Annotated in this window: 54 protein-coding genes (2 of these 54 cut by a window edge); 11 read left to right on the top strand and 43 right to left on the bottom strand. The window is 68.8% G+C overall.

Translation table 11 applies throughout. The features are described from left to right. The 8 genes from IT359_13995 to IT359_13960 form a co-directional block, all read right to left on the bottom strand. Nucleotides 1-484, bottom strand: partial view of a hypothetical protein gene (locus IT359_13995; GenBank protein ID MCC6930091.1) — the 5' portion only. Its footprint begins 449 nt before the window's first position; 484 of the gene's 933 nt are visible here — the first part of the coding sequence; its start codon is at nt 482-484; its stop codon lies beyond the left edge, outside the window. A gap of 83 nt (nt 485-567) precedes the next feature. Beyond that, a complete protein-coding gene (locus IT359_13990; protein MCC6930090.1) occupies nt 568-1,788 on the bottom strand; it encodes a hypothetical protein in 1,221 nt (406 codons plus the stop codon). A 277-nt stretch (nt 1,789-2,065) separates the two neighbouring features. Next, entirely contained in the window at nt 2,066-4,126 is a 2,061-nt protein-coding gene (locus tag IT359_13985) for a DUF3536 domain-containing protein (protein ID MCC6930089.1), read from the bottom strand. A 22-nt stretch (nt 4,127-4,148) separates the two neighbouring features. Next, on the bottom strand, nt 4,149-5,906 hold the full coding sequence (locus IT359_13980) for a DUF1957 domain-containing protein (GenBank protein MCC6930088.1): 1,758 nt from the start codon (nt 5,904-5,906) through the stop codon (nt 4,149-4,151). A 3-nt stretch (nt 5,907-5,909) separates the two neighbouring features. Continuing rightward, nucleotides 5,910-7,412: a glycogen synthase gene (locus tag IT359_13975; protein ID MCC6930087.1), complete on the bottom strand. Its 1,503-nt coding sequence runs from the start codon at nt 7,410-7,412 to the stop codon at nt 5,910-5,912. A gap of 176 nt (nt 7,413-7,588) precedes the next feature. Beyond that, the gene (gene glgP, locus IT359_13970) at nt 7,589-9,742 is read right to left on the bottom strand and encodes an alpha-glucan family phosphorylase (protein ID MCC6930086.1); all 2,154 of its coding nucleotides are present in this window, start codon (nt 9,740-9,742) and stop codon (nt 7,589-7,591) included. A 102-nt stretch (nt 9,743-9,844) separates the two neighbouring features. Then, nucleotides 9,845-11,395, bottom strand: a complete 1,551-nt coding sequence (actP, locus tag IT359_13965; protein MCC6930085.1) for a cation/acetate symporter ActP — start codon at nt 11,393-11,395, stop codon at nt 9,845-9,847. Continuing rightward, nucleotides 11,392-11,664, bottom strand: a complete 273-nt coding sequence (locus tag IT359_13960; GenBank protein ID MCC6930084.1) for a DUF485 domain-containing protein — start codon at nt 11,662-11,664, stop codon at nt 11,392-11,394. The genes actP and IT359_13960 overlap by 4 nt, the downstream gene beginning before the upstream one ends. A 417-nt stretch (nt 11,665-12,081) precedes the next feature. Between IT359_13960 and IT359_13955 the strand changes: the two genes are divergently transcribed. After that, nucleotides 12,082-12,534: a hypothetical protein gene (locus tag IT359_13955; protein MCC6930083.1), complete on the top strand. Its 453-nt coding sequence runs from the start codon at nt 12,082-12,084 to the stop codon at nt 12,532-12,534. Beyond that, nucleotides 12,531-14,036, top strand: a complete 1,506-nt coding sequence (locus tag IT359_13950) for a GMC family oxidoreductase (protein ID MCC6930082.1) — start codon at nt 12,531-12,533, stop codon at nt 14,034-14,036. The genes IT359_13955 and IT359_13950 overlap by 4 nt, the downstream gene beginning before the upstream one ends. A gap of 198 nt (nt 14,037-14,234) precedes the next feature. On the opposite strand, the gene IT359_13945 is transcribed toward IT359_13950, so the two are convergent. The 20 genes from IT359_13945 to IT359_13850 form a co-directional block, all read right to left on the bottom strand. Beyond that, nucleotides 14,235-14,816 (bottom strand): hypothetical protein, encoded by a 582-nt coding sequence (locus IT359_13945; protein MCC6930081.1) that lies wholly within the window; start codon nt 14,814-14,816, stop codon nt 14,235-14,237. A gap of 37 nt (nt 14,817-14,853) precedes the next feature. Further along, entirely contained in the window at nt 14,854-15,243 is a 390-nt protein-coding gene (locus tag IT359_13940; protein MCC6930080.1) for a gamma-glutamylcyclotransferase, read from the bottom strand. Between the two features lie 96 nt (nt 15,244-15,339). After that, the gene (locus tag IT359_13935; GenBank protein MCC6930079.1) at nt 15,340-15,789 is read right to left on the bottom strand and encodes a nuclear transport factor 2 family protein; all 450 of its coding nucleotides are present in this window, start codon (nt 15,787-15,789) and stop codon (nt 15,340-15,342) included. Nucleotides 15,790-15,887: 98 nt separating this feature from the next. Then, nucleotides 15,888-16,358 carry a YbhB/YbcL family Raf kinase inhibitor-like protein gene (locus IT359_13930; protein MCC6930078.1) on the bottom strand — a complete coding sequence of 157 codons (471 nt, stop codon included), beginning with the start codon at nt 16,356-16,358 and terminating at the stop codon, nt 15,888-15,890. A 208-nt stretch (nt 16,359-16,566) separates the two neighbouring features. Beyond that, nucleotides 16,567-16,893, bottom strand: a complete 327-nt coding sequence (locus tag IT359_13925; protein MCC6930077.1) for a hypothetical protein — start codon at nt 16,891-16,893, stop codon at nt 16,567-16,569. A gap of 91 nt (nt 16,894-16,984) precedes the next feature. Further along, nucleotides 16,985-17,476 (bottom strand): hypothetical protein, encoded by a 492-nt coding sequence (locus IT359_13920; protein ID MCC6930076.1) that lies wholly within the window; start codon nt 17,474-17,476, stop codon nt 16,985-16,987. A gap of 24 nt (nt 17,477-17,500) precedes the next feature. Continuing rightward, on the bottom strand, nt 17,501-18,673 hold the full coding sequence (locus IT359_13915; protein ID MCC6930075.1) for an alanyl-tRNA editing protein: 1,173 nt from the start codon (nt 18,671-18,673) through the stop codon (nt 17,501-17,503). Between the two features lie 70 nt (nt 18,674-18,743). Then, nucleotides 18,744-18,974 carry a hypothetical protein gene (locus IT359_13910; protein MCC6930074.1) on the bottom strand — a complete coding sequence of 77 codons (231 nt, stop codon included), beginning with the start codon at nt 18,972-18,974 and terminating at the stop codon, nt 18,744-18,746. Nucleotides 18,975-19,235: 261 nt separating this feature from the next. Further along, nucleotides 19,236-19,724 (bottom strand): DMT family protein, encoded by a 489-nt coding sequence (locus IT359_13905; GenBank protein ID MCC6930073.1) that lies wholly within the window; start codon nt 19,722-19,724, stop codon nt 19,236-19,238. Between the two features lie 59 nt (nt 19,725-19,783). Continuing rightward, on the bottom strand, nt 19,784-20,077 hold the full coding sequence (locus tag IT359_13900) for a hypothetical protein (GenBank protein ID MCC6930072.1): 294 nt from the start codon (nt 20,075-20,077) through the stop codon (nt 19,784-19,786). 951 nt (nt 20,078-21,028) lie between these two features. Continuing rightward, on the bottom strand, nt 21,029-21,469 hold the full coding sequence (locus IT359_13895; GenBank protein ID MCC6930071.1) for a GNAT family N-acetyltransferase: 441 nt from the start codon (nt 21,467-21,469) through the stop codon (nt 21,029-21,031). Nucleotides 21,470-21,560: 91 nt separating this feature from the next. Next, nucleotides 21,561-21,839, bottom strand: coding sequence for a hypothetical protein (locus IT359_13890; protein ID MCC6930070.1), 279 nt, complete (start codon nt 21,837-21,839; stop codon nt 21,561-21,563). A 57-nt stretch (nt 21,840-21,896) separates the two neighbouring features. Continuing rightward, nucleotides 21,897-22,223, bottom strand: a complete 327-nt coding sequence (locus tag IT359_13885) for a YbjQ family protein (protein ID MCC6930069.1) — start codon at nt 22,221-22,223, stop codon at nt 21,897-21,899. Nucleotides 22,224-22,306: 83 nt separating this feature from the next. Continuing rightward, complete coding sequence (locus IT359_13880; protein MCC6930068.1) at nt 22,307-22,891, bottom strand: hypothetical protein; 585 nt, start codon at nt 22,889-22,891, stop codon at nt 22,307-22,309. A gap of 232 nt (nt 22,892-23,123) precedes the next feature. Beyond that, entirely contained in the window at nt 23,124-23,942 is an 819-nt protein-coding gene (gene speB / locus IT359_13875) for an agmatinase (protein MCC6930067.1), read from the bottom strand. After that, nucleotides 23,939-24,703 (bottom strand): creatininase family protein, encoded by a 765-nt coding sequence (locus tag IT359_13870; protein MCC6930066.1) that lies wholly within the window; start codon nt 24,701-24,703, stop codon nt 23,939-23,941. Before IT359_13870 ends, speB begins: the two co-directional genes overlap by 4 nt. A 19-nt stretch (nt 24,704-24,722) precedes the next feature. Beyond that, nucleotides 24,723-25,277 (bottom strand): hypothetical protein, encoded by a 555-nt coding sequence (locus tag IT359_13865; GenBank protein MCC6930065.1) that lies wholly within the window; start codon nt 25,275-25,277, stop codon nt 24,723-24,725. 41 nt (nt 25,278-25,318) lie between these two features. Further along, nucleotides 25,319-25,822, bottom strand: a complete 504-nt coding sequence (locus IT359_13860) for a DUF411 domain-containing protein (protein MCC6930064.1) — start codon at nt 25,820-25,822, stop codon at nt 25,319-25,321. A 102-nt stretch (nt 25,823-25,924) separates the two neighbouring features. Next, on the bottom strand, nt 25,925-26,404 hold the full coding sequence (locus IT359_13855; protein ID MCC6930063.1) for a hypothetical protein: 480 nt from the start codon (nt 26,402-26,404) through the stop codon (nt 25,925-25,927). 47 nt (nt 26,405-26,451) lie between these two features. After that, nucleotides 26,452-26,856, bottom strand: coding sequence for a hypothetical protein (locus IT359_13850; protein ID MCC6930062.1), 405 nt, complete (start codon nt 26,854-26,856; stop codon nt 26,452-26,454). A 242-nt stretch (nt 26,857-27,098) separates the two neighbouring features. On the opposite strand from IT359_13850, the gene IT359_13845 reads away from it, so the two are divergent. After that, complete coding sequence (locus IT359_13845; GenBank protein ID MCC6930061.1) at nt 27,099-27,353, top strand: DUF4342 domain-containing protein; 255 nt, start codon at nt 27,099-27,101, stop codon at nt 27,351-27,353. Nucleotides 27,354-27,399: 46 nt separating this feature from the next. Here IT359_13845 and IT359_13840 read toward each other — a convergent pair whose 3' ends face one another. Further along, entirely contained in the window at nt 27,400-29,103 is a 1,704-nt protein-coding gene (locus IT359_13840; GenBank protein ID MCC6930060.1) for a M3 family oligoendopeptidase, read from the bottom strand. A gap of 141 nt (nt 29,104-29,244) precedes the next feature. After that, nucleotides 29,245-30,093 carry a PAS domain-containing protein gene (locus IT359_13835; GenBank protein ID MCC6930059.1) on the bottom strand — a complete coding sequence of 283 codons (849 nt, stop codon included), beginning with the start codon at nt 30,091-30,093 and terminating at the stop codon, nt 29,245-29,247. Nucleotides 30,094-30,376: 283 nt separating this feature from the next. Between IT359_13835 and IT359_13830 the strand changes: the two genes are divergently transcribed. Next, nucleotides 30,377-31,597: an HDOD domain-containing protein gene (locus tag IT359_13830; GenBank protein MCC6930058.1), complete on the top strand. Its 1,221-nt coding sequence runs from the start codon at nt 30,377-30,379 to the stop codon at nt 31,595-31,597. Nucleotides 31,598-31,743: 146 nt separating this feature from the next. Here IT359_13830 and IT359_13825 read toward each other — a convergent pair whose 3' ends face one another. Then, nucleotides 31,744-32,994 (bottom strand): ABC transporter permease, encoded by a 1,251-nt coding sequence (locus IT359_13825; protein MCC6930057.1) that lies wholly within the window; start codon nt 32,992-32,994, stop codon nt 31,744-31,746. 9 nt (nt 32,995-33,003) lie between these two features. Continuing rightward, nucleotides 33,004-34,245 (bottom strand): ABC transporter permease, encoded by a 1,242-nt coding sequence (locus IT359_13820; GenBank protein MCC6930056.1) that lies wholly within the window; start codon nt 34,243-34,245, stop codon nt 33,004-33,006. A 124-nt stretch (nt 34,246-34,369) separates the two neighbouring features. Between IT359_13820 and IT359_13815 the strand changes: the two genes are divergently transcribed. Both IT359_13815 and IT359_13810 read left to right on the top strand, forming a co-directional pair. Further along, nucleotides 34,370-34,714, top strand: a complete 345-nt coding sequence (locus IT359_13815; protein MCC6930055.1) for a PadR family transcriptional regulator — start codon at nt 34,370-34,372, stop codon at nt 34,712-34,714. Continuing rightward, complete coding sequence (locus IT359_13810) at nt 34,711-37,425, top strand: ABC transporter permease (protein ID MCC6930054.1); 2,715 nt, start codon at nt 34,711-34,713, stop codon at nt 37,423-37,425. The genes IT359_13815 and IT359_13810 overlap by 4 nt, the downstream gene beginning before the upstream one ends. A 79-nt stretch (nt 37,426-37,504) precedes the next feature. Here IT359_13810 and IT359_13805 read toward each other — a convergent pair whose 3' ends face one another. Next, the gene (locus IT359_13805) at nt 37,505-38,794 is read right to left on the bottom strand and encodes a DUF1343 domain-containing protein (GenBank protein ID MCC6930053.1); all 1,290 of its coding nucleotides are present in this window, start codon (nt 38,792-38,794) and stop codon (nt 37,505-37,507) included. Between the two features lie 148 nt (nt 38,795-38,942). Between IT359_13805 and mtgA the strand changes: the two genes are divergently transcribed. After that, nucleotides 38,943-39,650, top strand: a complete 708-nt coding sequence (gene mtgA / locus IT359_13800; GenBank protein MCC6930052.1) for a monofunctional biosynthetic peptidoglycan transglycosylase — start codon at nt 38,943-38,945, stop codon at nt 39,648-39,650. Nucleotides 39,651-39,804: 154 nt separating this feature from the next. Here mtgA and IT359_13795 read toward each other — a convergent pair whose 3' ends face one another. The 5 genes from IT359_13795 to IT359_13775 form a co-directional block, all read right to left on the bottom strand. Continuing rightward, complete coding sequence (locus IT359_13795; GenBank protein ID MCC6930051.1) at nt 39,805-40,320, bottom strand: hypothetical protein; 516 nt, start codon at nt 40,318-40,320, stop codon at nt 39,805-39,807. A gap of 15 nt (nt 40,321-40,335) precedes the next feature. Further along, nucleotides 40,336-41,889 carry an AarF/ABC1/UbiB kinase family protein gene (locus IT359_13790; GenBank protein MCC6930050.1) on the bottom strand — a complete coding sequence of 518 codons (1,554 nt, stop codon included), beginning with the start codon at nt 41,887-41,889 and terminating at the stop codon, nt 40,336-40,338. 136 nt (nt 41,890-42,025) lie between these two features. Continuing rightward, a complete protein-coding gene (locus IT359_13785) occupies nt 42,026-44,707 on the bottom strand; it encodes an ABC transporter permease (protein MCC6930049.1) in 2,682 nt (893 codons plus the stop codon). Nucleotides 44,708-44,745: 38 nt separating this feature from the next. Then, nucleotides 44,746-45,069, bottom strand: a complete 324-nt coding sequence (locus IT359_13780) for a PadR family transcriptional regulator (GenBank protein MCC6930048.1) — start codon at nt 45,067-45,069, stop codon at nt 44,746-44,748. 345 nt (nt 45,070-45,414) lie between these two features. Further along, entirely contained in the window at nt 45,415-45,861 is a 447-nt protein-coding gene (locus tag IT359_13775; GenBank protein ID MCC6930047.1) for a hypothetical protein, read from the bottom strand. A gap of 403 nt (nt 45,862-46,264) precedes the next feature. On the opposite strand from IT359_13775, the gene IT359_13770 reads away from it, so the two are divergent. After that, a complete protein-coding gene (locus IT359_13770) occupies nt 46,265-48,886 on the top strand; it encodes a hypothetical protein (GenBank protein MCC6930046.1) in 2,622 nt (873 codons plus the stop codon). 160 nt (nt 48,887-49,046) lie between these two features. Next, nucleotides 49,047-49,499: a hypothetical protein gene (locus IT359_13765; GenBank protein MCC6930045.1), complete on the top strand. Its 453-nt coding sequence runs from the start codon at nt 49,047-49,049 to the stop codon at nt 49,497-49,499. 25 nt (nt 49,500-49,524) lie between these two features. On the opposite strand, the gene IT359_13760 is transcribed toward IT359_13765, so the two are convergent. The 4 genes from IT359_13760 to IT359_13745 all read right to left on the bottom strand — a co-directional run bounded on the left by IT359_13760 (nt 49,525) and on the right by IT359_13745 (nt 53,140). Continuing rightward, nucleotides 49,525-49,761 carry an Ig-like domain-containing protein gene (locus IT359_13760; protein MCC6930044.1) on the bottom strand — a complete coding sequence of 79 codons (237 nt, stop codon included), beginning with the start codon at nt 49,759-49,761 and terminating at the stop codon, nt 49,525-49,527. 469 nt (nt 49,762-50,230) lie between these two features. Then, entirely contained in the window at nt 50,231-50,677 is a 447-nt protein-coding gene (locus IT359_13755) for a hypothetical protein (GenBank protein ID MCC6930043.1), read from the bottom strand. 200 nt (nt 50,678-50,877) lie between these two features. Then, the gene (locus IT359_13750) at nt 50,878-51,339 is read right to left on the bottom strand and encodes a hypothetical protein (protein MCC6930042.1); all 462 of its coding nucleotides are present in this window, start codon (nt 51,337-51,339) and stop codon (nt 50,878-50,880) included. 100 nt (nt 51,340-51,439) lie between these two features. Continuing rightward, complete coding sequence (locus tag IT359_13745; GenBank protein MCC6930041.1) at nt 51,440-53,140, bottom strand: hypothetical protein; 1,701 nt, start codon at nt 53,138-53,140, stop codon at nt 51,440-51,442. A 58-nt stretch (nt 53,141-53,198) separates the two neighbouring features. Between IT359_13745 and IT359_13740 the strand changes: the two genes are divergently transcribed. Continuing rightward, nucleotides 53,199-54,992: an acyl-CoA dehydrogenase C-terminal domain-containing protein gene (locus IT359_13740; GenBank protein ID MCC6930040.1), complete on the top strand. Its 1,794-nt coding sequence runs from the start codon at nt 53,199-53,201 to the stop codon at nt 54,990-54,992. Between the two features lie 72 nt (nt 54,993-55,064). Here IT359_13740 and IT359_13735 read toward each other — a convergent pair whose 3' ends face one another. Then, nucleotides 55,065-56,228, bottom strand: coding sequence for an ATP-binding protein (locus IT359_13735; protein ID MCC6930039.1), 1,164 nt, complete (start codon nt 56,226-56,228; stop codon nt 55,065-55,067). A 141-nt stretch (nt 56,229-56,369) separates the two neighbouring features. On the opposite strand from IT359_13735, the gene IT359_13730 reads away from it, so the two are divergent. Continuing rightward, nucleotides 56,370-57,473 carry the 5' portion of an RHS repeat-associated core domain-containing protein gene (locus IT359_13730; GenBank protein MCC6930038.1) on the top strand. 216 nt of this gene lie beyond the right edge of the window, so 1,104 of the gene's 1,320 nt are visible here — the first part of the coding sequence; the start codon lies at nt 56,370-56,372; the stop codon falls past the right edge of the window.

Here is a 57,473-nt window from a genome sequence, read left to right as displayed (position 1 = left end):
CCGTGGCGTAGAAGCCGGGATAGGCGAGGATCACTTCGTCGACCGAGGTCGCCGCCGGGTCGGAGGCGAGGAGGAAGCGCGCGTCGGCGGATAGCGCCTCGCGCAGCGCGAGAAGCGACGCGACGAAGGCGGCGCGCGATGCGGCGCCATCGGCATCGATCGACGCCTCCGTGGTCTGCGTCAGTCCCGGCCCCGCCTGATGGGCGAGGAACTCGGCGAAGAGCGTCTGGCTCTCGTCGGCGATGTGCGCCAGCTCGCGATCGAGCGCCTCGCGCTGGCCGTCCAGGCGCGGGGCAAAGTGCGGAAAGAGGAAGGCGAGGAGCCCGTCGGCGAACGACCCGGCGCGCGCGTTGGCGCGCGGCGGGAGGTCATAGGCCGCCCGTTCGCGGTACAGCGCGTCGAGCCACTCGGTGGTCGGCGACGCTGGAACGGCGGTGGCATCCATCGGGGCCGGCTCGGCGGGATCGATCATGGCAGTCGGCATCTCGGGAGTGACTCCTGAAGAATACGCCCCGGACGCCGGAAGGTCCGCGAGATCGGTTTGGAAGCGCAGACCGAAGACCATCGTCACGGCGGCGACCAAGTTCGCGGTCGCTCGAGTATCTCGACGGTGACACCGTCGTCCCGAGAGCTCACGCACAGCACGTGCATGCTATCCGCCGCGAGGATCCTTGTCGTGATGGGTAGTCGCCAGCGGAGCACCGGTCGGTCTTCGCCATCCAACTGCATCCATACCGCGTCCTTCTCTCCTTCGAAGGCGAATTCGCGTAACCACACGCCGCCGCCGCGGATGGCAACGAGCCGGTCGAACAAGGGCGCCTGCTTCGGTACCGACATTTGCTCGAGGAGAGTCTCAGCGATCCTACGCTGCGCGGGCATTCGCACGGCCTCGCGCCGCACCTGTGATTGTCGTCGCCAGAACTCCGACGTGACAGCCCGACCAGAGAGAGCGAACCGGACGGACGACGTCGTTCGACCTCGATCATCTACGATCATCAGTTCGGGCGTACCCGTTTCCATCAAGTACGTCCCCTTGTGGGCGGCTGCGACGAGCAGGGCGCGCCCGACTGGATGAACAGCAGTGGTAGTGCGTCCGTCCAAGCGCACGCGCACATACTCGCCGGATGGGAACCGACCCAGTCGCGAGTAGTGACTCGTGTCCTCCTTCGTCGGGTCTCCAACAAGAAGTTCCACTGTGTCCCGGTACGTGCCCAGGATATCGCTCGGAGACTTCGGGCGGCTACGAAGCAGGTAACGGCCGTTCGCGCTCTGGAAGACAGGTTCGACCCAGTGTGTGTTAGCGGACACATTGATTGCGTGCGTCCGCAACGGCGGTCGGGCAGGTACACCCACCGATACTCGAAACGGCTCAAGAACAGCGACAGAGTCCGTGCCGAAACAGCTCACGGTCCATGGCTGTTGGAATTCGCCCGGGCCGTCTCCGCGCTTCCCGACGATGCGCGCGACGACGCTTGGCGTCGTGCTCAAGTATATGAGCTTCGGAGGTGCGGCGCTGAGTACGACCGCCTCGCCGCTCTCGAGAAAGCACCCGCTTCCCACCCTGCCGAACTCGAGACTGTCGTCGGAGATACTGGCCAGAGTCGTCGTGGAACCGTCGACGATTCGCAGTCGCGCCACATCCGCAGCGGTCACGAGCGCCGTTAGCCTACCGTGCTGCTGCGACCCTGGATTGCTCCCGCTTGGCGTCGCCTGAAGTGCGCTCATCCTGAGAGGGAGCACCAGCACCAGGACGCTGACAAGCTCCCACTGCACTCCAGCGACTCTCATCTATTGACCTGCTGTTCGCTCGTATACATGAAGCGCCTGATTCGTGATCGCGCACCAACAGCCATCAGCGCTTTGTCGGAAGCCCTGTAGAGACAAACAGCTTGCAGAGCGCTTGTCAGTGCGTCAAGCAGGCTCGGCGAACTACTCGTTACAACAGGCACCTCTGGTTTAGACCATCGGCAGCAAGTAGGTGCCTTCTTCAAGTCGGCCTTCGCATGGCGCATCCGGTCCGCGGCGAAAGCTCCATGTCGCCGGAGTCAGATGCGCCGCCCCCGCCTTACACCGCCTCAAACCCCAACCGCTCGCGGAACGCCTCCAACGCCGCCCGCTGCCCGACGCTCCCCCCCTCCCACACCGTCCAGAACGCCGTCTGCACGTCGAACGGAACGTTGGTCTCGAGCTGCTCGAACAGGTCCAGGAGCGCGTTGGCCACGTCCAGCGACTCGGACGAGACATCGTGCGCCAACTGCCCAACCGCGCGCTGCAGGGCGACGACGATCACCCCGCGCAGCGAGGCGTCGCCCAATGCCAGCCGCTCGATTTCCTCAGTCGACAAGCTCTGCGGGAGGAGCTTGCGGCGGAGCGCGTGGCGAATGGCCCGGCGCGGATGCTCGGGGAAGTCCGCCAACGGGATGCGCCAGATGCGCCCGTCCTCAGCGTCGAGGTCGGTCACGTCGCACGTCACGGTCGCGGCGCGCCGCTCCACCACCATCGCCCTAAAGCGCCGCACGCTCCCCGTGTCGCGCGAACTCACGGTGACGATCTCGCCCGTGATCTCGGCGCGCACGGCGTTGGCCGAGAGGTGTCCGTTGGGGTCGATGCCAAGCGCGACCAGCGCGGCGGCCGCCGCCGCGGTGCGCGCCGCGGCATCGGGGCCGGAGGCGAGGCGCAGGAAGATGTCGGCGCCGGTCCCCGCGTGCGGGTCGTTGCTCACCGCCAGCCGCAACGTGTCGCGCAGCATCGCCGCCAGGCGGGGCGCGTCGCCCGACAGCTCGATGGCCCGCACCGCGTAGCGCAGCACCTGCTGTGCCTCCAGCCCGCCGATGTCGTCGAAGAACCAGGCGCATGAGGTGAACATGCGCATGGCGTCGCGCTCCATCTCCAGCAGCTCGGCCACGCGGCGCTTCTCGTCAGGCGTGGCGGTGGACGGGAGCTGCGCCGCCGAGAACTGGTAGCGCGTGTCGGCATCCTGGCTCACGGCGCGCCCGTAGGCGTCGCGCGCGGCCCACACATCGCCCAGGAGCGGCCCGCCATCGCGCTCAAAGATGGTATGCAGCGCCTGCGCCAGCGCGTTGAGCCCGTCGCGCAGCGGGGTGCGCCACTCCTGGCTCGGGCTGCGCGACGTATCGATCCGGCAGCCGCAATTGGAGCGCCACCGCTCCACGCCATGGGCACAGCTCCACGCCGTGGGGGCAACGATCTCGACGTCGAACGATGCCGGGTGCCGCGCCAGGAACGACGCGAAGTTCTCCACCCGCGCGCCATGATGCGCCGTCACGTCGAAGACGCGCGCCAGCGCCATCTCGGCGAACTTGTGATGGTGTCCGTACGTCTCGCCGTCGGTGGCCATCGAGACGAGCTGTGGAAGCGTGAGCCCACCATGCAGCGTCTCGTTGTCGTCGCGCGCAGCCCTGGCATCGCTCGCGAGCGAGAGAATCTCGCGTGCCCAGTGATCGGCGTCGCGCACCAACCCGCCAAAGGCGATCCCGTGCGAGAGGTCGCCGTTGTAGGTGCACAGGGCAATGGTGCGACCGCTGGTGGTCGTGTAGCGCCCGGGGAGCCCGTTGGGGGGTTGGCGTTGCACCTGGTAGGGGGCCAGGATGGTGAAGCGGATCCCCTCCTGCGCCAGGACGTCGAGCGTCTCGTCGTCCACCGCCGTCTCGGGGAGCCAGAACCCTTCCGGCGCGCGCCCAAAGCGCCGCGTGAAGTCGGCGATCCCCCAGCGCACCTCGGTGACCTTGTCGCGCCGCGAGGCCAGCGGGAGGATGACGTGGTGATAGGGATGGGCGATGGCGTTCCCGTGCCCCCCTAACCGCCGGCAGCTCTCGCGGTCGGCCGCCAGCATGCGGCGATAGGCGTCGGTGGAGTGCTGCTCCATCCACGTGAGCAGCGTGGGCCCCACGTTGAACGAGAGCTGCTCCAGCGTGTTGGTGATGCGACCGATGCGCCCGTGCGCCCCCGTCATGCGCGCCGCCACCACGGCGCGATAGCACTCGCGGTCGATGCGCGCGTTCCAGTCGTGGTACGGCGCCGCCGATGGCTCCGCCTCGATCTCGTCGAAGAACGGGTGCTCGCGCGGGGGCTGGTAGAAGTGGGCGTGGATGACAACAGAGCGCATGCAGCCTCGCAGTCGTGCGTTCTTATGGAGTCGCTTCGCCCACGTCGTCCGCGTCACTGCTGTCGGCGACGGCGATCAGGTCGTCACCGACGGCGTCGGCCACGGAGGCGAGGATGTCCGGGAAGAGATCGTCGCGCTGGCGGAGCGTGTGGGCGAGCGCGTGGATGGCCGAGGGGTCGCCGCCGGCCAGCACCTCATGCACCCCGATGAGGAGGTTGCGCGTGTCGCGCGCGTGCCCGGCGAAACGCTCGAGCGCGTAGTCGCTCACCGCCCCGGTGGTGACGATGAAGGGCCAGTCGCTCGATTGCAGCAGGAGGAGCGAACGCGCCGCCTGCGCCAGGAGGTGGTGCGTGGCGGGCGTGGCCAGCGCGCGGGGGGCCACGTTCCAGAACGCCTCCTCCAGCTCCCAGATGGCCGGCCACATCTCCTCGACGCGCTCGTTGAGCCACATCGTGTAGTCGCCGTTGAGCCCCCAGCTCCCGCGCGCCAGCTTGGTGGTCACGCGCGCCGGCTGTCTCGCCAGGTGCAAATCGGCGGTCGTGGCGCGCAGGCGCGCATGCTGGCGCAGCTCCCCAAAGAGCGCTCCCAGGAAGTCGGGCCCCTCGAACCACCAATGGCCAAACAGCTCGGTGTCGAACGGCGCGGTGATCAACGTGGCGTTGTTGCTGCGCTCCTCGGCGATGCCGTCCAGCAACTCGGCGAAGTCGCGGGCGTGCCCCTGCACGGCGAGCCGCGCCTCCAGCGGGTCGTACGCCACCTTGTCGCCGAGTGCCACGTCGCGCCCCGTGACGCGCCAGAGCCGGAGGCCGCCGGGCCAGCGCATCTTGTGGAACTCGAGATAGGCGCCGTCGCCGGGGTAGCCTTCGCCACGCGACCAGACGCGCACCGACGACTGCGGGTCGCGCACCAGCGCGGCCACATCGGTCGACGCGCGCAGCCCGGTGACCTTGTAGGTGCGATACGGCGATTGCGGCGCACGACGGCGGGGGTCGCGGCGCGGCGCCACCACCGCCTCGGCCACGCGCTCCGACTCGCCCATCACGCGCTCGCCGTACACGCCTAACGGTTCGCCAGCGCGCGCCGTGTGGGCATCGACGATGAAGTAGCGGAAGCCGGCGTCGGCGAGGTGCTCCTCGATCCCGCGCCGCACGCCGCGTCCCGGCGCGCCCGGGAGGGGGGACCACTTGCCGCGCGGACGGTAGCCGCACTCGGGAATCCAGCACCCCACCGGGTCGTGCCCGAAGAGGCGCCAGTGCTCGCGCTTGGCCAGCTGCAACTGGAGGCGGATCGACTCGTCGCGCCCCAGCAGGGGGAGGAAGGCGTGGGTGGCGGCCGACGAGGCGAGTTCGAGGCGCCCCGCGCGTTGCAGCCGGCGGAGCTCGCCGACGAGGTCACCGTCCAGCGCCTGCCACAGCGCCTGCATCCGGCGCAGCCGCGCCTCCCAGAAGGAAGCGAGCGGCACCAGCGCCTCGTCCGGCGTCCCCGCCATCTCCTGCACCGCGTCGCGGCACGACGCCAGACGATGCGCCAGGAAGGCGTCGAACTCGATGGCGAAGTCGGGGTGCGCGAGCTGGTTGGCCAGCACCGGCGTCACGCCGATGGTGAGCGGGGCATCGACGTGCGCCGCCTCCAGGCGCCGCAGCGTCTCGATGAGCGGGAGGTACGTCTCCAGCGCCGCCTCGCACAGCCAGTCGCTCCCGTGCGGCCAGCGCCCGTGATGCAGCACGTACGGGAGGTGCGAATGCAGGAAGAGGACGACGTCGACGGGACGGTCGGGCAACGCCTAACGCCCCCAGCGCGGCCAGTTGATGACGCGGCGATACAGCTCGCGGTACTTCACCTCCGACTTCTCCCACCCGAAGTCGCGCCCCATGGCCTCCTTGATCATCTGCGTCCACACCTGCGGGTGCCGGTAGTGGTCGATGGCGCGGGCGCAGGCGGCAATGAAGTCGGCCTGCGTGTAGTCGTCAAAGAGGAAACCGGTGACGTTGTCCTCGATGGTATCGGCGAGCCCGCCCACCTTGCGCGCCACCGGGAGCGTCCCGTAGCGCTGGGCGCGCATCTGCGTGAGGCCGCACGGCTCGTACTGCGACGGCATCACGATCATGTCGGCACCGGCCAGCAGGCGATGCTCCTGCTCCACGGTGAAGTTGGTCTGCACCCCGATGCGCCCCGGCACCAGCGCCCCCAGCTCCTCCAGAATGTCGACGTAGCGCTTCTCCCCCTGCCCGAGGAAGATGAACTGCGCGTCGAGCGAGAGAAAACGCGGGCTCCCGAGGATGAGGTCGAGCCCCTTCTGCGCCACCATGCGCGCGCTCATCCCGATCACCGGCGTCCCGGGGCGCTCCGGGAGTCCAAAGATGCGCTGCAGGGCGAGCTTGTTCTGCTTCTTGGGCGAGAGCCTGGTGCGCGAGTAGTTGTGGGCGATGTAGGGGTCGGACGACGGGTTCCAGTCGGCGTTGTCGATCCCGTTGATGATCCCCACGAAGCGCTCGCGCATGGCGACGAAGGCGGCGTGCAGCCCGAAGCCACCGGCCGCGGTGCGCAGCTCGTGCGCGTGCGTGGGGCTCACCGTGGTCACCGCGTCGGCGCAGGCCATCCCCCCCTTCAGCATGTTCATCTGCCCATACCACTCGAACATGTGATGGTTGTAGAACTCTCCCGGGAGGCCGACGTCGCCCATGGTCCGCGGCGGGAAGTGCCCCTGGAAGCCGGCGTTATGCACGGTGAGCACCGTCCACGTGTTGCGCAGGAAGTCGCTCCCCCCTTCATGCGCGCGCAGGTAGGCGGGGGCAAGCGCCGTGTGCCAGTCGTGGCAGTGCATCATCACCGGCGAGCGCGCCACCTTGGGGAGCGCGGTGAGCGCGGCGAGGGCAAAGAAGGCCCAGCGGCGATCGTTGTCGCCATAGTCGCCCAGCGCGTCGCCATAGATGCCGTCGCGACCGCCGAAGTAGTACTCGTTGTCCAGGAAGTACACGCGCGGTACTCCCTCTCCCGCGCGTTCGCGCAACGACGCCGACTCGAACAGGCGCGCATACTCGGTGCGGCCACCCGGCTGCACCCAGTAGGGGTCACTCGCCGGGACGAAGTCGGTGACGACGTCGCGCACCTGGCGGTACAGCGGCATGATCAGCGCCACCGTGAGCCCGGCCTTGGCCTGTGCCTTGGCCAGGTTGGCCACTGCCTCCCCTAACCCGCCGGTGCGGGCAAAGGGGGCCAGCTCGGCCACGACGTGCACCACCGAGACGGGGTGCGCGCCGGCGGTGTGGAGCGGATACGCGCGCACCGCAGGGGCCGGCGCCTTCGTGCCGGCGTCGCCTGACGGATCCTTCGCTGGACGGCGTCGCCTGGCTGCGCCTGATCCCGCTCCTGCTCCTGTTCCTGCTTCTTCGCTCGCCTTGCGAGTCCGACGTGCTCCGGTCTCTGCCGCCGCACTCCGCTTGCGCGCTGCCATGCCCTACCTCATCCGATCGGGGGATCGTCACCCAGCATCTCCCCGCGCATCGCGGGGGTGTAGTACTGCCTGGCGTAGTTCTGCAGCATGCGTCGCGACGTGAACTGCTGCCCCGCCACACGAATGGCGTGCTTCATCTTCTGGATCCACCCGTGCGGGACGCCACGCTCGTCGCGCGTGTAGTACAGCGGGATGACCTGTTCCTCCAGCAAGGTATAGAAGCGATCGGCATCCCACTCGTCAGGCGTCGCCCGCGAGGCGGCCGGGGGGATGGCCCACCCGTTCAACCCATCGTACCCCTCGTGCCACCACCCGTCGAGGGTGGAGAGCTGCGGTACGCCATTCAGCGCCGCCTTCATCCCGCTGGTGCCGCTGGCCTCGAGCGGGACGCGCGGGAGGTTGAGCCACACGTCCACCCCCTGCACGAGACGGTGCGCCAGGTGCAGGTCGTAGTCCTCGATGAAGGCCACACGCCCCTCGAGCTTGGGATCGCGCGTGAAGCCGTACACGGTGCGCAGCACTTCCTTTCCCGGCGTGTCGGCCGGGTGCGCCTTGCCGGCGAAGATGATCTGCACCGGGCGTGTGTTGTCGACGAGGAGCGTGCGCAGCCGGTCGATGTTGGAAAAGACGAGGTCCGCGCGCTTGTACGTCGCAAAGCGCCGAGCAAAGCCGATGGTGAGGACGTTGGGGTTGAGCAGCGTCCCCGCGCCCACCACGTGCGCCGCTTCCTTCCAGTGCCGCGCCCAGCGACGCCGTGCCTGCTCGCGCACGAAGTTCATCAGGTCGGTCTTGAGATCGAGGTGCGTCGCCCACAGGCGCATATCGTCAATCTCCAGCACCGACTCCCACAGCGCGGGGTCCTCGACCCGGTTCCCCCAGTCGTGGCCGAAGAAGTGATCGAACAGCTCCATCATCTCCTTCGACATCCACGTGGCCTTGTGGACGCCGTTGGTCACGTGGCCAATGGGGACCTGCGCGTCGTCGCGATCGGGCCAGAGCGGGGCCCAGATCTGGCGCGATACCTCGCCGTGGCGGCGCGCCACGCCGTTCACGTACTTCGACAGGCGCAACGCGCACACCGTCATGTGGAAGCGCCCCTCTTCCTCCGTGGGGTGCTGCCCGATGGCGAGGAAGCGATCGATCCCCATCTCCTGGTACAGCGGGCCGGCGCACTCGGTGACCTGCTCGTGCGAGAAGGTGTCGTGCCCCGCCGGCACCGGCGTGTGGGTGGTGAAGACGCTCGACGCTCTCACCTGGACCGCCGCCTCTTCATACGAAAGCCCGGCCGCCATCAACTCGCGCACGCGCTCGACCAGCATGAAGGCCGCGTGCCCCTCGTTGGCGTGCCAGGCCGCGGGCGCGATGCCTAACGCGCGCAGCACGCGCACCCCGCCCACCCCCAGGATCCACTCCTGGCGCAGGCGCACGTCGGGGCCACCGGTGTAGAGCTTCGACGTCACGTCGCGATCGGCGGGATCGTTCTGCTCGAGGTTCGAGTCCAGCAGGTAGACCGGGACGCGCCCCACGTGCATGCGCCAGGCGGCGATATGGATGTCGCGCCCGAACGTGTTGACCTTGGCGAGCCACGGTTCCTTGCCCGGCAGCTGCACGCGCTCGAGCGGCGTGTTGGCGACATCGAACTGCTCGTCCGAATCTTCCTGCCACCCGTCGAGGCGCAGCTTCTGGTCGAAGTAGCCGCGCGTGTAGTAGAGCCCGATGCCGACCAGCGGGATCCCCAGGTCAGACGACGACTTGCAGTGGTCGCCGGCGAGGACGCCCAGCCCCCCCGAGTAAATGGGGACGGAGTTGTGCAGCCCGAACTCGGCGCAGAAATAGGCGATCGGGCCGTCGGTCCGCTCGGGGTAGTTGTTCCGGAACCAGGTGTTGTCGAACGACTGGTCTCGGCGGAAATCCGCCATGACGCGGTCGTAGAGGTCGAGGAATCGGGGGTCTCGGGCAACCGTGCTCAGGCGATCGGGGGCGATGCGGCGGAGCATCGCGATGGGGTTGTGCCGCGTGAGGTGCCAGAGCGGCTCGTCGATCATCGAGAAGAGGGCGCGGGCGTTCCGGCTCCAGCTCCACGAGAGGTTGATGGCGACTTCACCCAGTCCCTCGATGCGCTCGGGGAGGTACGGGATCTTCGATCGATCTACAGAAGGCATGGATGGCAACTTAACGGGGGCCGATGGCGAGGCGTAACCGTTTACACCGGCGCAGCGCTGCAGCGATTTCTCGCCGCCAAGACGGTCCAAACACCAGATGGATCAGGCCTTGGCGCCCAGGTGCACGCGCCGTTCGACCTGCGCGAACTTCTCGCGGGCCTCGGGATCGGACGACGCAAGAGAGACGACGATACCGACAGCAAACGATAGCGGAATTGTTATGAGGGCTGGGTTCTTGAGTGGGAAGAACGCCTGAGCGTGGTTCAGGATGTCGACCTGGATGGTGGGTGACAGGTAGATGAGGAGGAGCGTGGAGATGGTCCCCACCAGCATCGACGTCACCACCCCCAAGGTGGTGCAGCCGCGCCAGAAGATGGAGAGGAGGAGCGCCGGGAAGTTGGCGCTGGCGGCGATCGCAAAGGCGAGCGACACCATGAAGGCGACGTTCTGTCCCTTGAAGACGATGCCCAGCAGCACGGCAATCACGCCCAGAACGACCGTGGCGATGCGGGCAACACGCAGCTGCTCGATGGGCGTGGCGTCTCCCTTGCGCGCCACGCTCACCCAGAGGTCATGCGACAGTGCAGCGGCACCTGAGAGCGTCAACCCCGCCACCACCGCGAGGATGGTGGCGAATGCGACCGCCGCGATGAACCCCAGAAATGGCGTCCCCCCCAGCGTTTCGGCGAGGAGCGGCGCCGCCATGTTCCCCCCCTTGTCCACCGCCTTGATCGCGTCCGGCGTCACCAAGACCATCGCCCCGAACCCCAGAATGAAGGTCATCAGGTAGAAGAAGCCGATGAGCCCAGTGGCGTAGAAGACCGACTTCCGTGCCGCCTGCGCGTCGGGGACGGTGTAGAAGCGCATCAGGATGTGGGGGAGCCCGGCCGTCCCGAACATGAGCGCCATCCCCAGCGAAACGGCATCGAGCGGATTGGCCACCAGCTTTCCCGGCGCCAGCACACCGTCGCCATAGCGGGTCGCCGCCTCGCGGAAGAGGGCGAGCGGGGAGAAGCCAAAGCGCGACAGGACGAGCAGCGCCAGGATCGTAGCCCCTCCCAGCAGGAGGACCGCCTTCACTATCTGCACCCACGTGGTGGCAAGCATGCCGCCAAATAGCACATACGCGATCATGGCAACCCCCACGATCACGATCGCCGTCTCATACGACAGCCCGAACATCAGCTTGATCAGCCCACCCGCCCCCACCATCTGCGCGATGAGGTAGAAGATCACCGTCGCCAAGGTCCCGATCGCCGCAGCGATGCGCACCGGCGTCTGCCGAAGGCGAGCCGCCACCACATCGGCGAAGGTGTACTTCCCCAGGTTTCGCAGCGGCTCGGCGATGAGGAAGAGGACCACCGGCCACCCCACCAGCCACCCGGTGGAGTAGATCAACCCGTCGAAGCCGGTGGTCGAGACGAGCCCCGCGATCCCGAGGAACGACGCCGCCGACATGTAGTCGCCGGCCAGGGCAAAGCCGTTCTGCCCCGCCGAGATGGAGCGCCCGGCCGCGTAGAAATCCTCGGTGGTGCGCGTCTTCCGCGAGGCCCAGTAGGTGATGCCAAGGGTGATGGCGATGAAGACGAAGAAGAAGACCATCGCTACCACATTCGGCTCGCCGATGCTGGTGACCGGTTGCGCCGCATTCATCGCGTGATCTCCGAGAGTTCGCGGTCATAGCGCCGGTTGGCCCAGCGCACGTACACGAAGGTGAGGAGCCACGACACGACGATCACCAGCGCCCCCAGCAGGATCCCGAGCGAAAGCCCCGGCGCAACAAGCGTCCCCATGAGCGCCTTGTCGTAGGCGATGAGGAGGATGAAGCCGAAGTAGAGGACGATCATCGCCACGGTCAGCGTGATCGCGAAGCGCGTCCGTCGAGCCGCCAGGGCGTGCAGGCGGGCGTCAGCAACTTTCATGAGAAGACGAGAAGACGAGAAGACGAGAGGACGAGGGGCATGCCACTGCGAGCGTTGCGGGGGAGTGGGGGCGGGAACGTGGGGTGATGACGCGCGGGCTGCAAGGAGTGAGAGGGAATGGCACGCCTGCCGGGCCTGCATGCGCCCCCCTTGCCTTCGTCGCGGCTTCGCGTGAAATGCAGTTGAACTTCGTGTCCCGCAAAGCCGCGAAGCCGCAAAGAGTGGCAGCGCCGAGGGTCCTGATCTTCCTCGTCTTCTCGTCCCCAGCCTTCGCTGGGGCGGGCCTCTCGTCTTCTCGTCCCCAGCCTTCGCTGGGGCGGGCTTCTCGTCTTCTGCCCCTCCCTCGTTGCTGCACCGCACCGCGAGTCCTACCTTATCGCCCCGCTGGCGACATCGAGGCAGTGACCAGGGAACCGCATGAGCGAATCGGTACTGGCTCCGGTCCGGGCGACCTTTCGGGCGGTGGCGGAGACGGTGGTGCGGGAGACGGCGTCGCTTGGGGCGGATGAGTGGCGACAACTGGAGGCGTCGGTCGACGCCGCGCTGGCGACGCGTCCCGAGGCGATGCGACGGCAGCTCGTCACCTTCCTGCGCGTCATCGAGTACCTCCCGCTGTTGCGGCGCCTCCGGACGTTCTCGCGCCTCTCCCCCGAGGCGCGCTTCGCGGTGCTGCACGATTTCGAGATGTCGCCGCGCCCGCTCTTCCGGCGCGGGATGTGGGGGCTGCGCACGCTCGTCTTCCTGGGCTACTACACGCGCGACGACGTGCAGGGATCGTTAGGCTATCGCGCCCACCCCGACGGCTGGAGCGCGCGACGCACCACGGCCGAGATGCGCGCCGCGGCGGCCGAACCGTTCGGCGACGAATGAGCGCCGACGTGCAGCTGCGCGAGTACGACATCGTCGTCATCGGGAGCGGGGCCGGCGGCGGGACGGTGGCGCAGGAGCTCGCACCCCTGGTGGCCCAGGGGGTGCGCATCCTCGTCCTCGAGCAGGGGGCGCGACTCGAGGACCATGAGTTCACGGGGCAGGAACTCGAGATGACGGCGGCGCTCTACGACGAAGGCGGTGCCTTCCTCACCGCCGACGGGACAATGACGCTCGCCTTCGGGCGCGCGTACGGCGGCTCCACCGTCGTCTATACCGGGACCTCCCTCGTCGCCCCGGACCGCGTGATCCGCAGCTGGTGCGTCCCGGGGCTCGACTTCCCCGACGTGGAGCGCCGTTCGCAGAAGTTCATGGCGCAGAACGACGTGCACTACCTCCCGCGCGTCCTTCTCAACGACAACAACAAGCTCTTCGTGACGGGGTGCGCGCGCGTGGGCGCCAAGGCGGAGCAGTTCCCGCTCAACCTGCGCGGGTGCAAGGGATCGTCGTTATGCAACATGGGGTGCCCCAACGGCGCCAAGATGGGGACGCACCGCGTGCAGCTGCCGGCCGCCGAGCGCGCCGGCGTCGAGGTCGTGACGCGCGCCGAGGCGTTGCGCCTGGAGGAGCGCGCCGTCATGGCCCGCGTGCACGAGAAGCGTCCCGGCGACAAGGGGCTCCCCTCGGCGTGGGCGCCTGGCGAGTACCGCATCTCGGCGCGCGTGATCGTTTCCTGCGGTGGAAGCCTGGGAACGAGTGCCCTCTTGCTCCGCTCGCCCGCGCTCAGCGCCCTGCGTCGCGTCGGCGAGCGCTTCACCTGCCACCCCGCGCACATCCTGGTGGCCGAGCACGAGCGCGACATCACCAACGACGTCGGACATCCCAAGAGCTACTTCCTCGATCGCAGCGAGCACGAAGGGTACATCCTCGAGACGTGCATGTACTTCCCCTTCGTGACGGCGAAGAACCTCACCGGGTTCGGGGCAGATCACAGCACCTTCATGCGCGCCTATCCGCGCCTGCAGATGATCCTCGTCCTCGCCTGCGACAAGGCGGTCCCCGGCAACCGCATCACCGTCGATACACACGGGCGCCCCGTGGTGCACTACACATTCACTCCCGCCGTCATTCGCTCGTTGGTGTCGGCAACGCGGATGAGCGCGCGCATCTTCTTCGCGGCCGGTGCGCGGCGCGTGCACGCCCCCTCGGCCGATCCGCCGCTCATCGAGCGCGAGTCGGCCTATCGCCTGGATGACCTCATCATCGAGAAGCACTTCCTCCCCGGGCGCATCTCGGTCTCGGCGGCGCACCTGATGGGCGGCTGCGCCATGGGTCCCGAAGGGAGCGGCGTCACCGACTCGCGAGGGCGCGTGTACGGCGCACCCTGGCTCCGCGTCGCCGATTCGTCGCTCTTCCCGGACTCGGTCGAGGTGAACCCCTACCTCACGGTGATGTCGCTGGCAGATCGCGTGGCGGAGGGGATCCGGGACGACTGGCGGAGTTAGGCGCTGCGCATTTCCGACCAACGGCGCGCTGATGGTCTAACACGGAGAACACACGGAGGAACGGAGGGCGCGGGAGGTGTCGCGTGTCGCTCGCCCATCACGTGGATGCTCGCCCTCCGTGTCTCCGTGTCTCCGTGCTAAAGCAGTTGACACCGCAGCGTCGTACGCTGCCGTCAGCGATTGGCGCCGACCTTCGGCTCAGTGATGCCCACCACCACGCGCGAGCATCAGGTGATGCGAGGTGTGGTGTTCGCCCAGCGTCAAGATGCCGATGAATCCAAGGGCGCGCACTTCGTCGAGGCGCTTCGTATCGTTGGTCGTGACGCGCCAGCGCACGCCTTGCGGCGTCTTCTCCAGGATCCCGTCGAGCCCCTCGGCGGCCAGCATCGGCGTGTGCGCCGCGACCATGCGCTGGATGGCGTCGCGGGTGCGGCCCACGCCGCTCACCGTCAGCTGCACACCGCCTGCAATCGGCTCGCCGCGCACCACGCTGTTGAGCGTCACGTCGTGCATGTCGATCAGGTGCTCGCGCAGCGCCTCGAGGGTGACCTTCGCCCAGTCGGTGGCGGGGTCGGCCCTGAGGATGCGCACGATCTCCGCAATCGCGGCGAAGGCATCTTGCCCAGGGAGCGTCGCCTGCCGCGACTGCGTTGCGGCTGGCAGGCTGTCGCGCGCGGCGGCGTGATGGGCGGCGTGGTCGGTGTGCTGCGCGACGCCGCGCACCGGCTTCACCAGCGTCGCCAACGTGAGGCATGCGACGACCAGTAGTGTGCTGCGCATGGTCGGTTGGACAGGAGAGTGAAACGACACGGCGCCGTCAGGCGCGCGCGCGATGATCCGGCGGCCCGTAGTCGCCAGTGGCAATCGCGCTCAGCGCGTGCGTGGGGCCGATGTAGGTGTACACCCACGCATCGGCGTGGTCGATACCGTCCGCGCGCACCGTCGCCTTGCGACGCCGGAAGCCGCCCCCCTCGTAGTCGTCGAGGGAAGTGAGCATGTGGTCGACCTTGTTGAGCGGGAGCTCATACAGCTCGCCGTGCACAGTGCCGTCCACGCCGAGCACGAGCCCGGGATACCAATCCACGCGGTAGAGCGCCCCTTCCACCGTGGCGGCGCCAAGGTACGCCGCCGACGACAGCAGCGGGTGCAACCGCCCCTCCCCGTCGCGACGCAGCGATCCGTAGACGAACAACCGAACTGCCGACATGTCTCCCGACTCCCCGCAGTGTGGAGCGGCAAGTTGCGCCGCGAGCCCCTCGCTCGCCACCGGGAAAAGTCCGACGATGGCGAGCCCTTCATCTAGTTACGGCTTGCACCCCTCGGTGCGCCGCGTGTCGGCCAGCGAGAAGATCTTCCACGCCCCGTCGTCGCCGCGCGCGAGCAGGAAGTGGTCGATTCCGCAGTGCACGAACTTGTCGCCGAGGTAGAGGTTGTAGTCGACCCAGACAGAAGCGAGCGCACCGTCGATCTCCACCCGCTCGTTGAAGATGCGCTCGTCGAGCTTCGCGGGGCGCGGCGTCCCCACCGACTTGAGAAAGCCCTCAGGGCTCGACTCGACGGTGAAGCGGAGCTGGCCGTCGCGCCCCTTGGCCACCGTCACCATTCGCAGCTGCGTGTGGAAGGTGGAGCGCACCATCGACGAATCGGCGGCGCGCATCCCGTCGAACATGCGCTTCACCACCGCCATCACCTCCCCCTTGGTGGCAGGGTCGGGGGGCGTCGCCTGTGCATGCGCAACGGCGGCAGCGGCCATCACGCAGAATGCGGCGAAGGTGCAGACGGTGCGGAGTGCGCGGGGTGCGCGGAGTGCGCGGTCTGAGCGGGCGAGGCGGCGGCGCATGGGCTGGGTTCCTATCGCGACAGTTGGTACGTCCCCATCAACTCGGCCTTGGCGAGGACGTGTCGCTCCATGGCCGCGAGCAGCTCCCTCTTGGTCGGCTCCTCGAGCTTGCCCAGCACGGTATCAAGGGCGTATAGCGTGTGGAAGTAACGGTGCCTTCCGATGGGAGGACAGGGGCCGCCGTAGGCGAAGTCGTTCATGTCGTTCATCCCGACGCGCGTCCCCGAGGGAAGCGACTGGACCCCCTCGGCGAGCCCCGTCGAGTCCGGCGGGAGGTCCCACAAGACCCAGTGCACCCAGACGCGTTTGGGAGCGGCGGGATCGGGGGCGTCGGGATCGTCGACGATCAGGGCCAGGCTCCGAGTCCCGGACGGGACGCCGCTCCAGGCGAGCGGTGGAGACGTTTCGCCCCCCTCGCACGTGTGTGCCGCCGGAATGGCGCCGCCGTGGACGAAGGCAGGTGAGGTAAGCGAGAGCGACATCGCGGAGTTATGGACTGTTCGATCGTGGCGCAGCGGTGAGGTGGGCGCCTCGCGTCACGCACGAATCGGTGAGTCGTGGCCGGTGGCATTGAGGAATGGCGCACGAGCGCTCCTCCGTCAAGAAAAAACGCCCCGCTGCGCACGATGCGCATCGGGGCGTTCTCGTCAGGCAGCGATGACTCGCGTGAGCCGGCGACGCCGACCGTGCCTAACGTGGGATGAGCTGAACGGCATCCGCTCCTTCCATCGGCGCCACAGACTTGTCCACACGCATGGGAGCGACCCGAACCGATGGGGAGACCGCCATGATCCCGAGTCGCATCACCGTCGTCACGAGCGGAACGCCGAGCCCGGTCCCCGCCAGCGCCAGGTTGGCCGCGAGGAGGCGGCCAGTCCATCGATTCACCAGCGACCGGTCGCGCGTGATCAGGACGGCGGCGACCGCCGCCCCATTGATGAGCACGAACGCGAGCGCCGAGTACTGGAAGGCACTCGTCCCCACCCGCGCGAGCCAGTCGAGCAGCGCGTTCTCCATGGTGGCCTCTCGATCCACGGGGACGACAACCGCACGCTGGGGTTTGGGGGCGTGCCGCCGTCGTCCGTCGACGTGAGCGCTACGGTAGCACTTATCGCCCGATCTGGCGAGAGGGGGGCTCCGACGCCAAGCGCCGCGACGCCTTGATGCGGCGCTTCGCGTCTCGCGCGCTCTCGCCGGGAAGGCGCGCCATCACCTCCACCGATCCGAAGTAGGCACTCCCCGACACCCGAATCACGGGCGCGTCCGGGTCGGTGCCGTAGAGTGGATCGGGGCGGAACGACACCTCCGCCGCCAGCGTGTTGACAGCGAGCTCCACCCGAACGCCCGGGGGGACATGGATCTCCACCGACCCCATCACGAGGAAGATCTCCACGTGCGATTCGCCGGCTGGAATGCGCGCTTCCCGCAGGTCGGCCACCACGCTCCCCACCATGCAGGCAATCCGGTACAGGCGCGGCAATTCCCAGTCGCCCTTCTGTTCATGGGCGCTGGCGAACGAGGAAATGCCACCGCGCTCGCGCACGAGATGCGCGGGGACGACGCGATGTCGGGAGAAGGGGACGGGGAGCTGTGGTGTCATGGCGGGAATGTCGCGGCGCCGTCGTTAGGCGACGGGAAAGCCGAGGGCGGTGAGGATACCGTCGAGCGCCGCAGCATCGTTGACGGTTCCCTGCGCCAGGCGCGCGCTGCCGCCGCCGCGCCCTCCCGCTGCCGCCAGCGCCGCCTTGAGGAGCTTGCCGGCGTCGACGCCGCTATCGTCCGACGCGGCCACCAGGATGGCTGGCGGACTGGCCACGGTTATCGCGATCGCGCTCTGTGGAAGCGCGGCAAAGGCGAGGGCGAGCGCGCGCGCGTCGTCGGCCTTCCCCGTCGCACGCCGCTCCACGTGCCGGCGCACGCCATCACCCCCCGGGGTGATGCGCTCGTGCAGCTCACGGGCCCGCGAGGCACTCACCTCGCCCTCGAGGCGGCGACGCTCGTTCTCCAGCGAGCGCAGCGACTCGCTTTGTGCGGGCACCACGGTCGCCAACTCGTCGATGGAGCAGGATAGCGCCGCCGCCATGCGCGCCAGGACGTCGTAGTCGGCGCGAGCACGGGCAATCGCGCGCATGCCGCAGAGGAACTCGACGCGCGTCGCCTTTCGGATCTTCTCCACGCGGCGCAGGAGGATGGGGCCGATCTCGCCCGTGGCGCGTACGTGCGTCCCGCCGCACGCGCTCCGGTCCAGCCGATCGATCGACACGATGCGAAGGGTGCCGTCGCGCTCGGAGCGTTTGCGCAGTCCCGAGGCGATCGCCGCCTCCTCGAACGTCACGCTCACGGCGCGGTTCTCGGTCACCGTTGCGTTCGCGAGCCGTTCCAGCTCCTCCAGCGCCGCCGGCCCGATTCCCTCGGCGCCGAAGTCGATCGTCGACGACTCGGCGCCGAAGTGCACGCTGATCGTTTCCCAGCCGAAGCGGTCGGCCCCAACTGCCGACAGCAGGTGCTGCCCCGTATGCTGCTGCATCAGGTCCCAGCGTCGCGTCCAGTCCACCACGCCTTCCACCACCTCGGCGGCCAGCGGCGCCGCGAGAAGGTGCGCCACGCGGTCGTCCTCATCCACCACGTCGGTGACGGCGACGCCGCCCAGCGTCCCCAGGTCGTGCGGCTGCCCGCCCGAGGTGGGGTAGAATGCCGATCGGTCGAGGTAGACGCGGCGCCCCTCGTCGGCGCGGTCCACCACGCGCGCCTCGAAGCGAGCGCAGAAGGCATCGGTGTAGTAGAGCCGGTCGGTCATGCGTGACGGTGCGTGGTAGTGCGTGGCGGAGCGTGAGTGTGCGGGGCGCGCGGAGGATGCGCGCGAGTGCCTAACGGTTCCCGGGTGCGGCGGGGCGCGCGGGAGTCTCGCCGGCGCGACAGCGCACACAGACGATCTTCGCGCCGAAGGCGATGAGGAGCTTGTGGGTGATGGAGCCGTGCAGGTGCTTGGGGCACAGGATGCGCCGGCACTTCTCGCACACGCCGCCCGTGTTGACGGCGAACGGGAGGTTGCACTCGTCGCACTCGGTCCTGAAGATCGACTTCTGGAAGATCGGCACGGTGGTGGGCGGCGGAGGGCGGTGACGAGCGGCGGTGACGAGCGGCGCGAGGAGAAATCTACGGAGTGTTGGCGGTCGTGCAGGCCCGGGGGGTGTGGTTCGCCGTGCGGCTTGGGCTACGGTCGAGGATGTGGGGACGCGGTGCCGCCGCGCTCGGGCGCGGGCGACCCGGCGCTTGCGCCCCTGGGTTCTTGCGCCGCGCCGCCTTGGCCGGAACCGAGGGCGGGGGCGGGGGGGATGGAAGACGGGCGCGGCGATGCGTTAGGCAGTTGGCGCGCGGAACATGAAGTAGACGGCGCCGAGGATGCACAGGGCGGCCCAGAGGTAGTCGAGCTTGAGCGGGGTCTTCATGTAGAGCACGGCGAACGGAATGAAGACCGCGAGGGTGATGGCCTCCTGCATGATCTTGAGCTGCGGGAGGGAGAGGACGGTGTAGCCGATGCGGTTGGCCGGCACCTGCAACAGGTACTCGAAGAGCGCGATCCCCCAACTGGCGAGTGCGGCGATGTACCAGGCGCGCGTGGAGAGGTTCTTGAGATGCGCGTACCAGGCGAACGTCATGAAGACGTTGGAGAGCGCGAGGAGGGCGACGGTGCGGAAGAGGGGCGGCACGACTACGGACGGGGGACGGGAGACGGGAATAGCCTGCCCCAGCGAACGCCGGGGGGGGACGGGAATGGCGGCGCGTTGCGCCGCCGGTAGGGCGTGAAGGCGCCGCGAGAAGGAGGGGCAAAGGCGCCGCCGGCGCATCCCGCCCGATCGATGGGGGGGTGCGCCGGCGCGGGACTACGTGTGGAGCTCGGACGCGACTACTTCTTCTGCGCGTCCTTGAGCCACTTCACCGCGGCCTTGAACGCCTTCTCCTTGCCGCCGTGACCGGCGTCGCCGAAGAACGCGCGGTGCTTGGGGCGCCAGGCCCCTTCCTTCGTGCGATGGTAGCCAACGCGGACGAAGTACCCGTGCGTCCGCGTCGACTCCTGGTCGATGCGGCTGATCCCGGGGACGGAGGTGGCGCCACTCTTCCGCTTTGCGGCCGGCTTCCTGGCCGCCTTGGCCGGCGCCTTCTTCGCTGCGGCCTTCTTGGGTGCCTTCTTCGCTGCCATGTGGATCTGGGGCTGGGTTGCCGGCGCCTGACGAGCGACGGTCAACGACGTGGGACTGAACCAGGTGCCGGGAACGCCCGAGACAACTGCCGAAGAACCTGTCAAGGAAACGGCTATCGGCAACTGCCGGAGCGGCGGGCGCGCCTAGTATACCACCAAATGGGCGAAACCGCCCCCCCTGCCTCACGCGCCGCGTAAGGCAGGACTACCGTTAGGCCGCCCCCGTCACAAACTCGCGTATTCCGGAACGCCTGACGCCCCACCGGGAGCAGCACTTGTCAGGCACCGCCTGACGCGGGGTGCCTCACGCGGGTGCCTGACGAGGCGTGCCTGACGTGGGTGCCTGACGAGGGGTGCCTGACGCTGGTGCCTTACGAGCGTGGGTCACAGCGGCGCCTCACAGCGGCGCCTCACGAGGGTGCCTGACGACGAGGGGCGCTCCCCCTCCCGGCGTCCCGCCTCCGCTCACCCGCTTCCGCTCACCCGCTTCCCGCAGTTGGCAGCCTGGCGAGATACCCGGCAGGCACTCGGCACGCCGCGCCGGCCGTCTGACGGCCGTCTGACGGTTGCCTCGCGGAGGCCCGCCCGCTGCAATTCCGGCAGGGAGCGTTTGGGGGGCGGGAGAGGGCGGCGCCGGCCTAACGCCGGATTGGCGCCGGTCTCGGCCGTCGCCGCCGGCCGGCTCCCGGGTGCGACTCCCCGGCGTCACCCGGCCCCCGCCCCCGCCAAACCACCCGGAACAGGCGCCACAGGGCGACGCGAGCGCAGTTAGCGGCGCGCGCCACCCATCGCGCACGCACCGTTCGCCGCGCGAGCGTCACTCACCGCGCGCGCCCACCGCGCGCGCCCACCGCGCGCGCCCACCGCGCGCGCCCACCGCGCGCGCCCACCGCGCGCGCCCCCCCGCCGCGCAATCGCCCGTCCCGGAAACCACGACGCAGCGTTCGGGATTCAGGGTGCCCCGATGGAATCGGGCGGTGGCGTGTAGCCGGTGATCGGGGCGATGCTCTTCCGCATCAGCCACTCCGAGTGACCCGCCACCACGAAGTCCGTCAGCTCCCCCACCAGCGCGAAGCCGTAGCGCTCGTACAGCGCGCGCGCCCGCGAGTTGAACGACGAGACGCAGAGGAAAACGTTAGGCGATTCGCGATGGCTCCGGCGCTCGGCGAAGTCGAGCAACGCCCGCCCCACCCCCCGCGAACGGAGGTCGGCGCGCACGGCGATGCTGCGGATGTAGCCGATAAAGGCCCCCTGCAGGACGAGCAGGACGAACCCCGCCACCGCATCGTCGGCGTCCAGCGCCACCCACGCCTCGTGCGTCGGCAGCTGCACCGCCGCCAGGCAGCGCGCATGGTCGCGCCCCAGCGTGATCCAGGGATCGGTGGTGCTCATGATCCGCGCGCACGCCTCGGCGTCGGCGGCATCGCGCAACGGCACGATGCGCACCGCGCCGGGCGTCGCAGCGTCGGTCACGCCTTCCAGCTCAGAACTTCTCGCGGAACTTCGCGAAGCTGCCACGAATGTCGTCGGCAAGCCCACGCGCCGCGTCGCCAAGGTCGTCGACCACGCTCCCGTCGCCGTCCTTGTCCAGCCCGGCCACCTTGGCCTTCAACTCGGCGATCTTCTCGTCGAACTGCGTGTCGAGCTTGGCCAGCTCTTCCTTCGCGTCGGCCTTCGCCAGGTGCATCTTCACCCGCAGCTCGTCGCGCTCCTGCTCCAGCTCCTTCATGAGCGCCTGCGCGCGCTCGCTCAGCGATCCCATCGACGTGCCTCCTGTAGTGTGAAGTGGTTCCGCGGCGCCGGTCGCCACATGGCGCCGTCAGCTGCGCGGAACCGGGGAAACGCGGACCGCCGTGCCATAACACAGCACCTCGGTCACGCCGTTCATGATCTCGGTGGCGTCATACCGCACGCAAATCACCGCGTTGGCGCCCAGCTCCTCGGCGTGCGCAATCATCTGCGCGAAGGCGTCGCTCCGCGCCCGCTCGCACAGGTCGGTCATCAGGGTGATGTTCCCCCCAACCAGCGTTTGCAGCCCGGCACCGATCGTCCCGAACACCGACCGCGAACGCACCACGATCCCGCGCACCACGCCCAGCGTCTCGTCGATGCGGAACCCGTCGAGCTGCCACGCCATCGTCACCATCGAAGCCTTCATCGATCCTCGTCAGGCAGGGGAATCACTCGCGCGGTGCCGGCCACGGCCCGCCGGCCACAGGCACACACGTCCTAGAAACGCAGCCCCACGAGCGCCGAGATGAGCGAACGCTCCCGCTGCTGTACCGTGACCGCCGCACCGTCGCCGCGCCAGCGATGCATGCGCGCCTCGGCAAACGGTCGCCAGCGGGCGCCGGCGTAGTCGACGCCGATGCCGCCATGCGCCCCCAACGCCACCCCTGGCATCCCGCTCTGGCCGTATGCGCCGCCGCCGGCCAGCAGGTACGGGGCAAAGTCGCGCACCTCATGTCGGTAGAAGAGCCCGCCGGCCGCAGCCATCGTTCGCGCGGTGCGCCCGGCCACCACCGCCTCGCCAATCGAGAGCGGCGGCGCGGCGCTCTGCGCGAAGAGGAGGTCGAGGCGCACGCCGAGCCCGTTGGTACGCGGCCCCAGCTCGATCGACGCTTGCACCTGCCCGCCAATCTCGCTCCCCGCATGCCCGGCATTTGCGCCACGCGGTAGCGTCACCCCGCCGCCCACGCGAAAGTCCTGCGCCGGCAGCCAACGCGCCGTCCCCGCCGTGAGGGCCAGCGCCGCCATGGCAACCGCGGCGGCAACGACTGACAACCGACCGAATGACCCATGCATGGCGTGCATCGCAGCCCCCTCGTCAGGCGGGCGGCGACATGCGCACCCGTCCCCTCAGTATGGGCGCCGCGTGCGACGGCGGCAATGCGGTCGCTCCCGCTTCTGCCCGCCGTCGTCGCACCCCGCCAGCGCGCGTTCCCCGGCTCCCGCGCGTGCACCCCGCCGTACGGGCGTGCACCCCGCCTCGCGGGCGCCCCGCACCACGGAAGAAACGCGCCGAGGGCTGGCCGCGCGCAACCCGTCAGCCCCGCAGTTGCATCTGCGCCACGATCTCCTTGATGAGTTTGGCGCAGACGGGTGCGGTCACTTCGTCCAGGTCGCGGCGAGGGTTGTACTCGACCAGGTCTGCACCCACCATCGGCTGGTCGATCCCCTGTACCACGGAGAGCACCTCGCGCACGCTGAGCCCCCCGGGTTCGCGGTGCGAGACACCGGGCGCAAAGGCCGGGTCGAGCACGTCGATGTCGAGCGAGAGGTAGACCGGGTGGCGCAGCGCGAACCGATCGCCCGCCACCCAGCGCCGCATGTCCACCACGTCCACGCCGAAACGATCGCCCTGCTCGCGCTGGTGCTGCGTCATGGCGCGGATCCCGACCTGCACCAGTTGGTCGGCGAGAGCCTCTTCCATGATCCGGGCAAACGGGGAGGCGTGCGAGAAGCGATCGCCCTCGAACGACTCATACAGGTCGTTGTGGGCGTCGAGGTGGAGGATGGTGAGGCGGGGGTGGTGTCGCCGCACGGCGCGCAGCACGGGATACGTGATGGAATGGTCGCCGCCCAGCACCACCGGCCTGCGCCCCGCCGCCAGCAGCGCGTCCACCGCCTGCTCGATCGCCGCGCGTGGGTCGTCGTCGCCTAACGCCACATCGCCGGCGTCGTCCCACGCCACGCCGGGTGCAATCAGTTGCAGCCGCTCGCTCCAGGCGTTGGACGCGGTCGATTGCAGCTCACGGCGAATGGCCGCCGGTGCATCGGCGGCCCCGCGCAGGAACGACGACGAGGCGTCATGGCAGACGCCGAGGAGCACCGGGCGCCCGCGCACGCCACCGGGCGCCGTCATTCGTACAGCGCCGCCGGGTCGGCCGCCGCCAGCTCGGTGAAGTAGCCGGCGATCTTCTCCTCCGCATCGCGCACAAAGCGCTCGCCCTGCGCCGCGGTGGAACCGGCGGGGTTCCCCACCCCGGTGTCGTCGGTCACGCTCGGCCAGTCGCGCTGGGCCCACGCCCACCCCTCGCGCAACGCCGCGATGCGGAAGCGCCGCGCCTCCCCGCGCCCCGCCTCCGACAGCGCCCGCACCTGCGAGGGCGCCAGGTGCAGCATCGCGCTCGTCTCCAGCGCCCCCGCATGATCGCCCGGCTCGGCGAAGTAGCGCGACGCGTCGAGCACCGTCCACCAGTTGATGCAGGAGAGGAAGAGCGGCGTGTGCGGTTGCAGCTCGCGGATCAGCGGCTTGAAGTCGTTCCCGCCATGCCCGTTCACGATGACGAACTTGCGCGCCCCATGCGGCTCGATGGCCTGCAGCAGGTCGCGCAGCACCGCCAGCTGCGTGGTGGGGTTGAGGTTGAGGCAGTAGGGCACGCCCCGCTGCCCCGTGTTCACCCCGAACGGGACCGGCGGGAGGACGACGACGCGCCCTCCGCGCTTCCACGCGAGCTCGGCAGCTGCAATCGCCACCTCGCTCGCCTCCACCACGTCGGTGGCGTAGGGAAGGTGCGTGTTGTGCGCCTCGGTGGCCCCCCAGGGGAGCACGACGACCTCGTACCGCGCCTCGCGCACCGTCGGCCAGTGCGACTCGGCCAGGACCCACGGGCGGGTGGACATGCGCGGGGAAGGCAGTCGGTCAGTCGACGCGGGCAATCGCCACGCGCGGAGCCCGCAACAGGCGCGGGGCGTCGCTCACCCCGGATACCGTGACGACAACGTCGATCGAGTCACCCACCGCCCAGGTGGGACCGTCGCGAAGGACGAACTCCACCGTCGACACTCCCGCCTCGCGCGGCTGCTCCTCACGCGCTTCACCACGCACCACCTCGCTCCCGCGCACCAGCCATACGGCATCGACGCCAAGCGCCCCCGGTACCCCGCGACTGCCGGCGTTGCTGCTGTCCTTCGCCCTGGTACTCACGCGGAGGACGGCAATGAGGCGGGCGGAGGCCGAGTCGAGCAACGGCTGGAACGATCGCCACGCCTCCACCTCGAGCGAGAGCGAATCGTCCCCCACCGCCAGCTGCATCGGCGCGGCGAGCAGCGTCTCAGTGCCAGGCATGGACGATTCCCCCGCGCGCGGCGCCCCGTTCGTCTCCGGCGACGACGTGCCGCACGCCGTCAGCGCCAACAGCGCCCCCTGCGTCAGCATCACCCCGCATGCAGCCGCGAGACGGGCGCCGCGCGTCACGCTGGGGCGGTACCCCGATCTCCGCGCGTGCATCATTCCGGTCAGTGACTGGCAAAGACCTTGGTCGTGCCGGTCTTGGTGAACGCGACCACATCGTACTTCTCGGCGCGCGCACCGGGGACTTCCATCCCCGGACTCCCCACCGGCATTCCCGGCGCCGCGATCCCTGCAATGGCGGGCTTCTCGGCCAGCATGCGCTTGATGTCGGCCGCGGGGACGTGCCCCTCGACCACGTAGCCATTCACGATCGCCGTGTGGCACGAGGCGAGCCGCGGCCCCACGCCCAACCGCCCCTTTCGCACCTGCAGCTCTTCATCGGTGATGTCGAAGACCTGCGCCTCGAAGCCGTTTGCCTTGATGTGCTCTACCCACGCCTTGCAGCAGCCGCAGGTGGGCGACTTGTAGACCTGGATGACCGTCTTCGCGGAGGCAGTCGCGGGCACGAGGTGCCGGCGCGTTTCCTCGTCGCGGCGCGCGGAGGCGGCGCCGGCCAGCGTAAAGACGAGGGCGAAGGCGGAGAGGAGGATGATCGACGGACGCGTCATGGACAGCAGGGCAAGTCGGGCGATTGGGCGCGAGGGAGAATGGACCCTAGCCGCGCCGGGGAAGGAGCGCAACCCGCGCTCGAGGCGCCGGGGAGATACCCCTCAGCGTCGCGATTGGTCGTAGGCGATGGTGGCGCCGATCGAAGGGAGGGCGAAGACGAGCGCCCCCATGGTCCAGCACAGCGGGCCGCACTCGCGCCGGTCGCCGTCGTAGCGCCAGTTGCCCACGCGCACGAGCCCGGCGGCGGCCAGAGCGCCTAACGCCGAACCGCCGAGCGCGGCCGGAAACTTCCCGTCACGCCCGATGAGGGCCGGGACAGTGGCCGTGGCGAGCCACGTGCTCGCATACGCCCCCACGTAAGCCGCTCGTCCCGCCTCGTCGTCGTTGGCCCCAAGGGCGCGGGCCACGCGCTTGGTGGCGATCCCCGCACCGAAGAAGGCCACCGGCCCCGCCACCGTCCCGGCGAGCACCTGCGCCGTAACCCGGGCCGAGGAAAGCGATGGCGGATCGGTGCGCGCCTGCGCGAGAGCGCACGGGGGCAGGACGGCGGTCGAGAGCGCGAGCAGACCCAGGAAGCGCACGACGACGCTCCTCCGTTCTCCCGTCTCCCGTCTCCCGTCCGCCCTGCTCACGCCGTCGGGTCCACGAGTTCGATCCCTATCGTCTGCTCCCCGTTGATGAGGATGCGGACGTTGTTGCTCGCCGAGTCCACGGGGACGAGGAAGAAGAACGGGAGCTTTGGGGGGAAGCGCATCGAGAGCCCGACGAGCTTCTCGCCATCTCGAAAGGTCACCTCGACGAGCTTGGAGCCGCGCAGGCGCGGGTCGACCGGGGCGATGTCGCGTCCCTCGACGTGCTTGGCATCGCCGTGCAGCGATTTCACGAAGAAGAGCGCCTTGAGGTCGGCGAGCTTGACCTCGTGCATTCCATCGTCGGTGCGTATGTGGCACTTGGGGCGCGCGGGGTCGACGTCAAGGCTGGTCCCCTTGAGCATGTGCCCCTCGGCAAAGCGCGCCACCACCATGTTGGCCATCGTGTCGTTCTCCTGCGACGTTCGGTCTGTAGACCGGAAGGTATCCCGCGCGCCATGGCGCAGAAAGTCACGCGTGAATGGCCTGTTGTCGCGTTACGCCCGGGCAACGACATCTCGCGGCGATGGCGCAGTGGAACCGTCGCGTCAGGCGAGCCGTAGGGACTGCTGGCACGGCGAAACGAGCCGACCTAGCTTGCCGGCGCAGGCGTTCCGCGCCGGCGTGTTCCCACCGGAGAGGTACCATGGAAGAGATCAAGGTGGCCGGCGGCAACCTCAAGGCCAAGATCAAGGAACTGCTGCACGAGGGGAACGTGCGGCGTATCGTGATCCGCAATCCGCAGGGGCGCACCCTGCTCGACCTCCCGCTCACGGCCGGCATTGCCGGGGCCGCGCTCCTCCCGTTCTGGGCGGCCATCGGGACGGTGGCGGCGCTGGCCACCGACTACACCATCGGCGTCGAGCGCGACCCGGGGAAGTCGGTCCAGAAGCCACAGTAGCGGGCGTGAGCAGCGGGCGTGAGCAGCGGGAATCGGCCCAGTTGCGTCAGCTCCCGCCGCCGCGCAACTCGGCCAGGCGCGCCTCCACCGCCTGCACCAGTTCGCGCATCCCGTCCTCGTCGAAGATGAGGCGGGCGCCGGCGGCGGCGTAGATCTCGGGGAGGGAGCGCGTCCCCCCCAGGGCGAGGGCGCGCTTGTAGCGCTGCATGGTGCCCGCGGGGTCGACCTGTGCGTCGCGCCACAGCTGCAACGCGCCCAGTTGCGCGATGCCGTACTCGATGTAGTAGAACGGGTACTCGAAGATGTGCAGCTGACGGTACCAGCGTGCCACGCGCTCGCGCTCGAGCCCCGACCAGTCCACGCCGCGCTCGAAGCGCGCTCGCAGCTGCAACCAGGCCGCGTCGCGCGCCGCCGCGTCATGCCCCTCGCCGCTGGTGTAGATCCAGCGCTGGAAGGCGTCCACGCTGGCAATGTGCACCAGCGAACTCAGCACATCCTCGAGATTCTCCACCTCCACCGCGCGCGCCTCGGCCGGCGTGTAGTAGCCGGTGGGGGCGGTGAGGTGCGGCGTGACGAGCAGCTCCATCGACATCGAGGCCAGCTCGGCCGCCTCGTGCCCCGTCCCCCGCAGCCAGATGAACGGCTGCCGGTGCGCGGCGAAATCGTGGAACGAGTGCCCCGCCTCGTGCACCAGCGTGTTCACGTCGTCGGGCACCCCCACCGCGTTCATGAAGATGAACGGCCGCCCGCGCCACGGGAGCTTGGTGCAGTAACCGCCCGGCGCCTTGCCCGGCCGGCTCTCGAGGTCCAGGAGCCCGGCGTCGGCCATTTCGCGGAACTGCATCCCCAACTCGGGGTCGAGCGCGTCGAAGATGCGCTTGGCCGGCTCCACGAACCCCGTGACGTCGTGGAAGGGGCGCACCGGGCGGTCGCTCTCCAGCTGCACCAGCGTGTCCCACGGGCGAACCGCCTCCACGCCTAACGCATCTCGCCGGTGCGCCATCAGGCGCTCCACCGCGGGAGCCGCCGTGGCCTCCACCGCCGCATGAAAGCGCGCACAGTCATCCGGCGTGTAGTCGAAGCGGTGCTTGGCCCGGAAGGCGTACTCCATGAAGTTGGCAAAGCCCGCGTTGCGCGCAATCCGCTGGCGCAGCGCGAACATCGTGTCGAACAGCGCACCCAGCTCGGCGTGGTGCGCAAGGTACGCCGCTGCTCCCAGCCGGAAGGCACGCTCGCGCACGCCGCGGTCGAGCTCCTTGAGATAGGGTTGCAGCTGCGGGATGGTGACGCGCACCCCTTCCCACTCGGCGCCCAGCCCACCGGTGAGCTTCTGGTAGGCAGAGCTGTGCTCCTCCAACTCGGCAAAGAGCGGGACGTTCGCCTCGCGAAACACCTCGATGTCGGTGCGGAACTCGCGCAGCACCACCGCCATGTCGTCGCGCGACCACCCCAGCGCCACCAGGCGCTCCGCCAGCCGCACGTTCTGCTCCCCCACCTTGGGAAAGATCTCCGACGACCAGCGCAGGTTCGCCGCCTCCTTGGCCTCGTTGGCGGTATCGCACGTGTAGGCGATCATCGCCAGCGTCCCCGCCTCGTCCACCACCGCGCTCAGCTCCGACCAGCGCCGTAACCACTCCTCGGCGCGATCGGGGGTGAGCTCGACAGTGGCCAGCGCCTCGTAGTACGGCGCCAGCGTCTCCCAGGTGGCCTCGCGGAGGTCGTCGGGAGAGGGAGGTATTTCGATCGGCACGCGGGACTCCTCGGGCTTGCGGTCTGGCACTCTGCGGGCGAACCCCCCACCCTCGAGGGGTCACAAGGCGAAGCGGTAAGCTACCGTCGCGACGCCCCGGCCAGCCACCCCGGCGGCGTGCCTAACGTGAGAGTGCGCGCGCTACATCCCGCGTGGCGCCGAACCCGCCAGCCGCGTGAGGTGCGAGCGCAGACGAGTCATCGAGCGCGGGATCTCGCGCAGCAGGCGCGGCACATCGGCTGTTGCCGCCAGCTCGTTTGTCTCCGCCGCCAGACCGGCAATCGCCTCGGTCAACGGATCCTCGGCGCTCATGGCCGGGAGCAACATCTCATACTGGCGCATGACCTTGTCCAGCTCGGCGAAGCCGAGGGCAAGGAGGCGCAGCTCGCGCTCCGCCGCCACCGCCGGCTCCTCGTGCGCGTCGCCTTCGCCCGGCTCGTCGAGCGCGTCGAGCGCGCTCAGGAAGCGGTCGGCGGTCAACGACGTCGACGTCCCGCTGTCGCGGTACACCTCCACCAACCCCGCCAGCTCTCCCTTGGACGTGAAGACCGGCACCGACCGCACCGCCATCGCGCGCCGGCTCTCGTCGGGTAGGCGCACGTGCGCCTCACCCGTCCACGGCGAGCGCGCCTCCACCAGCTCCCGCCACGCGATCTCGATCCCGCTCGGCGAGACCAGCTTCCGGATCGTCGCCGCCTCCGCCCCGCTCACCGCCGGGCGATGGCGATCGAGCAGCGTGAGCGCCGCCGCATTGCACTCCAGGATACGGCCGTCGCCCCCCACCACGAGGACCGGCTCCGAGACCGCCTCCAGCGCCTGCGACCGCACGCGCTCGCCCCCATCCGGGCGGAACGTCGCTTCGGCCGGGGTTGCGCGCGGCGCCGGCGCTGTCGCCCGGCGACGCCACCACGCGCCCACCAGGAGCCCAATGAGCGCACCCGCCGCGAGGGCGAGGACGCCAAGTGCCATGGGAGACAGTGGTTGCGGCATTGCGTGGAAGGTCGAGAAAGGCTCGTCGATCGCGCGAGCGGAGTCAGCAGGCGTTCCGTCGATAGTCTCGGAAGATCAAACCTCTGCTGTACTGACGATTCAGCATCATGAAAGGAGCCTCGCTTCGCCAGCCCTGTCGTGCCAGGCCTGGCTGAGGGGCCAGCAGACCGTCGCGGTAACCATCGCCCGGGAACCCCGGGGAGCCGTGGGCGCGCCGTTTCCAACGCTGCAGGACGACGTGCTGCCGGTCGATACTCGATGAGGCACGCTCCGCCCTCTCTTCATGTCCGAAATCTTCCTCGTACGCCAGCCCGTCTTCGATCGATCCGACTCGGCCGTCGGATACGAGCTGCGTTTTCGCGATCCAGAGGACGGGGGCGACCCGTTCGCTCGCAGCTACCTGAGCGGGTCGTTCGAATTCTTGCGCGGGGGGCTTCCCGCGTACGTGCGCGCCAGCCAGCAGCAGTTGGAGGGGCGGATCTTCGAGGCGCCCGATCCCGGGTCGCTGGTTGTCCTCCTCCCCCCCGACCTCCCGGCCGATGGTGCGCTGGTGGAAGCCGTCGCCGAGCTGGCCAGGCGCGGGGTGACCATCGTCCTGGACGAGTTCGAGCTTCCGAAGACGCCGGGGGCACCGATTCTGACGTACCTGGCGCACGCCAAGGCGGTGCGTGTCGACCTGCGCTGCCAGAATCCGGCGACGCTGGGGCCGATGGTCTCGGCGCTCAAGCGGCAGGGCAAGCGCGCCATTGCCGATCACGTCCTCGACCTGAAGCTGTACAAGGCGTGCCTGTCGCTGGGGTTCGAGGGGTTCCAGGGCCCGCACTTCTCGCGTCCCGAGCCGCTCCCGTCGGCCGAGCTGCCGGGGAGCACCGCGGCGGCGCTGCGCCTCCTGTCGCTGGCGCGCGACCCTAACACGCCGGAGCGAGAGCTGGAGGCGGTGATCTCGTCCGACCCGGGCATCACCTACCAGCTGCTGCGCATCGTGAACTCAGCCGCGTTAGGCGGGCGGGGGATCACGTCGATCGGCCATGCGCTGCGCCTGGTGGGGCGCAACAACGTGGTGCGCTGGCTGGCGCTGGCCTCGGCGACGGCGCGCACGGGCAAGCGCGGCACCGACGACGAACTCGTGCGCCAGGCCGTGCAACGCGCGCGCTTCTGCGAGCTGATGGCGACGCCGCAGACGCGCTTCGACAAGGGGACGCTCTTCCTCATCGGGCTCTTCTCCGTCCTCGACGCCGTCTTCCGCATGCCGATGAACGAAGTGCTGGAGCGCGTGAGCCTGGCCGACGACGTTCGCGCCGCGCTCCTCGACCGTAGCGGGCCGCTGGCGGGGCCGCTGACCGTGGTGGAGTCGTACGAGCTGGGGCTGTGGGAATCGGCGGCCGAGGCGGCCGAGCTGATCAAGTTCGACCCCGCCGCGCTCCCCGGGATCTATCGCGAGTCGGTGCAGTGGGCGGCGGAGCAGATGCCGACGGGGAATGCGCCGGTGGCTAAGGCCTCGTAGGGGCAGAAGACGAGAGGACGAGAAGACGAGAAGACGAGAAGCGGCGCCCCGAGGGGCGCCGCTTCTCCGTTCACGGCCTTCGCGCGAATCCTCTTAAAGTCGCGCACGGTCGCTCTCGTCTTCTCGTCTTCTCGTCCTCTCGTCTTCTACTCATACCTCAACGCCTCGATCGGATCCAGCTTCGCCGCCCGCGACGCGGGAAACAGCCCGAAGAGTATCCCCGTGAGTGAGCTGGCGAGGAATGCAACGGCGATGGCCATGGGTTGCACCGTCGCCTGCAACGGCGTGGCGTTGCGAATGATGGCGGCGACGCTCCACCCCACCACGAGGCCGATGACGGCGCCGATGGCGGTGAGGGTGGCGGCCTCGATGAGGAACTGCCAGAGGATCACGCCGCGCGTGGCGCCTAACGCCTTGCGCACCCCGATCTCGCGCGTGCGCTCGGTGACGGAGATCATCATGATCGCCACCACCCCCACGCCACCCACGATGAGGCCGATCCCCGAAAGCACGATCATCACGAGGAAGAAGATCCCGGTGAGCTTTCCCCAGGTCTCGAACAGCTTGTCCTGCGTGATGACGGCGAAGTTCTCGGGGTTTCCCGGGCGCAGCCCGCGCAGCCCGCGAATGGTGGCCACGACGTCGTCGATCGCCTCGTCGCGCGTGACGCCGATGCGGGGCTTCACGGTGAAGTCGATCCAGTCGATCCACAGGTTGAGGTAGCGGCGCCCGGCGCTGAACGGGACGTAGGCGCGCGGGCTCGGCTCGCTCATGAAGTCACCGGGGCTCTTGTAGATGCCGATGACCTGGAAGGGCGACTTGCTGAGCAGGAGCACCTTCCCGATGGGGTCGACGCCGGTGAAGAGGCGCTGGGCGGCGGTCTCGTTGATGACCACCACGCGGGCGCCGTTGGTTTCCTCGCCCGGCGTGAAGGTGCGCCCCTGCACCACGTCGCCGCCCTCGACCTCGAGCCAGTTGGCGGTATAGGCCACCACGCGCATGCTCGACAGAAGGCGGTCGCCGTACTTGGCCGACGCCGAGGCGCCGGTGGAGATGGTGATGTCCTCGATGGAGGGGAGGCGCTTGATGGCGGCCGCTTCCGTCAGGCGCAACGGCGGGTTGCTGCGCCACTTGCAACTGTCGTCGTCGGCGTCGCTGCACCCCTCGAGCGAGATCGGGAAGCGGTTGACGAAGAAGGTCGTCGGTCCGGCACGCTCGAACTCCTTCGCCACGCTGTCGTTGATTCCCTGGATGGCCGCCGACATCACCACCACCACGAAGACGCCGATGGCGATCCCCAGAATGGTGAGCGCGGCGCGCACGCGATTGGCGCGCAGCGCGTCGACGGCAATGAGGACCCCCTCGCTCAGCGAGGTCACGCGGTCGCGGATGGCCATGCGCGCCTCCTATTCCTGCCGCAGCGCGGCCACCGGGTCCAGGCGCGACGCCCGGCTGGCCGGGTACACGCCGGAGATGATCCCGACACCGGCCCCCACCGTCACGCCGAGGATCACCGACCAAGGCGCCACCGCCGCCGGCAGCGGCGAGAAGGCGGCGATGAGCTTGGCCAACCCGAAGCCGGCGGCAATCCCGAAGGCGGCGCCAATCAGCGCCAGCGTCGTCGACTCGGCGATGAACTGCGACATGATGTCGCGGCGCTTGGCGCCTAACGCCTTGCGCACCCCGATCTCCCGCGTCCGCTCCGCCACCGCCACCAGCATGATGTTCATGATCACGATCGACCCCACGAGGAGCCCGATCGCCGGCAGCGCGATTCCCGCCATCACCAGGAACCCCTGGATCTTCTTCCAGAAGGCGAGCGCGGCATCGGCCGTCTGCATCGAAAAGTCGTCCGGCTGGCCCGGGCGCAGCTTGTGCCGCACCCGCATCACCTGCCGCACGATCTCCATCGTCGCCGCCAGCTGCGTCTCGCTGTTCGCCTGGATCGTGATCCCGTCAATCACCTTGTAGCGATTCACCAGGCGATGCGCTGGCGTCTTGTAGGGGACGATCACGAACTTGTCCATCGAGATGCCGAAGGCGCTCCCCTGCTTCTCGGCGATCCCGATCACCGTGTAGGGAATGCCGCCGATCTTCACCTCGCGCCCGATCGGCGAGACACTCGGGAAGAAGTGCTTGCGCGCCTCCTCGCCGATGATCGCCACCGGCGTCCCGAGGTCGTACTCCTGCAGCGTGGGGAGCCGTCCCTCCTGCAACCCCATGTTCTTGATCTCGAACCACTGCCCGTCCACGCATTGCACGAAGACCTTGCGCGGGTTGGCATACCGCGACTCCACCGTCAGCGCATCCTGCCCGTCGTATGACCAGCGCACGTCGGGCGGGAGCGCACTGGTCACCGGCTCGACGTCGTCCTCGGTGATGCGCGGGCGCACGCGCCACGAGCGCCACTCCGATTCGTCCACGTCGCCGATGTTGATGTTGGGCTGGCGCCGCAGCTCGAACGAGTTCTTGGTGATCAGCTTCCCGACGAGGTCATCTTCCATGTACCGCCCCATCCCGTCGACGATGGAGACGACGGCGATGAGGAACATGACGCCGATCGACACCCCGAACAGCGTGAAGAAGCTCTTGAGCTTCTGCGCGCGGATCTGGGCAACGGCCAGGCGAATCGCTTCCATGAACGACATGGCCGTTCGTACGGGCGCGCCGCAGGCCGGGTTTCGTCGCCCCGCACCGTCGTCTCGTCCCCACTTCTCTTGACGGTCGAGAGGAGGGCTCCTACGCTTCTCTCGACTATCGAGAGGAGACGTCATGGCCGACGAACGCACCGGGATGCTGCAGGGGACGCTGGAGCTGCTCGTCCTCAAGATCATCTCCCTCGAACCGATGCACGGGTGGGGGATCACGCAGCGCATCGAGCAACTGTCGGAGCAGGTCTTCCAGGTGAACCAGGGGTCGCTCTACCCCGCGCTGGAGCGCCTCACGCGCGGTGGGTGGATTCGTTCGGAGTGGCGCACCACGGAGAGCAACCGGAGGGCGCGCTATTACGAGCTCACCGCCGCCGGGCGCCGGCGCCTGGTGGCCGAGCACGGGGGGTGGAAGCGCTCGTCCGCGGCGGTGAATGCGATCCTGGCGTGGAACGGTGCCCTGCCATGACTCCCTTCACCGACTGGTGGGTGCGACTGCGCGGGGCGCTCGTTGCGGCGCTCGCTGGTGTGCTCGCTGGCGCGCGGCGCGACCGCGAGCATGTGGACGAGGCGCAGTTCCATCTCGAGATGTCGGCGGCGCGCTTCGAACGACAGGGGGTGCCCCGCGACGAAGCCTGGCGTCGCGCGCGCCTCGCGTTCGGCGGCGCGCAGCAGGTGCGCGAGCAGGCCCGCGACGCACGCGGCGGCGAACCGTTCGCGACGGTCGCACGCGACGTGCGGTATGCGCTTCGTCAGCTGCAACACTCCCCCGGCTTTGCGCTGGCCGCGGTCATCACGCTCGCCCTTGGCATCGGCGCCAACACGGCGCTGTTCAGCGTCTTTGATGGCGTGCTCCGCCGCCCGCTCCCGTTTCCCGCCGCCGATCGACTGGTAATCGTGTGGGAAACCGACCGCGTGAGCGGGACCACGCGTGAGCCGGGGTCGTGGCCCGACTACGTGGACTTTGCCGCCGAGTCGCGCACGATGGCGTCGATGGCCGCGTTCACCGGGCTGGAGTCGAACTTCACGCCGGCGCGCGGCGAGCCGCAGCGCCTCGCCACGATGGCGGTGACGCACGGCTACTTCGCGTTGATGGGCGTCGGGACGCTGCACGGCCGCAGCATGGCCGCTACCGATGATGTCCCCGGTGCGGCGCCCGTTGTCGTCCTCGGCGAGCGATTCTGGCGCGCACGCTTCGGCGGCAATCCTGCGGTTGTCGGCACGACCATTCGCCTCGACGATGCCCCGCGCCAGGTGATCGGCATCGTCCCCGCGGGTGCCGACTTTGCCGTGGACCAGGTGCACGCGCGCGCGGCGTATCACGGCCCGTACTCGGGCGTAGGCGACGTGGACGCGTGGATCCCGATGCAGGCCAGCGAGGCGTCGTATCCGCGCGACACGCACCCGTTCTTCATGGTGGGGCGCCTCTCCGATCGTGCGTCGCTCGCCACGGCAAGCGACGAATTCACGCGCGTCGCCGCTCGGCTGGAGAAGGACTACCGCTCCAACACCGGGCGCGGCGTGTTGCTCGAATCGCTGGAGGACGTGGTCTTCGCCCCGGTGCGTCCCGTCATCTACCTCCTGCTCGCCGCGGTGGCGCTGGTGCTCCTCGTGGCCTGCGTCAACGTGGCCAACCTGCTCCTGGCGCGCGGTGCCGCGCGTGCGCGCGAGGTGGCGGTGCGCGCGGCGCTGGGCGCCAGCTTCTCGCGTTTGGGGCAACAATTCCTCGTCGAATCGTTGCTGCTGTCGATGGTTGGGGGAACGTTGGGGGTCGCGCTCGCCTGGGCGGCGCTGCGTGCGCTCATCCCGTTCCTTCCCAGCGATGTGCCGCGGGTGGATGCAGTGCAGATCGACGCGCCGGTGCTCCTGGCCACGCTGGCGACGTCGGTGCTGGTGGGACTCGCCTTCGGGCTCCTCCCCACGTGGCAGGCGCTCAAGGTCGACGTGAACGACACGCTCAAGGGCGAGGGGCGCGGCACCAGCCACGGGGTCACCCGCCGTCGCCTGCGTGAGGGGCTGGTGGTGGGCGAGCTGGCGATGTCGGTGATGCTGGTGCTGTGCGCGGGGCTGATGCTGCGCAGCGTCTGGTCCGTGCTGCGGGTGGATCCCGGCTTTGACGCCGACGGCGTGCTCAAGGCCGAGTTCACCCTGCCCGCCGCGCGCTATCCGCAGGACATCAAGCGCTTCCCCGACTGGCCGGCCACGCACGCCTTTACGCGCGAGGTGCTGCAGCGCGTGCGCGGCATTCCCGGTGTGGAGGCTGCCGCCATCGCCTCGTCGCATCCGCTCGACGCCGGCTTCACCAACTCGTTCGTGGTGGTGGGGCGCGAGGCGGAGGCTCGCAACTGGCCGGAGATTTCCGTGCGCCAGGTGACGCCCGGTTACCTGGCGACGATGCATGGCACGCTGCGCCGCGGGCGATCGTTAGGCGATGGCGACGACGCGCGCGCCCCGCTGGTGGCGGTGATCAACGAGGCGGCCGCGCGCCGCTACTTCGAGGGGCGCGATCCGCTGGGGCAGGACATCCGCTTCTGGGGGATCACGCGGCGCATCGTGGGCGTGGTCGGCGATGAGCACGTGCGCGGACCGGCCGAAGTGGCGCCGCCGGCCGTGTACGCCTCGGTGGCGCAGGCGCCGGTGGTGTCGGGCGCGCTTCTGGTGCGCAGTACGCGCAGCCTGTCCGAACTGGCCCCCCAGGTGCAACGCGTCATCTGGGCGGTGGACCCGCAACTGGCCATCCACGGCGTCGAGCCGCTGCGCGAGACGCTGCAGGCCTCGTTAGGTTCGCGCCGCTTCACCACCGTGGTGCTGGGGGCGTTCGCCGCGCTCACGCTGCTGCTGGCGCTGGTCGGCATTCACGGGGTGCTGAGCTACTCCACGTCGCAGCGCCGGCGCGAGATCGGGATTCGCCTGGCGCTGGGTGCCACGCGTGGCGACGCCGCGGGGCTGGTGGTGCGCGGCGGGGTGTGGCTGGCGGCGACCGGGACCGCCCTCGGGCTGCTGGGCGCCGCCGCAGCCTCGCGGCTGGTCACGGGGCTCCTCTTCGGCGTCACGCGAAGCGACCCGGTCACCTACCTCGCCGTGGCGACGCTCGTCCTCGTGGCCTCGGTGGTGGCGATGACGATCCCCGCCCTGCGGGCGGCACGCGTGGCTCCCACCGAAGCTTTGCGGCTGGAGTAGCCTGACGGCGCGTTGAGGCGCCTTACGGCGCGTTGAGGCGCCTGGCGGCGCGAGGTCGCCAGGCGCAACGTCCTGCTGCCTACTTGTAGATCCAGAACGGCCGGGTCCTGGCCTCGAACTCCCTGGCCTCACGCTCCATGACCGGGAGGAGCGCCTCCACCCCTCCCTCCTTCTCCACCGCCTCGCGCACGCGCGGGCCGCCGGCCAGGCGATCGATCGACGACGTGCGCCACTGGAATTCCTTCGGATGGCGCTTGTAGATCTCGCGCATGAGCATGAGCCCCACCTGCTGCGGCTTCACCTTGTCGCGGTCGCTCACCACCATCACGATCACCGGGACCGTGAGCCCGCCGTGCTTGTACCCCTTCTCCACCGCCTGTGACGTGGAGTCGAAGACGACGCCGGGGAGCTTCATCGCGTTCATCGCCTTGGCAATCGCACCGGCATCGGTGAGGTAGGGGGCGCCGATCATCTGGAACGGCTGCGTCATCCCGCGCCCTTCATTGATGTTCGTCCCCTCGAAGTAGCAGGTCCCCGTATACAGCACCGCCGCATCGCCGGAGCGGATGTTGGGCGAGGGATTCACCCAGCCCAGTCCCGTCTCGTTCCACCACATGTTGCGCCGGTAGTTCTGCATCGGGGCCACCGTGATGTCGGCCTTGAGCTCGCCCGTCCCCACGAGGTAGCGCGCCAGCTCACCCACCGTGAGCCCGTAGCGCGTCGAGACCGGATACCAGCCGACGAACGAGCGGTACTTTGGGTCGAGCACGTTCCCCTCGAAGATGTCGGCACGCACCAGGTTGGGGCGGTCGGCGACGATGAACTTCTTCCCCTTCGCCGCCTCGGCGCTGAGCGCCATCGTCCACTGGTAGGTATAGAAGCGCGCGCCGACTTCCTGGATGTCGAAGACAAGGACGTCCACGTCCTTGAGCATCTCCGGCGTCGGGACGCGCGTCTCGCCGTAGAGCGAGTAGACCGGGACCCCGGTCGCCGAGTCGACGGTGGAGGCAATGTGGTCGCCGGCGCGTGCGACGCCACGAATCCCGTGTTCGGGACCATACAGCGCCGTGAGCTTCACGCCCGGCGTGTTGTAGAGGATGTCGATCGACGTCTTGCCCGTCGTGCCGAGGCCGGTGTGGTTGGTGATGAGGCCGACGCGCTTCCCCTTGATGAGGTGAATCGAGTCGGTGACGAGGACTTCGATACCGGGGCGCACACGCTGCGCGTGCGCGATGTTGACGGGGAGCGCTGCGCTGATGAGGGCGAGCGCGGGAAGCGTGTGGAGGGCAGAGCGCGTGGCGAGCGCGGAGCGCGCGGCGAGCGCGGAGATCGCGGAATGCGCGGAGACGGCGAGGCGCGGGAAGCGCATGACGGGTTCGATGAAGTGCGGGGGAATGGAGGTGCCGGGGGATCGTATATCGCGGTTCGACCGTACCCCGAGTGTACCCCGAGGAGGCGGTCGTGTCACGTCGCGGGACTTGCTGAGGGCGTGGTGGGTCTGGAGCTTTCCCGCCGCTATGGCTACCGGCCCCAAGCGATCGATCTGGCAGCGCGCGCGGCGATGGGCGCTTCTCGGCACCCTGCTGGTCGTCGCGGGGCCGTTTGTCCTCGTCCTCCCGCTCAACTTTGTCCAGCCGTTCACCACGACCGTGATGTTGCGGCGTGCGGTGCAGCGCCTGTTCGAGGGAAAGCGCCCCGTCTACCCCAGGCGCGACGTGGTGGGGCACGATGCGATCTCGAACAACCTGCGGCGAGCCGTGCTGGCGTCGGAGGACGATCGCTTCTACCTGCACAACGGTTTCGACTTCGAGGAGATCGAGAATGCACTGGAGCGTGCCAGGCGCGGGCGGCGGCTGCGCGGCGCGTCGACCATCACGCAGCAGGTGGCGAAGAACCTCTTTCTGTGGGAGGGGCGGAGCTACGTGCGGAAGGGGCTGGAGGCGTGGTTCACGGTGGTGCTGGAGCTGTGCCTGTCGAAGGAGCGGATCCTCGACCTGTATCTCAACCTGGCTGAGTGGGGGGATGGGGTGTTCGGGGCCGAGATGGCGGCGCGGACACATTTCCGGAAGTCGGCGAAGGGGCTGACGCGTGAGGAGTCGGCGCGATTGGCGGCGGTGCTGCCGAGTCCGCGGCGGTGGTCGCCGAAGGGGTCGATCGCGAGCCGGCGGGCGTCGGGGATTTTGGTGCGGATGCGGACGCCGTCGCCGCGGGTGGTGGCGAAATAGTTCACCGATCAAGTTGGGGTCATCCCCAATTGGGGTCAGAGTCACCGAACCAAATTCTCGGTGACTCTGACCCCAATTGGGGATGACCCCATTTCCGGCTCGCATCGGTCTTCACGGTGGACGCCGACCCCGAAAGGAACGGCGACCGACACGTTCAGCCTCGTGCGCGCTGCACCGCCGATACGAAGTCCTCCGGCGACTCCAGGCGCAACCCCAGCACCCGCACGCCCCGCCGGGCCCCCATGGCCAGCCGCAACGACACCGGCGCCTCGAACGTGAGCAGGACGTTGGGATCGTCGCCGCCGGACAGCGCGCGGTACCCCACCGTCCCCGCCTGCGGAACCTCCTGCCACGTAGGGACGCGCACATCTCCAACGATCGCCAGCGGAAAGTCAGCCCGCGTCGAGCGCCCATGCCGCACCTCCAGGCGATCGGCGAACAGCGTAATGCGCGACTCGGCGCTCCCCTCCCGCGAGATCCACCACACCGTGAGGACGTTGCAGGCCACGAGCGCGAGCGACGCCATCGGCCAGCGCGCGTAGACCAGGGCGTGCACCGCCACTGATTCGGCGAGGATCATGAGGATGATGCCGAACATCACGGAGCGCGACATCACGGGTGCCCCGCGGAACGACCACGACGTGGGCGACGCGGCTTGATCGCTGGTCACGACCCGGACCGGTGTCTAATCACCGGCAGCGAGCGTCCGCTCGGGCAACGGGGGAGCAGGTGGCTCCTGACGACTGCTGTTTGCAACTGACGGCAATCCGCTTCCGCGCCGCGTCTCGATCGGCACCACCGGCACCAGATCGCGCACCGTCGCCCCGGCCCCGCCCGGCGCCGCCGCGAAAAGGCGCGAAAGGAACTCCCGCCCCGCCTTCACCGCCAGCCCCGCCGCATGGCCTAACGCGGCACCCACCACCGTCGCCATGTCGACCGGGCTCTTCCCCGCCTCGTCGCTCAGCGACGCCATGATGCGCGAGCGCATGCGCACGGCAATGGGCGAGGCAAACATGATCGCGTTGAAGCGCGCGTCGTAGCGCGTCCCCAACCCCTCGATGAGCGCGGCGGTGCGGGCAAAGTAGACCATCTCGCTCGGCAGGCGGATGGGGAAGTCGTAGATCACCGCCATCACCTGGTCGGCGAGCAGCGCGATGCGCTCCTGCGTTGTCGTCTTCTCGTAGGCGAGCTTCATCAGCGCGTCGGCCAGCTCGCGGATCTTCATCATGTCGGAGCCGGGCTCGACGAAGCCCATGCGCTCGAAGCCGGCGATGACGCCGTCGGTGTCGCGGCGGATCGCGGCGAAGACCGTCGTCACGAGGTGCCAGCGCAGCTCGCGCGGCACATCGACTACCATCCCGAAATCGAGAAGGACGACCTTCCCGTCAGGTGAAAAGAGGAGGTTGCCGGGGTGCGGGTCGGCGTGAAAGAGCCCGTCGATGAGCATCATCTGGAGGTACAGCTCCATGACGATGCTCACCACGCCGCGCGGGTCGTGCGCCTGGCCCCCCGGTTGCACCTCGACGCGATCGATGCGCACCCCCGCCATGTACTCGAGCCCCAGCACGCGGCGCGTGACGAGTGTCTCGATCACGCGCGGGATGGCGACCTTGCGGTGGCCGGCAAAGTTGTCTCGCACGCGCCGCGCATACGACGCCTCGAGGATGAGGTCCATCTCCTCGCCGATCTTCGACGAGTACTCCTCGATCACCGTGCGCGCGTTGCGCATGTGCGCGTTAGGGAAGCGCCGCGCCAGCCATCGCGTGAGCGGGACCGCGACGCTCAGGTCCTTGGCGACGAGCTGCTCCACGCCGGGGCGCAGGACCTTGACCACGATCTCCTCGCCCCGGTAGCGCGCCCGGTGCACCTGGCCTAACGAGGCAGCGGCAATCGGCGCGTCGTCGAAGCGCTCGAACAGCTCCCCGATGCGCGTCCCGAACGCGCGTTCCACCTCGGCGCGGATGGCCGGCGTGGGCACGGGCTTCACGCAGTCCTGGAGCGACGTCAGGCGCGAGACGTAGGGTTCGGGAACGAGGTCGGCCCGCGACGCGAAGATCTGCGCCATCTTCACGAAGGTGGGACCGAGTGCGGTGATGGTCTCCAGGAGGTGCAGCGCGCGCCGCTCGTGGAACGCCGCATCTCGCACCGCCGGCGCCCCCCACCAGATCCACCGCCGCACGTCGCGGAGCACCGAGACGAAGAGCGGGAGGAGTCGAACGACGATGACCAGGGCGCGCATATGCCACAAAGTAGCGGCGCGGGGGGGTGGGTTCCGCAGATGAAGCGTGAATGAATTAGGCGCACCTCAATTTGGGGTCAGAGTCACCGAACCAAATTCTCGGTGACTCTGACCCCAAATTGAGGGGGGCCTAACTTCACTCCCCCCGCAGCGCCTCCACCGGCTCCACACGCGACGCCCGGCGCGCCGGCAGGAGCGTCGCAGCGAGCGCAACCACCAGGAGGATGAGCGCCACCCCCCCGTAAACCGCGGGATCCCCCGGCGACGTCCGGAACAGCAGCTCGGCGAAGCGACGGCTCACCACCGCCGCCAGCACCAGTCCCGCCGCCACGCCGGCCAGCGCCTGGCGAATTCCGCGACGCACCACCAGCCGCGCGACGTCGGTCCGGCGGGCGCCGAGTGCCAGGCGAACACCAATCTCGTGCCCGCGCTGGGCAACGTCGTGGGCGATGACGCTGTACAGGCCGAGCGCGGCGACGACGAGTCCCAGGGCTCCGAACAGGGCGAAAAGCGTCGCCCCTAGCCGCCACGGCTGCAGTTGCTCGTCGATGATGGACGACAGCTCGCGCACTGGGACGAACGGAAGGGCACTCTCTCGCGCGATGATCGCTCGCCGAATGTCGTTGGCGTTTGCCCCGCCATCTTCGGCGACCCGCACCAGCAGCGCGCGCCATTCCGCCGACCACTGCCCGATCGGCTGGTAGTAGTGCGCCGGCGCGTCGCCGGCGAGCTGCTCGATGCGCTGGTCCGCCACAATGCCAACGACGGTCACGCACCCTCGAGTCTCTTCCATCTCCACGCACTGGCCCAAGGCATCCCGCCCGGGCCAGAGATGCGCGGCCATCTGTTCATTGACGAGGACGACGGGGGGAGACCCTTTGCGGTCGGCGGCAGTGAACGCGCGACCCCGCCGGATCGAGGTGGCCATCGTCGCGAAGTAGTCCGGGCTCACGCCGTTCGCGTAGGGTCCGCCCCCCTTCATTGGCGCCACGGTGTCACCGTTGGCGACGATGGGCTTGGTCCATTGCGACTCGAAGGGGACGGTGATGCTCTGCGCGACGCTCACCACGCCCGGAAGGGCGCGCACATCCTGCTCCAGCGCGCGCCATCGCCCCTCCAGCTCTTCGGGCGTCCGGGCGATTGACCCCAGCTCGGGCGAGGCGACGAAGACGTTCGCGGGGGAAAAGCCGAGGTCGAGCGACGATGCGCGCTGGAACGAGCGCACGAACAACCCGGCCCCCACCAGGAGCATGACGGAGAGGGTCCCTTGGACCACAACCAGGGCGCTCCGCAGCAGTCCGCGCCGCCCTCCCCCGTCCCGCGCCCCCGTCTTGAGAGATTCCAGGAGCGGTGTGTGGGCGGCGACAAAGGCAGGGACGGCGCCGGCGAGCGTCGCCGCCACAAGCGCCAGGAGCGCAACAAAGCCCGCCGTGCGCGTATCAATCGCCCCACCTTCCCACGGCATGTCCTGCAAGAGCGTGCTGCGCAGTATCCCATCCCCCCATGTCGCGAAGACTATGGCGAGCCCCGCCGCCAGAATCCCCAGGATGACCGATTCGGTGAGGAGCATCCGCGTCACTCGCGCGCGCGAAACGCCGAGCGCGAGGTGTACGGCCAGCTCGCGCCGCCGGCGAATGGTACGGGCGAGCATCAGGTTCGCCACGTTCGCGCAGGCGACTAAGAGCACCAGCAACGTGACACCCGAGAGCCAGACCGTGACCTGGACGCTGCGGTTGCCGTTGGGTCGCTTGGCGGGGATGATGGAGCCGGCGATGACGGTTGCCGCCGTGTCGGACTTGACGAGCGCGCGAGCGATGTCGCGTGCGGCGGCCGTGGCAACTGCGCCAAGCTGTTCTGGAGCCACTCCCGGCGCACGGCGCACTACCATCTGGAGCCAGCGCATGTCGCGGTTGGTCTCCCAGTTCGCGCCGATCCGTTCCACCCCGGACTGCATGGTGGCGAAGAGGTCGACATGGCGCAGGATGGGGCCAACGAAACCGGGCGGGGCGATACCTATGACGGTGAAGGTGCCGCCGTCGATCTCGAGCGTCTTCCCGATGGCGGCAGCACCCGAGCCAAAGCGGGACATCGCGAAGCTGTTCGTGAGGACAACGCCGGGCTCTCCCTCCGCCTTCCAGTCACCGTTCCCGAAGACGCGCCCCTGCCACGGGCCCACACCGAGCACGTCGAAGAAGTTGGGGGTGACGTAGTTGACCTCGATGCTGCGCGCATCGGCGCCGTGACCCGACGTGGCCGGCGATGTCCACCACGCGGCGAGCTCGGTGCCGGCGCCCAATCGACGGCGCATCTCGGCGAAAACGGGATAACTCTGGCTGGTCGACGTGACGCGGCCGAACTCGGGCGATTCGCGCTGGAAGTAGAGGAGTGAGAGCGATCCGTCATCGCGCACGTGCGGCGCGGGGCGCAGGAGGACGCGGTCGAGGACGCGGAACATTGTCGCGTTCCCGCCCAGGCCCAGGGCGAGCGTGACCGCGACGACCGCGGCGAAGCCCGGTTCTCGCCGGAGCGAATGCACGGATCGCGCGAGGTCCTGCCCCCACCCGCGCCAGAAGTCGCCGAGCGAGCGGCGTCGCTCCCCGTGCCGATCGAGGTTACCGAGCGTTTCGCGTACGTCGTCGATGTCGCCAAAGCGACTGCGCGCCTCGCGCCGTGCGTCTTCGGGCGACATTCCCCGCGCCACGAGTTCGCGCTCGGTGGCGTCGAGGTGATGGGCGATCTCGGCGTCGACATCGGCGCGGATGGTGGCTCGGCGCGCGGGGAGTCGGATCCAGCGGCGGAAGCGGTCGGAGGGTGACACGCGGACTCCGGAAGGCGATGATGCGTTGCGACTGGCGTTCAGGTGGCGCTGAGCACTGCCTGGACGGCTTCTACGTAGCGAGCCCACCGCGTGCTGCGTTGCTGGAGTTCGTCGCGTCCGGCGGGGGTGAGCGAGTACGTCTTCACGCGCCGGTTCTCCTCATTCACCCCCCATTGGGAGGCGAGGAGTCCGCGGTGCTCCATGCGGTGGAGCGCGGTATAGAGCGCCCCGTCCTCGACCTGCAGGGCGTGGGACGTGGTCTGTCGCAACCAGTGGGCGACGGCGTATCCGTGGCGGGGACCCCAGGTGAGGGCCTTGAGGATCAGCACGTCGAGCGTGCCCTGCAGCAGGCTGAGGGTCACTTTTCCTAGAAGACGAGAAGACGGGAAGACGAGAAGACGAGGGGCGGGCTGGGAGAGGGCAGCGGGGGCGCTTGACCGAGATGGGGTCGGGCCCTTTCCATCGATTGCTCGCGCCGAGACAGTACCCTGAAATGTTGAGGGTAATACTCGTAAGAGAGGGCGGGTGGCGTCAAGCGCCCCCGCCCCCCGCCCCCGCCACACCCGCCGGCTCGGTCGTAGGCTCCTCTCGTCTTCCCGTCCCCAGCCTTCGCTGGGGCAGGCTTCTCGTCCCCAGCCTTCGCTGGGGCAGGCTTCTCGTCTTCCCGTCTTCTCGTCCTCTCGTCGTTCTAGGCGCGCTGCGCGCGCCTAGAACGACGGAACGATTGGCCGATCCCACGGCACGAAGCCGGCCGCGGCGGCCAGGGCGAGCCCCAGCCAGATGGTCGCGGTCTGGAAACGCGCCGAGTCGCTTTCCGCCCGCCGAATCTTCGCCGCGCCGATGTGCCCGAGCGCAATGGCGACGAGCATGACCACGACGTGCTCGACCACGAAGTAGCGCACGGAGGCTGTCTTCATCGCCGCCCCCATGTCGGCCAGGCCGGCACGAACGAGCGGGCTCACCGCGTAGAGCACGACGCCAAGGATGAACTGCAGCGTGAGGGCATTCACGAAGAGCTTCACCGCTGCGGCGTCCTTCTCGCTCCAGACGGCGCGCGAGCGCCATCCCCTCCAGCAGCGCACCACGGCCCACAGCCCGGCCCCCAGAACGAGCCACCTAACGATGTTGTGCGACGCCAGCGTGAGTGTGTGCATGAGCTCGAGAATCGGGTGACTGCGACTGGACGACTACGGGAAATGATTGCGGGACGATGACGGGAGGGAACCTATCGCTCGGTCACTCCCCCCTCCAGCGTGGCGAAGTCCCACTCGATGCAACGTCCGCCGCAACATCCGCAGCAGCATCCACCGCACCGCTCGCGGCCTCGCGCACGCTTCCCGTTCAACGCTTCGCACCGTACAGCGTTCCCCTGACGTCGATGCGCCGCGCGCGCATGGCGTGCAACGTCCGGCGGCGGGTAGATTCGCCCCGCGTATTGCGCCGCTTCCTCCCCAGCGCCCTGCCCCGCGTCGTGCCCTCGTCATGCCCTGCTGCGTGCCCCACTTCCCGACCCTCTGCGTGAGGAATCACGTGCACATGTCCCCCGCTTCTCCCCGAGTGGCCCAGCGACTCCTCCTTGTCGTCGGTGTAATGGCATCGCTACTCGCCTTGCACCCACTCGGCGCGCAGCATGCGTTTGCCGATTCCGGGGGGCGCTACGACCCCGCGGTCCCCACGCCACGCGCCGTCCTCGGCTACGAACTGGGGGCGCGCTTCACGCCGCAGCGCGTCATCAACCGCTACATCGAGCGCATCGCCGCGAGCTCCCGGCGCGTGAAGGTCGACACGGTGGGGCGGACCTTCGAGGGGCGGGAGATGCTGATCCTCACCATCTCCAGCGAAGCGAACTTGGCGCGTCTGTCGGAGATCCAGCGCGACGCGCGCCGCGTGGCCGATCCGCGCGGGGGAGCCCCGGGTGAGGTCGACGCCGCGATCAAGCGCCTTCCGGCAATCGTCTGGTTGGCGCACTCGGTACACGGCGGCGAGGCCTCTGGAGTAGAGGCCGGGCTCGGGCTCCTCTATCAACTGGCGGCCGGCACCGACGCCGAGACGCGCCTGGCGCTCGACAGCACCGTCGTGCTGATCGATCCCAACCAGAACCCTGACGGGCGCGAGCGACACACGCACGACGTCGAGCGCACGTGGAGCGCGCAGGGAGTGGCGAGCGAACCCGGGGCGCTCAACAACGCCGGTTCGTGGCCGGGACCGCGAACGTCGCACTACTCCTTCGACCTCAATCGTGACTGGTTCATCCAGTCGCATCCCGAGTCGCGCGGGCGCGTGCGGACGTTCATGCAGTGGTGGCCGCACGTGGCGGTCGACCTGCACGAGCAGGGGTCGAGCGCGTCGTTCTACTTCGCGCCGCCGCGCGAGCCGGACAACAAGAACAACCCGGCGCACCTTGCCAAGTGGTTCGACATTTTCGCGGCGGCGCACGGTGCGGCGTTCGACGAGCACGGATGGTCGTACTTCCGGCGCGAGGGGTACGACTCGTTCTATCCCGGCTACGGCGAGGGGTGGCCGATGCTGACGGGGAGCATCGGGATGCTGTTCGAGTCGGCGTCGTCGTCAGGCGGTTCCGTCAGGCGCAACGACGGGATGCTGCGCACGTTGCGCCAGGCGGCGTGGGAGCACTACACGGCCGAGTGGGCGACGGTGCGCACGTCGGCGCGCCGGCGCACGGAGCTGGTGCGCGACTACGCGGCCTCGCGCGCCGAGGCAATCGCGAAGCATGCGCGTGGGCCCATGCGCGCGGTCGTCTTCGAGCGCGATGCGCAGGGGCGCGCCGACTCGCTGGTGGCCAAGCTGCGCGACAATGGCATCGAGGTGTCGCGCCTGACGAGTGACGTGACCATTGCCGACGGAACGCCGTATGTCGCGCTGGCCAGCGGCCCGGCGCGCGTGAAGTCGGGGAGCTACGTCGTGGACTTTTCGCAGCCGCAGGGGCACCTGGCCAAGGCGCTCCTCGAGCCGGACGCGGAGCTCGACTCGGCGTTCATCAAGTTCGAGCTGGAGTTGCGGCGCACGGGGCAGCGCAATCGCTTCTATGACATCACCGCCTGGTCGATGCCGATGGCGTACCGTGTGCGCGCCTGGTGGGTGCGCAGCGTGCCGCCAGGCGCAACGCCGGTAACGACGCTGGCGCGCGAGGCCATGCCAGCCGTGGCGCGTGCCCGCTACGCCTACGCCTTCGAGCCGGGGAGCGAGGCGAGCGTGCGGTTGCTGGCCACGCTGCTGCGCGATTCGGTGCGTGTGTGGTTCGCGCCCAAGTCCTTCACGTCCGGAGGGGCACGATTCGCGCGCGGCGCCTTTGTGGTGCGCGTGGCGGTGAACCGAGGCGACGTGCACGACGTGGTCGCGGCGCGCGCCGCCGAGGCGGGGGCGCGGGTTGTCCCCATTGCATCTGCCGGCGTGGACGAGGGGACCGACCTGGGCTCCAACTCGGTGGTGCCGGTGCCGGCGCCGCGCGTGGCACTCGTCGGCGCGCCCCCCATCCAGGGGAACGCCTTCGGCTTCGCCTGGTATGCGCTCGACCAGCGCATCGGCTACCCAAGCACGCTCGTGGATGCGGCTTTCCTGGCCGGTGGCGACATCAATCGCTTCACGGTGATCGTGATCCCGTCCGTGCAGGGGGCGGCGTTCGATCGTGCGCTGGGCGATGCGGGGCGCTCGCGGTTGGCGGAGTGGGTGCGTGGCGGTGGCGTGCTCATCACGCTGGAGGGGGCTACGGCGTGGCTGGCGCAGGAGCGCGTTGGGCTCGTGCGCACGCGCATCAAGCGCGACTCCACGCGCGCCGACTCGTCAGGCGGGGCGCCGTTGCCGGCGGGGCTGCCGGGGGTGCTGGCGCGCGCGACCTTCGACACGCTGTCGCCGCTCATGGCCGGCGTGGACGCGGGGGAGATCCCGGTCTTCGCCAACTCCGATCGCATCCTCACCGTCCCCAAGGATCTCAGCGCGGGCGAGGCGGTGATTCGCTTTGCCGCCGAGAACCGGGTGCGCCTGTCGGGGTACTTCTGGCCGGAGATGCCGGCCAAGGTGGCGCTCACGCCATACCTGTGGACGGAGCGCGCCGGGCGCGGGCGGGTGATTGCCTTTGCGCACGACCCGGTCTATCGCGATCTCTATCGCGGGATGTTGCCGATCTTTGCCAACGCCGTACTGCTGGGGGGGAGCTTTTAGGATGGAAGGACTTCGAGGCTGGTGGACGGGCCGTGCGCGGTGGACGCGTTGTGCGCGGGGGGCGCGCCGTTCGCGGTTGGTGAGCGCGCTCGCCGGAATGCTCGCGTGCTTAGTCTCGAGTGGCGCGGTGCAGGCGCAGGGCCGGCCCGCGCGCCCGCACGTGAAGTTCCGCTCGTACCCGGTCGAGGTCTTCCTGGACACGCTGGTCAGCACGCGCGATACCGTTGCGGCGCCGAGTGCGCAGGTGTTTGCGGCGGTGCGTGCCGCGTACGCCGCGCTCAAGATTCCGCGTGACTGGAGCGATTCGTCGGCGGGGCAGTTGGGGACGCTGCGCATGCGCGCCAACAACGCACTGGGCGGGGCGTTGCTCTCGACGTACCTCAACTGCGGCCAGGGAATCACCGGCCCCAACGCCGACCAGTGGCGGTTGCAGGTGGCGATGGTGACGTTCGTGCAGCCGGCGGGCGAAGGGAAGTCGCTCGTGGGGACCGGTCTCACGGCGGAGGCGCAGGACATGAGCGGTGTGTCGACCGCGCCGTCGGCGTGCGGCTCGACGGGGTTGCTCGAGGCGCGGATCCTCAAGGACGTGAAGGCGCGGCTGGAAGGGCGGTGAGGTGCCGTATCGCCTAACGACTGCCTCAGCGAACGACGAGTGCTCCGTACCACTGGTCCGGGCAGTTCGCTGGCGACCCTGCGTCGATCGCCCGCAGCTCCACACGCCCGGACGACATCGCCATCGCCACGCCAGACTGGTCAACGGTCACGACCTTGGGGTCTGAAGTCGTCCACCTGACGACTCCATGCGTCGGGGAGAGCTCCGGTCCTACGGCGAACGTTCGGCGCGCACCGATGACGAGCGTATCGAGCGCCGGCACGAGCGTGAATGAAGGTCTGGGGCACGGCGCTGATGTCACGCTCGAATCGCCACAACCCAGGCATTGCCACGTCACGATTGCGACCAGCACGGACTTGCCGAGCCTGCACGGCACATGTGGGCGGAACATAGTCATATCGAGTTCTCTCCGCGAGCGCTTCCGTAGCCTTTGTCGCGCGCGCTCGGCTTCAGATGTCGTTTTCAACGCGGACTCTCGTTGAAAGGATCTGTCCCGGGTCAGCGAGAATGAGACCGGTGGGGGGACCTTGTCGACGAGATGGCGCCGCAGGATCGTCGCCTTGTCCTCCGGCGTGAACAGCCGGCGTGCCTTCTGCTTGCTGGTCGGTCAACTCATGAAACCTCCGGGCGCACGGGATAGAGCGGCTGGCCGTCGCCTTTCAACTGAGGCAGAACCGACGGAGACCCATGTGGACACATCCAACCAAGAAACGCTCTTCCGACGGCCCGCGTTAGGACGTGAACATCGCAACAGAAGCCCATTGCGCATCGGTGACAACATTCACCTGGAACTCACCTCGCTTCTCGCTTGGGTCTAAAAGGATGTAGCGAGTGTTGCCAACCTTGATGACTACCATCGCTCTATTCGGCGCAATACCGCCCGCCTTGTAAAGCAGGGAATGATATGCAGCGCCCGCACTCTTGCAGGTTGCGAGAGTAGTGATGATCGACACAGTGTTCGCCGTCCCAGAGGGCAAGCCATATGCGACACGTTGCGCGACTAATGCTGTGTCAGATGACGCAGTGACAAGCCTCACGGCGTAGTTCTTCAATGCCACCGACGGCACCGACGTTGAGCTCGCGCAAGTATAAGACGGCGCCACCGTTCCCGTTCTGACTGACGTAACCCAAGGAAGCGAGATCATCGCAGTAACAATCAGTGCTGCGTTGGAATTCATTCTGATTTCCTCAGATAGATACCCTACACCACGCGGCAGTTATGAACCTTGTCGAATCTCGGATACTTCCGGACGTTCACCACGAACGTACAGGCGCGACTGGAACGAAGGTGACGCGCTGCATCACGGATTGATTCCTCGCTCGCAACGTGCTCGAGCATCGGCCGGCACGGGCATCGGAGTAGTCAGCACTGCGCCCCCTACGACGGCGTCACTACCACCCGAGCGTCCTGGGAGCGGACCTGACTTCCATCGAGACGGAGGACTGCTCTCATCGTGTACTCGCCCGGCTGCACCCGAAGACCGGTGTCGTCCACAAGCCTCCACACAACGGGAATCACCCACTCCTGTTCCGGCACCAATCGAACGGTGGTTGGCGGACCGCCAATCATGGCTGTCGGCGGCACGCGGTTCCACACCAGCCGTCCGTCTGACCGCCTCACTTCAACGTTCACGATTGGTGGTGATGATTCGCTACCGATCGCGAGTTGTCGCCCCGTGCTGTTGGTCACAACCGCTCGGACCGCGATACTGTCGACAACCTGCACGGACGACTCCACTTCGAGCCTCAGACGCACACCATCAGTATTGGTCGGACTGCTGCACGCAGCCAGCACCATCAGCATGGCAAAGCACCGGGAGAGTTCTTGTGGCTTGATCATTGGTTCACCTCCGCCGAACGATGGATGTCCCGGAGCGGTGTCGTCAATAGTTCGTCCCTGACGAGCGCAAGCGTAACCGACATGGCTCGCGACGCCTGGCCTACCCCGGCGTCGCCAACCGCCGCATGTCGTTCACCAGCGCATCAACGCCTAACGGCTTCCCCAGCACGTCGTCCAGCACCTCGCGCGCCGGACGCGACAGCCCAAAGCGATAGATGTGGTCGGAGAGCCAGTCGTAGCGCTTCCTGTCCGGCGTGGAGAAGGGACCGCGTTGGTCGCGGATGCGCTGGCGCAACTGCGCCGTGACCAGCGCCCCCAGCGCGTAGTTCATCATGTAGCCCGGCGAGTCGACGAGCTGTCCGCGCATCGCCCACCACCCCCACTCGGGGTGCGGGACGATGTGGAGGTACTCGCTCGTGATGGCCGCCCACTCGGCGTTAGGCTCGCGCGTAGGGTCGGCGTGCAGGCGCAGCTCCAGCAGCGCCCAGGCGACGTCGAGGGCAATGGCGGCGTACTTCGCGCGCAACGAGGCGGCGACCGGTGCCGTCAGATGCAAGTAGCGCTGCTGCCAGGGCGCGTCGTAGGCGTCGAGCGCCAGCAGGTCGCCCAGCGCCTCGGTGACGGGGTCGGCGTCGGGCCAGTCGGCAAAGGCCGGGCGCGTGGCAACGCCGCTGACATGAATGGCGTGCCCGGTCTCGTGCAGGAGTTCAACGAGGTTGTCGAAGCCCCCGGTGCGGTACGTGGCAAAGACCCAGGCCTCGCTCTCGCCGTAGCGCCCGCGCTTGAGGCGCGCCGCCTTGCCAAACTGCGTGAAGGCGACCGGCGTCTTGCCGTCGCGCGCGTCGAGGTCGTAGTGGATGTTGAGGACCGAAGGGTCGGCCCCCTGGTCGCGATAGAAGGCGTCGTTGATGTCGCGCAGCGCGCTGCGCGGAATCGCTGGCGACAGGATGCGCGCGGCGGCGCCGTTGTCGTAGTACCAGTCCCACGGCTCCACGCGCGCTGAAGGCGTGTGGTCGCGCCAGGCGCGCAGCACGCGCACGAGCGTCGATTCCACCGCAGCCGGCTCCATTCCCAACGAGCGCGCGGCGGCAGCGATGGGAGAGCCGTCGCGCCGCCATTGCGCGGCGCTGAGCGGGAGAAGGGTACGATAGGGGGAGGCGCTCGTGCCGTCGCCGGCCATCGTCTTCCACACCGGGGCGAGCGAGAGAAAGAGCGCACGCCGCTTCTCGCTCGAAGGCTCCGTTCCCAGCCGGCCGAGCACGGTGAGGCGATCGGTCGTGTCGCTCGGCGTCACCACCCGGCGCGCCTCGGCGCCGTAGCACATATAGATGCGCTCCGACAGGCGGAGGTAGCCGGAGTCGCCGGCCGCAAGCCTCGCTGGCGGCTCGTCGCACTGCGCGCGGGTGCGTTCCCCCTCCGCGGCCGCTGACGACGAAGCGCCCTGCTCGATGGAGGACGACTGCTCGAGCTGGCGCAGCATCGTCCTGATCGCCTCCCGGTCCTCACCGCGGAATGCGTCGGGATCGAGCGCCTGGAGCGACTCGGTGAGGCGCTCGCGGAGTGCCTGGTGGGCGCGCCGCATCTCGGCGATCGAGACGCCGCGCTCGTTGGTCCCGCTCAAGCGCGCGTCGGTGACGTAGATCTGGAAGTAGAGGTCGCGCGTATCGGCGTACAGCGTCTCGAGCCGCCCCAACTGTTCGCTGGGCGTCCCCCCGATAGGCGGAAAGGGCGACTGCACGCACGCCGTGACGGTGACGAGCGCGGCGAGCGCGGCGCGGGCGGCAGCGGAGGCGATGCGCACCCATCTCCGCCCCGCAGTATCTTGCGTCAGGCACTCCACACGATTCCAGGTTGCGCTCATGCCTTCCTATCGCGCTCCAGTCGACGACTTCCGGTTCATCCTGACGGAACTCTACGATGTCGCCTCGATTCTCGCCTACAAGGAATACGCCGACGTCACTCCCGACCTCGTGCTTTCGGTGATCGAGGAGGCGGGGAAGTTCTGCGAGGAGGTCCTCTCCCCCATCAACGCCTCGGGCGACGCCGAGGGTTGCACCTGGGAGAACGGCGTGGTGCGCACGCCGAAGGGGTTCAAGGAGGCCTACAAGCAGTACGCCGACGGCGGGTGGATCGGGCTGGCCGCCGATCCTGAACACGGCGGGCAGGGGCTCCCCCTGACGCTGCGCTATTTGGTGGACGAGATGGTGGTGGGGTCGAACCTCTCGATCGCGATGTATCCGGGGCTCACGCAGGGGGCGTACGAGGCGATTCACAGGCACGGGAGCGAGGAGCTGCGGCACTTCTACCTCCCGCGCCTGACGAGTGGCGAGTGGTGCGGGACGATGTGCCTGACGGAGGCGCACGCGGGGACCGACCTGGGGATGATCCGCACCCGGGCACAGCAGCTGGACGACGGCACTTATCGGGTGACGGGGCAGAAGATCTTCATCACCGCGGGGGAGCACGACCTCACCGAGAACATCGTCCACCTCGTCCTGGCCAAGCTCCCCGGGGCGGCGGCGGGAACCAAGGGGATCTCGATGTTCCTCGTCCCCAAGTTCATCCCCAACCCCGACGGTTCGTTAGGCGTGCGCAACGCCGTCACCTGCGGCTCCATCGAGCACAAGATGGGGATCAAGGGGTCGGCGACGTGCGTCCTCAACTTCGACGGCGCGGTGGGCTACCTCGTGGGCGAGGAGGGCAAGGGGATGCGCGCGATGTTCACGATGATGAACTCGGCGCGGCTCGGCGTCGGCATCCAGGGGTTGGGGCTGGCGGGGAACTCGTATGGCAACGCCGTCACCTACGCGCGTGAACGGTTGCAGGGGCGATCGCTGACCGGGGCGAAGAACCCCGAGGGGCCGGCCGACCCGATCATCGTGCACGCCGAGACGCGGCGGTCGCTGCTGCAGATGCGGGCGTTCATCGAGGGGGCACGGGCGCTGTCGGCGTGGACGGGGATGCTGATCGACCAGGAGACGCGCGACCCCGACGAGGCCGCTCGCGCCGAGGCGGCCGACCTGGTGGCGTTGCTCACGCCGGTCATCAAGGCGTTCTTCACCGACCTGGCGTTCGACACCACCAACATCGGATTGCAGCTGTACGGCGGTCACGGCTACATCCGCGAGTGGGGGATGGAGCAGTTCGTGCGCGACGCGCGCATCGGGATGATCTACGAGGGGACCAACCACGTGCAGGCGCTCGACCTGGTGGGGCGCAAGCTCCCCGAGGGGAAGGGGCGGTTGCTGCAGCGTTACGCGGCCATCGTCGCCGCCGAGCTCGAGGCGGCGGGGAAGGTGGCCTCGCTGGCGCCGCACGTGGCAGCGCTGGCCAAGGCGGCGGGTGCGCTGCAGAAGGCGACCGCGTTCATTGCCCAACGCGCGGCGGCCAACGCCGACGAGGCGGGAGCGGCGGCGAGCGAGTACCTGCACCTGTTTGGCTACGTGGCGTTAGGGCACCAGTGGCTGCGCACCGCGCGCGTGGCGAGCGAGAAGCTGGCAGCTGGCGGGGCGTTCCCGGCCGTGCATTACGAGGCCAAGCTGGCGGTGGCGCGTTTCTATTTCGAGCGGATGCTGCCGCGGACGGCGTCGTTGTACCAGGCGATCACGGCGGGGGGGGAGGGGGTGTTGGGGATGGCGTTGGAGGCGTTCTAGCGCGTGTCCCGATTCGCGAGCGCCGCTCGTTCTCGGCGCCGCCTAACGCCGCCTAACACCGCCTAACGCCGCCTACCGCCCCTCGACCTCTTCCCCGACGCGCGCCAACGGGACTGCCCGCACCCGCTCGGCCAGTGGGAATGACTCGTTCCCCGCATGCACGACATACAGGCGCCGAAGCCCGAGATCGGCCAGTGCCGTGCGCATCGACGGCGTCAGCGCCGGAGACGACGTGCGCTTGAACTCGAATCCGAGGCGTGTGCGCCCCCGCACCACGAGCAGGTCGAGCTCCGCCCCGGCCTGCGTGCGCCAGAAGTAGTGCTCACCCGGACGCGTCCCCAGGTGCTCGAGTACCACTTCGAGCGCAAAGCCCTCCCACGACGCACCGACCTTCGGGTGTCCGTCGAGCGCCAAGCGTGTCGTTGCTCCAAGGAGCGTGTGCAGCAGCCCCGTATCCCGGATATACACCTTCGGGGCACGCACCTGCCGCTTGGAGAGGTTCTCGAACCATGGCGGCAGCTGCCGGACCATGAACGTCTCGGTGAGGATATCGAGGTAGCGCTGCACGGTGGTGTGCGCGACCCCGAATGCGCGCGCGAGCTCCGAGCTGTTCCAGGTCTGCGCGTGATAGTGTGCGATCATCGACCAAAAGCGCCGCAGCGCCGGCGCTGGGATGCGCAGCCCGAATTGGGGGATGTCGCGCTCGAGGAACGTGCGGATGAACGCCTCGCGCCATTCCTCGCTCGAGGCGTCGCTGCGCGCCAGGAAGGCGCGCGGGAAGCCGCCGCGCAGCCAACGGCGATTGAGGTGCGGCACCCCGACCTCGTCGAGCCGGAACCCTCCGAGCTCGTGGTACGCGATGCGCCCCGCCAGCGTCTCGGCCCCCTGCCGCAGGAGCTTGGGCGACGCGCTGCCGAGCAGGAGGAAGCGACGCCGTCCGGCCTCGTCCGCGAGCACGCGCAGCGTGCGGAAGAGCTCGGGCACATGCTGCACCTCATCGACGACGACGAGCCCTCGGGTTTCGCGCAGCGCGAGGAGCGGGTCGGCGAGCCGCGCGAGATCCGCCGAGCTTTCGAGATCGAAGACCGTCGACGGCCCACGTCGTCCCTCGACGATCTGGCGCGCGAGCGTCGTCTTTCCCACCTGCCGGGCGCCGATCAGTGCCACCACGGGGAAGTCGCGGAGCAGCGCCGAGACGCGGTCACGGTCCACCGGGCGGGCGAGCAGTCGTGGCATATCGCAAATTGAGTGTGTAGCGCTCAATTTACAAGGTACGACGCACGACCACTTCGGGGGATCGGTCGCGCGGCCCAAGGAGCTGGTCGGCGTGCCGCAGAGGCCGAGGGGCCGCGCGGGAGCCTGCTCACCTACGACTCGGTGGGCAACACGCTCACCACCACGCGCAGCGAACCCGGCTCCCTGGAATGGGTGTACACCGCCTACGACGCCGAGCAACGCGTGCGGGTCGTCGATCGGCGCAGCTGCGGCGTGCAGCTCGGGCCCAACTGCACCACCATCTCCGGCGGCTTTCTGCGCCAGGCCTACGAGGAGTACCACTACGACGCGCTGGGCCGCCGCGTCCTGCAACGCTCGTGGCGCGACCTGTGCAACCAGGGGGGCGGCTACTGCCTGGGCGCCATCCAGCGCACGGTATGGGATGGCGATCAGGTCCTCTACGAGATCCGCTATCGGGGCGATCGGTTCCAGGTACGCCGCGACAGCCTAGAACGCGATACCACCACCCTGATCGCCCCGCGGCAAACCCAGTGTGTCCTGAACCCCGACTGCGTCGAGGTGCCGTCGGACACGGCCCCCTCGTTCGCGCATCTCTTCGGGCGCACGATGTACGTCCACGGCTCCGGCCTCGACGCGCCGCTGCGGATCGAACGCATCGGCTTCTTCTCGGGGAGTGCCGTGCCGGTCGGCCTCTCGCCCCTGACCACCTGGCGGGGGCAGGTCGACACGGCCCTCAACGTCCTGCCGCGCCTGCGCTTCCCGGGGCGCACCACGGAAGCCTATCTCCTCGACCGCGGCTTCGAAGACGTGCCGAACTGGGTCGGCAGTCTCCTCGACGCGATGCGCGACGGCACCGGGCTCCTCTACAAACGCCACCGCTATTACGATCCCCAGACCGGCCGCTTCACGCAGGAAGATCCCATCGGGCTCGCGGGGGGGCTCAATCTGTATGGGTACGCCAATGGGGATCCGGTCAACTTCTCCGATCCGTTTGGGCTCTGCACGCCGTGGCCGGACTGCATGTTCCAGGGGATGGCGAATTGGGGCGCATCCCGTGGCGGCGCAGCCGGTGCAGTCGCGCTCAACGTCGGTGCCGGCCTAAACGCTGCCTCCGAGGCGCTCGGCACGAACGATCTCGGTCGTGCCGTGGGCGAGGGAGATGCCGTTGGAGGAGCGATTGCGTTGGCGTCGATGCTGCCTGTTGGCCGCGGTGCTAGCGGTCTTGCAAAGGGAATCGCGAAGGCC

The organism is Gemmatimonadaceae bacterium (assembly GCA_020852815.1).
Taxonomy (GTDB): Bacteria; Gemmatimonadota; Gemmatimonadetes; order Gemmatimonadales; family Gemmatimonadaceae; genus SCN-70-22.
This window is presented reverse-complemented; position numbering and strand designations above follow the sequence as displayed.

Coding starts and splice junctions, on each gene's coding strand:
- IT359_13960 (MCC6930084.1), bottom strand. CDS start 11,664: ATGAAAGTTGCTGACGCCCGCCTGCACGCCCTGGCGGCTCGACGGACG.
- IT359_13735 (MCC6930039.1), bottom strand. CDS start 56,228: ATGCCACGACTGCTCGCCCGCCCGGTGGACCGTGACCGCGTCTCGGCG.
- IT359_13940 (MCC6930080.1), bottom strand. CDS start 15,243: ATGTCGGCAGTTCGGTTGTTCGTCTACGGATCGCTGCGTCGCGACGGG.
- IT359_13805 (MCC6930053.1), bottom strand. CDS start 38,794: ATGCGCTTCCCGCGCCTCGCCGTCTCCGCGCATTCCGCGATCTCCGCG.
- IT359_13955 (MCC6930083.1), top strand. CDS start 12,082: ATGAGCGAATCGGTACTGGCTCCGGTCCGGGCGACCTTTCGGGCGGTG.
- IT359_13990 (MCC6930090.1), bottom strand. CDS start 1,788: ATGAGAGTCGCTGGAGTGCAGTGGGAGCTTGTCAGCGTCCTGGTGCTG.
- IT359_13900 (MCC6930072.1), bottom strand. CDS start 20,077: ATGGCAGCGAAGAAGGCACCCAAGAAGGCCGCAGCGAAGAAGGCGCCG.
- IT359_13925 (MCC6930077.1), bottom strand. CDS start 16,893: ATGGAGAACGCGCTGCTCGACTGGCTCGCGCGGGTGGGGACGAGTGCC.
- IT359_13950 (MCC6930082.1), top strand. CDS start 12,531: ATGAGCGCCGACGTGCAGCTGCGCGAGTACGACATCGTCGTCATCGGG.
- IT359_13775 (MCC6930047.1), bottom strand. CDS start 45,861: ATGCACACACTCACGCTGGCGTCGCACAACATCGTTAGGTGGCTCGTT.
- IT359_13820 (MCC6930056.1), bottom strand. CDS start 34,245: ATGTCGTTCATGGAAGCGATTCGCCTGGCCGTTGCCCAGATCCGCGCG.
- IT359_13920 (MCC6930076.1), bottom strand. CDS start 17,476: ATGACACCACAGCTCCCCGTCCCCTTCTCCCGACATCGCGTCGTCCCC.
- IT359_13985 (MCC6930089.1), bottom strand. CDS start 4,126: ATGCGCTCTGTTGTCATCCACGCCCACTTCTACCAGCCCCCGCGCGAG.
- IT359_13915 (MCC6930075.1), bottom strand. CDS start 18,673: ATGACCGACCGGCTCTACTACACCGATGCCTTCTGCGCTCGCTTCGAG.
- IT359_13930 (MCC6930078.1), bottom strand. CDS start 16,358: ATGTCGCTCTCGCTTACCTCACCTGCCTTCGTCCACGGCGGCGCCATT.
- IT359_13880 (MCC6930068.1), bottom strand. CDS start 22,891: ATGCACGCCATGCATGGGTCATTCGGTCGGTTGTCAGTCGTTGCCGCC.
- IT359_13935 (MCC6930079.1), bottom strand. CDS start 15,789: ATGGCCGCTGCCGCCGTTGCGCATGCACAGGCGACGCCCCCCGACCCT.
- IT359_13825 (MCC6930057.1), bottom strand. CDS start 32,994: ATGGCCATCCGCGACCGCGTGACCTCGCTGAGCGAGGGGGTCCTCATT.
- IT359_13945 (MCC6930081.1), bottom strand. CDS start 14,816: ATGCGCAGCACACTACTGGTCGTCGCATGCCTCACGTTGGCGACGCTG.
- IT359_13885 (MCC6930069.1), bottom strand. CDS start 22,223: ATGGTGACGATGGCGTGGCAGCTCGACGGGTTCCGCATCGACGAGACG.
- IT359_13790 (MCC6930050.1), bottom strand. CDS start 41,889: ATGCGCGCCCTGGTCATCGTCGTTCGACTCCTCCCGCTCTTCGTCTCG.
- speB (MCC6930067.1), bottom strand. CDS start 23,942: ATGACGGCGCCCGGTGGCGTGCGCGGGCGCCCGGTGCTCCTCGGCGTC.
- actP (MCC6930085.1), bottom strand. CDS start 11,395: ATGAATGCGGCGCAACCGGTCACCAGCATCGGCGAGCCGAATGTGGTA.
- IT359_13895 (MCC6930071.1), bottom strand. CDS start 21,469: ATGAGCACCACCGATCCCTGGATCACGCTGGGGCGCGACCATGCGCGC.
- IT359_13830 (MCC6930058.1), top strand. CDS start 30,377: ATGTCCGAAATCTTCCTCGTACGCCAGCCCGTCTTCGATCGATCCGAC.
- IT359_13845 (MCC6930061.1), top strand. CDS start 27,099: ATGGAAGAGATCAAGGTGGCCGGCGGCAACCTCAAGGCCAAGATCAAG.
- IT359_13740 (MCC6930040.1), top strand. CDS start 53,199: ATGCCTTCCTATCGCGCTCCAGTCGACGACTTCCGGTTCATCCTGACG.
- mtgA (MCC6930052.1), top strand. CDS start 38,943: ATGGCTACCGGCCCCAAGCGATCGATCTGGCAGCGCGCGCGGCGATGG.
- IT359_13860 (MCC6930064.1), bottom strand. CDS start 25,822: ATGACGCGTCCGTCGATCATCCTCCTCTCCGCCTTCGCCCTCGTCTTT.
- IT359_13755 (MCC6930043.1), bottom strand. CDS start 50,677: ATGAATTCCAACGCAGCACTGATTGTTACTGCGATGATCTCGCTTCCT.
- IT359_13890 (MCC6930070.1), bottom strand. CDS start 21,839: ATGGGATCGCTGAGCGAGCGCGCGCAGGCGCTCATGAAGGAGCTGGAG.
- glgP (MCC6930086.1), bottom strand. CDS start 9,742: ATGCCTTCTGTAGATCGATCGAAGATCCCGTACCTCCCCGAGCGCATC.
- IT359_13750 (MCC6930042.1), bottom strand. CDS start 51,339: ATGATCAAGCCACAAGAACTCTCCCGGTGCTTTGCCATGCTGATGGTG.
- IT359_13850 (MCC6930062.1), bottom strand. CDS start 26,856: ATGGCCAACATGGTGGTGGCGCGCTTTGCCGAGGGGCACATGCTCAAG.
- IT359_13815 (MCC6930055.1), top strand. CDS start 34,370: ATGGCCGACGAACGCACCGGGATGCTGCAGGGGACGCTGGAGCTGCTC.
- IT359_13905 (MCC6930073.1), bottom strand. CDS start 19,724: ATGCGCCGGCGGCGCCTTTGCCCCTCCTTCTCGCGGCGCCTTCACGCC.
- IT359_13810 (MCC6930054.1), top strand. CDS start 34,711: ATGACTCCCTTCACCGACTGGTGGGTGCGACTGCGCGGGGCGCTCGTT.
- IT359_13870 (MCC6930066.1), bottom strand. CDS start 24,703: ATGTCCACCCGCCCGTGGGTCCTGGCCGAGTCGCACTGGCCGACGGTG.
- IT359_13835 (MCC6930059.1), bottom strand. CDS start 30,093: ATGCCGCAACCACTGTCTCCCATGGCACTTGGCGTCCTCGCCCTCGCG.